The sequence below is a fragment of the Pseudarthrobacter sp. B907 genome, from assembly GCF_040137805.1.
In the GTDB taxonomy this organism is placed as follows: Bacteria; Actinomycetota; Actinomycetes; order Actinomycetales; family Micrococcaceae; genus Arthrobacter.
In genome coordinates this window covers 1-57,671 of record NZ_JBEEQE010000006.1, presented here as the reverse complement: position 1 = coordinate 57,671, position 57,671 = coordinate 1, and the positions used below count along the sequence as shown (strand labels likewise).

The window sequence follows — 57,671 nt, the reverse complement described above, 5'->3', positions numbered from 1 at the left end:
CGGCCTCGCCGGCTCCTAGGACGCCGCGGGGGCCGGACGGGCCGCGGTACGGAAGAACAGTTCGGTCACGGCAGCGAGCCGGTGCGGGTCCTCGACGCCGCACAGCTCGCGGGCCGAGTGCATCGACAGCAGTGGCACGCCGACGTCGACCGTCCGGATCCCTAGCCGGGTGGCGGTGAGCGGGCCGATCGTCGAGCCGCAGGGCATCACGTTGTTGGAGACGAACTCCTGGTACGGGATTCCGGCGCCGGCGCAGAGCCCGGCCCAGAGCGCCGCACCGGCCGCGTCCGTGGCGTAGCGCTGGTTGGCGTTGATCTTCAGCAGCGGCCCGGCGTTCAGGACGGGCCGGTTGGCCGGATCGTGGCGCTCGGGGTAGTTGGGGTGCACGGCGTGCCCGGCGTCGGCGGAGACGCAGAACGACGCCGCGAACGCCTGCCGGCGCTGGCTCGCGGTGGCACCGAGCCCGTCGGAGATGCGGACCAGGATGTCTTCGAGGACGGGCCCGCAGGCACCGGAGCGGGAGGCGGAGCCGATTTCCTCGTGGTCGAACGCGGCAAGCACGGCGATCGGGCCCTCCGGCGGCACCGGGGCGGAGGCGTGCGCGATGAGGGCGGCAAGCCCGGCGTGCGTGGCGGAGAGGTTGTCCAGCCGGCCGGAGGCGAAGAACTCGCCGCGGGCGCCGAACACGGCCGGGGCCTGGGTGTCGGCGATGACGATGTCGTAGCCGCCGATCTGCGCCGTGTCGACGTCGGCGCCGGCAACCCGGTCCGCGAGCAGGCCCAGGAGGTCCGCGCCGGCGGGGTCGCCGAGGCCGAAGACCGGGTTCATGTGCTGCTGCTTGTCCAGGGCCAGGCCCTCGTTCACGGCGCGGTCCAGGTGGATGGCCAGCTGGGGGAAGCGCAGCAGCGGCCCGGTGGCGGTCAGGTGCTCGGTGCCGTCCAGCATGACCAGCCGCCCGGCGAGCTGCAGTTCGCGGTCCAGCCAGGAGTTCAGCAGCGGGCCGCCGTAGACCTCGACGCCGGCCTGCAGCCAGCCGAACTTGCCGGTGGTGGCCTTGGGCTTCAGCTTGAAGGAGGGAGAGTCGGTGTGCGCGCCGAGGATGTTGAAGCCGGTGGCGGGTCCGGCACCCTGCGGCGTCACCCAGGCGATGAGGGCGCCGTCGCGGATCACGTAGAACTTGCCGGCGCCGGCACTGCCGCCGCTGCCGTCCCACGGCTGCAACTCGTCGAGGCCGGTGAACCCCGCCGCATCCAGCCGCCGGGCGGCCTCGTGGACGGCGTGGAAGCTCGACGGCGACGCGCTGACGTACGCGCCGAGGTCCAGGATGTGGTCTGCGGCAGTGCTGGAAGAAGGCATGGCTCCGAGTCTAGCGCCGCCGCTACACGGTGACGTTGAGTCCTGCGGTGTACCCGCCGGCGGCCGAACCGGCCATCGTCGCCAGCTGGTAGATCCCGCCGTCGTTGCCGAACACGTTGTCCGACTTGAGTGTGGTCCGCGGGAAGTTGCGGGCACTGGACTCGTAGCCGGCCGAGGCATAGACGTCCCTGCAGGCGGCATCGGTCAGGGCGATTTGCGAGACGGCGAGGATCTGCCCGGCGGAGGTGGCGTTGCCCATGGATTCGAAGACTTCGAAGTGGATGTGCGGCCAGCGTCCGCTGTAGGCGCCCGGGAAGATGGTGGTGAAGGTGACCTGCCCGTTCGTGTCCGCCTCCTGGACGCCGCGGAGGTAATTCTCGTTCTTCAGCCCGGCGTCGTACATCGAGTACTTCCCGTCCTTGTCGCAATGCCAGGCGTAGACGGCGGCTCCGGCCAGCGGGGCGCAGCCCTGGGCGTTGTCGAGCAGGGTGAGCGTCACGGTCAGCGGCACGCCGGCGGCCTTGGTGGAGGAGGTCCCGAAGCTGGCGGTGATGTCCTTCCGGACCACCCCGGATGCGGCCAGAGCGTTGGGTCCGTTGGAGCCGTCGCCGGGGAACGGCCCGGCCGTTTCCTGCGGGATTTGGACGCCGCATTCGGCGATGGCGCGGGTCAGGGTGGGGGAGGCAGAGGCGGTGGCCGCCGTCGTCGGACCCGCCGTCGTGGCGGCAGCGCTCGTTGCGGCGGCGGACGGGGTGGCTCCGGAGGAGGAGCCGCCCGGGGTGCAGGCAGCGAGGGCCGCGGCGGTGCCGGCGCCAAGGAACATGCCCAGCGAGCGGCGGCTCATCAGCGTGCCGAGGTCGAATTCCAGGCCGCGGTCATGGTTGGGGTGCGGTGTGTGCGGGGGCGGGGTAGAGGTGTCCATGCCCCCATGCAACCGCGCCGGGCTGTGCCGTGGCTAGGGCGCTGCTGTGGCCGCCCTGTGGCCGCAGACCACCGGACATGCCCTCCCGCGGCGTCCACCGATGGGCATATGGGCAATATGTCCATCGGTGACCGCCGGCGTTGAGCATGTCCGGTGGCGGGGCACGTCGGGGAAAGCTACGACGCCGGGCCGACGCCGGCGGCGGCTTGCTCACTGGGGGCCTCGGCGGCGGGCTGGCCCGTCCGCTCCTCAGTGGCAGCGCCGTGCTTGCGGTAGCGCCACAGTCCGATTCCGACCACGACGGCGGCCAGGGCGAGGGAGAGCAGCAGCGATTCCCGGGTGGACTCGAGCACCACCATGCCCACCAGCAGGGCGACGATGCTGATGACCGCAACCCAGGTCAGGTACGGGAAAAGCCACATCTTCAGCTCCAGTTCCTGAGCTGCGGCGCCCATCCGGCGGCGCAGGATCAGCTGGGAAACGGAAATGACCAGCCAGACAAACAAGGCAATGGCACCCGAGGTGTTGACCAGGAACAGGAAGACGGTGTCCGGGGCGATGTAGTTCAGGCCCACGGTGATAAAGCCGACCACGGTGGAGGCGAGCACGGCCCCGGCCGGTACGCCGCGCTTGGAAATTCGCATCCAGGACCGCGGCGCGTCGCCTCGGCGGGAGAGCGAGAAGAGCATGCGGCTGGCGGTGTAGAGGCCCGAGTTGAGGCAGGAGAGCACGGAGGTCAGCACCACGATGTCCATGATGGTTCCGGCGCCGGGGATGCCGAAGAGTTCGATCACGGCGACGTAGGGGCTCTTCGCCACGGAAGCCGAGTTCCACGGCAGCAGGGTCACCACGATGGCGATCGAGCCGATGTAGAAGACCAGGATGCGCCAGACCGTGGACTTGACGGCCTTTTTGACGGCGTCGACCGGGTTCTCGGATTCGCCGGCGGCGATGGTGGCGATTTCGGCGCCGAAGAAGGAGAAGACGACCACCAGGATGCCGGCCAGTACGGCGCCGGGTCCGTTCGGCATAAAGCCGCCCTTGCCGGTCAGGTTGTCCAGGCCCGGGGCCGGAACGCCGGGGATCAGGCCGAGGATGGCGGCGGCGCCGAAGAGCAGGAACAGCACAATGGCGGCGACCTTGATGGAGGCGAACCAGAACTCGAACTCCCCGTAGGACTTCACCGAACCGAGGTTGGTCAGGGTCAGGAGCACCATAAGGATCAACGCCCAGACCCACTGGTCGATGCCGGGGACCCAACGGTGCATGATGGCCGCCCCCGCCGTGGCCTCGATGCCGAGCACGATGATCCAGAACCAGGCATAGAGCCAGCCGATGCTGAAACCGGCCCAGCGGCCCAGGGCCTTGTCCGCGTAGGTCGAGAAGGACCCGGTTTCCGGGTTCGCCGCTGCCATTTCGCCGAGCATCCGCATGACCAGGATGACGACGAGACCGGCGGCAAGGTAGGCGACAAGGATGCCGGGGCCGGCCTGCTGGATCGCGGCGCCGGAGCCGACGAAGAGCCCGGCACCGATGACGCCGGCGATGGCGATCATGGACAGATGCCGGGGTTTCAGGGATTTGGAGAGTTGCTGGTCAGCCTGCATGAAGCGCCGTCCTTCGTGGGTGGTGTCGGTCCGTGCCCCGCGCCAGGCGATGCCCGGGACGGATGTGCGGTGGACCACAGTGTCGTTTCACCCTAGACGGCAATGGAATGGCGGTGTTCTGTGCAAGCCCACAGATTACGCCGCCCGTTTTGGGGCGGATCTCCAGTGGGAGGGCGTGAGGGGCAAAGTCTGATGCCTCACAGGCAATTTTGAAATGTGCCGGAAACCACTGCCGGGCCTGCCCGTTGGAGGGCCGGGCAGGCCGCGGCCAAGCCGGCAGCGGCCTGCCCGGACCGGGCCAATGCGGCTAGACGTCCCGCTTCTTGAGCAGGAACCCGGCCAGCACCAACGGGATCACCACCCACGCGCCCAACACGAGGGCCGCCTGCCAGGCTTCGAGGGTGTCCGGGAGGTGCTCGGCGGCAGTCATCGGGGCCAGCGTGTTGTCCGGGATGAACTTGCGCAGTTCCTTGACGAAGTCGCCCTGGATGATCTGCAGCGCAATCGGGAGCACGAAGAAGATGCCCACAAGGCTCATGATGCCGCCGGCGGAGTTGCGCAGCAGTGCGCCCAGGGCCAGGCCAATAGCAGCGACGGCGGCCACGTAGGCGCTGTTGATCAGCAGGGTCCGGTAGTACTGGCCGCTGGAGACGTCGAGGGTGTGGCCGTACTGGTCGAGGATCGGTACCGCCGCCAGGCCGGCGAGGTAGAGCGAGAGGGCGGTGACAAGGAAGGCGGCCACGGTGACGACGAGGAGCTTGGCAACGAAGGCCGGAAGCCGCTTGGGCACGGCCATAAACGTTGACCGGGCCATTCCCGTGGTGAATTCAGAACTGATGATCAGCACGGCCAGCGAACCGAGGATCAGTTGCGCAAAAGAGATGCCCGCGCTGGGCGCCGCGGCGGCTATGTCGCCCTGGGCGGCCAATGCGGCGGAGCGCCGCGGGTTGTCGCCGGAGGCCTGCAGGGCCTGGCCGATTCCCCAGGCCGCCAGGGCGCCGACGCCCACAATGACGACGACGGTCGCGCCCAGCAGGATCAGGGTGGACAGCAGTGTGCGGAACTTGATGACTTCGGAGTTGAGCACCCGCAAGAAACTGGGGCCCGGGCCGGTGCTGAGGCCCTCGCCGGCCCGGTTGCCGGCCTGGTTCGCAGCGCCGGAGTGCGCCCCGCGGCGGGACGGGGTGGGTTCGAGTGTGGTCGAGCTCATGGCTTAGTGGCCTCCGGCCTGGGCGGGGGCGCTGGCGCCCGTGGTGATCAGCGAGTGGTATTCGACCTCATCCTTGGTCAGCTCCATGTAGGCCTCCTCAAGGCTGGCCTGGAGCGGGGTGAGTTCGTAGATCATGACCTGGTTCTCGAGCGCGGTGCGGGCGATGCGGCGCGGCTCCAGCCCCGTGACCTCCAGGAGTTCGTTGTCCTGGACCTCCACGGAGACGCCGGTTCCGGCCAGGAGGCGCACCAGCTGGTCCGGCTGGTCGGTGCGGACCCGGGTGCGGTTGTGCCCCGTCCCGTTGACGATCTCCTGGATCGGTGCGTCGGCGATGATCCTGCCGCGGCCGATCACAATCAGGTGGTCCGCGGTGACGGCCATTTCGCTCATCAGGTGGCTGGAGAGGAACACGGTGCGGCCCTCGGAGGCCAGGTATTTGACCAGGTCGCGGACCCAGACCACGCCTTCCGGGTCGAGTCCGTTGACGGGCTCGTCCAGGATGACGGTCTGCGGGTCCCCGAGCAGCGCCGCGGCGATCCCCAGCCGCTGGCCCATGCCGAGCGAGAAACCGCCGACTTTTTTCCTGGCCACCTCGGCCAGCCCGGTCATTTCGATGACGTCGTGCACGCGCTTTTTGGGGATGCTGTGCGTGGCGGCCATGGCCAGCAGGTGGTTGTACGCCGAGCGGCTGGTGTGGACCGCCTTGGCGTCCAGCAGGGCGCCGACGTCGCGCAGCGGCGCGTGGTGCCGGTTGAAGGGCACTCCGTTGACGGTCACGGAACCCGACGTCGGCCGGTCCAGTCCCATGATCATCCGCATGGTGGTGGACTTGCCAGCGCCGTTGGGGCCCAGGAAACCGGTGACCCGGCCGGCCTCGACAGTGAAATCGACTCCGGCGACGGCGGTTTTTTCGCCGTACACCTTCGTCAGGCCTCGTGCTTCGATCATGGAAGCGTTCCTTTGCGTAGCGTGTGGTTGTGTACGCACCACGCTACCGAGGCCGGGCCGCGAATTCGCCGTTCTCAGGGTTGTTTCAGGGGCGAATCAGGGTCGGCTCCTAGGGACGGCACCCGGTCAGTCGTTCACCTGCGGGGTGTAGTAGACCAGCCCGCCGTGCTTGACCGAGAACTCCACGGCCCGGACCGCGGGCATGACTTCGCCGTCCACCGCCAGCACCATGGTCGAGTCGGCCGGTTCCACCCGGATCCGGCTGGCTTCGCGCAGATGGGTGATCCGCGACGTCGCCACCGTGCCGGTCAGCACGGCCCACAGCAGGCGCAGGCGGGCGAACGATTCGTCCGCGGTGATCATGCGCAGGTCCAGCACGCCGTCGTCGAGCACCGGCCGGACCAGCGGCGCATGGTCGCGCGGGTAGTAGCGTCCCCGCCCCACGTAGAGGATCCAGAGCTTGTGCCGCACACCGTCCACAACCAGGGTGGTGGGGGTGCCCGCAGCGAAGGTCCGGAACATGGCGACGACGCCGGCCAGCGGCTTCCCCAACGCCGGCTGGAGCTGCTCCCGCCGCCGCACGAGGTTGGGGTAGAGGCCGATGCTGGCAGTGTTCAGCATGGTGATCTCAAGCTTTTCGGGGTTCTTCGGCAACCCCCGTTCCACCGCCACGTGGCCGATGTCGGCCCGCGCCGCCTCCCCATTGGCGGCGGCGTCGACCGCGATCTGCAGGGTGGGGGTGCCGGCGTCGCGGGCAAAGTGGTTCAGCGTACCGCCGGGCAGCACCAGGAGCGGGACGGAGTGTTCAACGGCCGCCGCGGCGGCGCTGCCCACGGTCCCGTCTCCGCCCCAGACGCCGAGGGCAACGACGCCGGGCCGGGTCGCGACCGCCTCGATCTCTTCCGCCACGTCCTCGTTGGGACTGATCTCCTTTATATACGCCTTAGGGAATACTTCTTGCAGGGCGTCCACCGTTTCCTCGGCGTATGAGCCGCCCAGGGTGTTGACGGCGATGCCGAGCCCCTCGCCGTCGGGCAGCGCCGGGGCCGGCACGGGGGTGCGCTGGACCGCGGGGAACGGTGGCCGCACAGGCCACCACTTCCGCGTCACGAGCGCCGCGCCCGCCCCGATCGCGGAACCGAAGAAGACATCCGAGGGCCAGTGCGCCCCGGTGTGGACGCGGGAGTACGCCACCCCGGCGGCCACCGGCGCCACGGCGGCGCCCAGCGCGGGCCGGACCAGTCCCACCCCAAGGGCGAAGGCCGCGGCCGAGGCGGAGTGCCCCGAGGGCATGGAGGAACTCTTCGGCTGAGGGTGGACGAAGCGGAAGACCGGGAGGTGCTCAGGCAGCGGGCGGGCGCGCGGCAGGAGTGTTTTGAACACGAGGTTGGTGACCGCGGAGGCCACACCTTGCGCCAGCACGCCGTGCAGGGCCGCCCGCCGGGTCCTGCCGGGAAAGAGTGCCATCACGGCCGCGATCCCGAACCAAAGCTTGCCGTTGTTGGCGGCGGAGGAGAGCCGCCGGAAAAAATCGTCGTGGCCCCCGCCGGGCAGCCCGGACACGGCCCGGACCAGTTTCCGGTCCAGGGTCTCGAGCCGGCCCGGGGCTTTTCTCAGCATGCTTCGCATTTCCCCAGCCTACTGCCGAGCGCCGCTAGGATGAGGCGATGACCCGAGTGCTGGATCCCCGGCGTGCGCCCACGGGCCGCCTCCTGGCGGCCAGTGCCGCGATGCTGACCGTCACGGCCGTGCTGGGCGGGATGCTGCTCGCCGACGTTGCCAGGCCCCCATTCCTGGGCCTCGACCTCGCCTGGGCCGGATTCATTACGGGCCTGCGCAGCCCGTTCTGGGACGGCACCAACGCCTTCCTGAATATCGCCGGCTACCGCGGCGTGCTGGTGCTCCACGGGCTGCTAGTGGTGGCCCTCCTGGCCCGCAGGCGGCCGCGGGCAGCCGTCTTCAGCGCTGCGGCCGGGGTGGCCGTGCTCGTGGCGACCCAGTTGCTCAAGGCCGCCCTGCTGCGCGAACGGCCGCAGAACACGGTGGTCCTGACCGATACGGGGTCCTTCCCGTCCGGGCACGTCGCCACCACGGCGGCCTTTGTCCTGGTGCTGGCCCTGCTGATGGCGAAGGCCTGGGTGTGGCTGGCGGCCGGGGCTGGAACCGTGGCCATGATGATCAGCAGGACTTACCTGTCGGCGCACTGGCTGACGGACACGGTTGGCGCCCTGTGCCTCGCGGTACCGGTGGTGCTGCTGCTCTGGCTCGGCTGGCAGGGGAGCTGCATCCGGGAGAATGCCGACGCACGCCGGCTGCTTAGCTGGCGCGCAAGGGCCTCGCGGCGCCGGCGAGCAGCAGCGCCCCCAGAATCGGCACCCCGATAGCGAGCAGCGCCAGCCGGATCCCGGTCAGGTCGCCGAGGTAGCCCAGCAGCGGCGGCCCCGCCAGGAACGCGACGTATCCGATCGTGGAAACCACCGACACCCGGGCGGCAGCGTGCCTCGGGTCGTCCGCGGCGGCGGACATCCCCATCGGGAAGGCAAGGGCGGCACCGACGCCCCACAGGGCAGCACCGGCGGTGGCAAGCCAGATGTTGCCGGCAAAAACGAAGAATCCCAGTCCGGCGGCTGCGGCGGCCATGCTGGCCCGCAGCACCGCCACCCGGCCGTACACGTCGATCGCCCGTCCGCCGAAGAAGCGCATCGCGGTCATCGCCAGCACAAAGACCGCGAACAGCAGGGCTCCGGTGGACTGTTCGGCTCCCAGCCCGTCCACGGCGGCCTTGGCGATCCAGTCGTTGCCGGCGCCTTCGGTCAGGGTGGCGCCGAGGACGACGGCGCCGATCAGCAGGGTGCGGCCGTCCCGCCACGCCGACCCAGCGCGGGGAGGCTTGGCCTCTCCCTCGGCCGGAACGGTTGCCGGGACGTGTGGCAGGAAGTACCGGGGCGCCGACCAGTGCACCCACAAAGGCGCCGCCGCTGAACGCGGCGTGGAACTGCGGCATGATGGTCCGGCCCAGCCGGTGTTCGACGTCGGCGCCCTCAATGTTCTGCGAGACGTCCCAGAGGCCGATGCCAATGCCGAAGAAGAAGAGTGACACGGCGGTTCCGGCAATGGAACTGGAATTGAGGGACACCGCGATGCCGACGCCCGCGGCCGCTGCCAGGATGCCGGCCGCGCGGACCGTGTTGCCCGTGCCGATCCGGCCGACCACCCAGCCGGCCGTCGGCAGGGCGATCAGCGAGCCGACCGCGACGCACAGCAGCAGGGTGCCCATCTGCCCCGAACTGATCTGGAGGATCTCGGTCACCGCGGGGATCCGGGCCGCCCAGCTGGCGAAGACCAGTCCGTTGATGCCAAAGACCAGGAAGGTCGCCGCGGCGGCGGCCTTCAGTTCCGTGGCGCTGGCGGTTCTGCTCATGGGTTCACTGCTTCCGCCGGATGTGGTGCTGCTCAACGGACACGCTCGACGCGCTTTTCGTCCCAGACCGGCTCGGCCGATTCGTAGACCTTGCCGTCCGAACCGAAGACCAGGAAGCGGTCGAAGGTGCGGGCGAACCAGCGGTCGTGGGTGACGGCCAGGACGGTTCCCTCGAAGTGGTCGATGGCCCGTTCCAGCGCCTCGGCCGAGTGCAGGTCCAGGTTGTCCGTGGGCTCGTCGAGCAGCAGCAGGGTGGCGCCGGAAAGCTGCAGCAGCAGGATCTGGAACCGGGCCTGCTGGCCGCCGGAGAGGGATTCGTACTTCTGCTCCGACTGGGAGGCCAGGCCGTAGCCGTCCAGGGCCCCGGCGGCGGCCTCGCGGCCGAGCCCGGAGCGGTGTTCGTCGCCGCGGTGCAGGATCTCCAGCAGGGTCTTGCCCAGCAGGTCGGGCCGGACGTGCGTCTGGGCGAAGAAGCCGGGCCGGATCCGGGCGCCGAGTTTCACGGCGCCCTCGTGCGGGACCTCGGCAATCTCGACGTCGGACACCGGCAGGTGCTCCCGCTCCGGGTCGGTGCCGCCGGTGGCGAGCAGCCGCAGGAAGTGGCTCTTGCCGGAACCGTTGGAGCCGAGCACGCCCACCCGGTCGCCGAACCAGACTTCCGTGGAGAACGGCTTCATCAGCCCGGTGAGCTCCAGCTTCTCCGCCACAATGGCGCGCTTGGCGGTGCGGCCGCCCTTGAGCCGCATGGTGACGTTCTGTTCGATCGGCAGCGCCTCGGGCGGGCCGGCTTCGAGGAATTTCGCCAGCCGGGTCTGCGCGGCGTGGTAGCGGTTGGCCATGTCGGAGCGGAACGCGGCCTTGTTTTTGTACATGTTGACGAGTTCCTTGAGCTTCACGTGCTCCTCGTCCCAGCGCTTGCGGAGCTCCTCGAAGCGGGCGTTGCGGTCCGCGCGGGCGTCCACGTAGGAACCGAAGCCGCCGCCGTGGATCCACGCGCCGGCGCCGTTGATGCCCGGTTCCAGCGTCACGATGCGGCCCGCGACGTTGTTCAGTAGCTCGCGGTCGTGGCTGATGAAGAACACGGTCTTCTTCGACTCGTTGAGTTTCGCCTCGAGCCAGCGCTTGCCGGGGACGTCGAGATAGTTGTCCGGCTCGTCGAGGAGCAGCAGTTCGTCGGGGCCGGCGAACAGCGCCTCGAGGACCAGACGCTTCTGCTCGCCGCCGGAGAGGCTCGACGCCGGCCGGTGCTGGGCGCGGTCGAAGGGCAGGCCGAGCGCCGCCATGCAGACTTCGTCCCAGACGGTTTCGACGTCGTACCCGCCGGCGTCGCCCCAGTCGACGATGGCCTGGGCGTAGGCCATCTGGGTGGGCTCGTCGTCGTGCTCCACCATGGCCAGTTCCGCCTCGTCGACGGCGCGCGCGGCGGACGCCAGCGCGGGCGGCGCGGCGGAAACCAGCAGGTCGCGGACGGTCGATTCGTCCCGGACCTGGCCGACGAACTGGCGCATGATGCCCATGTTCCCGGAGCGGCCGATCACGCCTTCGTCCGGGACCAGGTCCCCGGCGATGATCCGGAACAGGGTGGTTTTGCCCGTCCCGTTGGGCCCGATCAGCGCCGTTTTGGTGCCGTCCGGGACCTTGAACGTCACCCCGTTGAGCAACTGGGTGCCGTCGGAGAGGAAGTAGTCGATGCCGGAAACGTCAATATGAGCCACACAGCAATCCTCCCACGGCGGGTGCGGGAGAACCTCAGCTCCGGGCCGCAAACGCGTGCGTCAGCCGGCGGCGGTGAGGAACTCCTTGAGCAGGGGCCCGGACGTGGTGGCGCCGAGGCCGCCGTCCTCGACGAACACCGCCACCGCCAGGTCCCCGTGCACGGCCACGATCCAGGCATGGGTCTTGGGCGGGTTGTCCTTGCCGAATTCCGCGGTCCCGGTCTTGGCGCCCACGGGCGCGCCGGGCACCGAAGCCAGGAAGCCCGCGTGGCCCGAGGTCACCACGGCGCGCATCATGTCCGCCAGGGAGGCGGCTTCGGCGGCCGTCACCGGGGTGCCGGCGGACTTTGCCGGGGCGGGGGCCGACGTCGAGGGCTCGGCGGTGGCGCCGGCCGAAGGCGCGGGGCTTCCCGCGGCGGCCGCGTTCGGGTTCAGGACCAGCACCGGGGCCACGGGGGCCCCCTTGGCCACGGAGCCTGCCATGATGGCCGCTGTGAGCGGGGACATCAGCACCTTGCCCTGGCCGATCATCGAGGCAGCGTGTTCGGTGCCGTCGGCTTGACCGGGGACGGAGCCCAGGAAGGCCGCGGCGCCCAGCGAGGGTGCCTCCACGGCGACGCCCAGGGACGTGGCCGCGGATTCCAGCTGGGCCTGGCTGATTTGTTCGCGTGCGTTGATGAAGGCGGTGTTGCAGGAGTGCGCGAAGGCGTCCCGCAGGGCAACTGAGCCCAGCGAGGAGGCCGGGTACCCTTCGGCGTTCTTGAACGTCCGGCCGTCCACCGTGAGGGTGGCGGGGCAGTCCACCTTGCTGTCCTGGGTCATGCCGGTGCGGAACATGGCCAGTGAATCGACAATCTTGAAGATGGATCCGGGGGCATACTGGCCGAGCATGGCCGTGTCGTAGCCGTTGCTGCCCGGACCCGACGCGGCGGCCAGCACCGCGCCGCTGGAGGGCCTGAGCGCCACGATGGCCGACGCCGGTCCCACCTTGGCCAGGATGTCCTCGGCCAGCTGCTGCAGTTTGGGGTCCAGGGTGGTCTTCAGCGGGGTTCCGGGTTTCATCGGTTCCTGGAAGAAGATTCGGCGGCCGCCGTTGAGCTGGGCCTGGCGTTGTTCCGCGGTGAGTCCAGCGGTCTGCGCAAAGACCTGAACGCCGTCGGTGCCGCGCAACTGGGCATCATATTGCTGCTGCAGGCCGCCGGTGCCCGTGCTGTCCCCGGCCTTGAGCGCACCGCCGGATTTCTCGATCTGTTCGGCGTTGGCCTCGCCCACGCTGCCCAGCAGCGCGCGGGCAAAGGTGCGGGAGGGAGCGAGGGGGAGTGAATCGGCGATGGCGCGGGCGCCAGGCACCGCGGCGATCTGCTCGTCGGTGATAGTCCGGCCGTCCTGGCGGAGGGTGATCGCGGTGACAAACGCCTCGGCGCCGGCGGCCTGGACCTGCTGGGTGTAGGCGGCGGGATCGGCGCCCACCAGCTGGGCGAGTTTGGCCGCGGAGGCGGCGGGATCGGCCGAACCCAGCCGGGGCTTGTCGATGCCGACGTGGACCACGGGGCGGTAGGTGACCAGCTTGGCGTCGGCCGCACCCAGGATTTCGGCACGTTGCGGCGCCTCGGTCGAGGTGCCAAGGATTTCAGTGTCGGCCAGTCCGGGCACCAGCAGCCCGGGGCTCCACGCGGTGAGCCATTTGTCGCCCGATTTCTTCAGCTGGGCGGTGACCGTGTACTTCCATTCGGCGGCGCCGATCTTCCAGCTGTACTCCAGGGGCACGGTCGCGGTGCCGGAGTCCAGCTTGAGGTCGCCGCTCTGGACCGCCGGCTTGACCGGGTCCAGCCCCTTGAAGATCTCGTGGAGCCTCTCGTTCGCCGCCCCGGAGTCCTTGCCTTCGAAGGGGACGGCGCCGACGTCGAGCGCGGCCACCGCGGACGCGAGCGCTTTCGCGGCGTCCTGCGCGCCGGTCCGGCCGTCGTCGCAGGCCACCAGCGAGGCGCCAAGAAGGAGGCCTACCAGGCCCAGTGCAAGCTTCTGAATTTTCCCCATTCGCGTCATTATGCCCTGTGCCCGGGACATTCCGGGTGTCATGAAGTCCGCCTAGCCCCGCCGGATGATCCGCCGCTGTGTCGCCACGGCGATGGCGGCCGTGCGGTTGTCCACACCGAGCTTCCTGTAGATGTGCACCAGGTGTGTCTTTACCGTCGCCTCGGAAATGAACAACTGCCGGGCGATGGCACGGTTCCCCAGGCCGGTGGCAAGCAGCTCCAGCAGCTGGATCTCCCGGGAAGACAAGGCCGGCTCGGGGTTCCGGATCCGGCCCAGCAGCCGTGCGGCGACTTCCGGGGCCAGGGCGGTCTGGCCGGCGGCGGCGGCCAGCACCGCCTGGCGGATCTGCTCCGGCGGCGCATCCTTGAGCATGTAGCCGCTGGCGCCGGCCTCCACCGCGGCAAGGATGTCCGCGTCGGAGTCGAACGTTGTGAGAATCAGCACGGGCGGCGCCGGCGTCCCGGCCTCGCCGGCCTTGATCCTGCCGGTCGCCGTGACCCCGTCCATGCCGGCGCCCATCTGCAGGTCCATAAGCACAACGTCCACCGGCTCGCCCAGGGTGTTGAGCCGCGACAGCGCGGCCAGGGCGGCGGCGCCGTCGGCGGCCTCCGCGGCGACGGCGATGCCCTCGAACCCGGTGAGCATGGCCCGCAGGCCGGCCCGGACCACGGGGTGGTCGTCGACGAGCAGGACGCGGATTTCTTTCACTGTTCCCCCTTCGCGGGGGCGCCGGCCGGAGCCGCCGGTGATGGTTCCCCCTCGAGGGGCAGCCGGATGGCCACCACGGTGCCCTCACCCGGGGCGGACTCAACATCCAGGGTTCCGGCCAGCGCCGCCACCCGGTCCCGCAGCGACGCCAGCCCGTAGCCGGATCCGTCGGTCCTCTCCGGCACCGCGGAGGGATCAAAGCCGGCGCCGTCGTCAAAGATGTCCATGGCTACCTCCGAGCCGAGGTAGGACAGGGTCACGACGGCGGTGCCGGCGTTCGCATGGGTCCACACGTTGGCGAGACTGGACTGGGCTGCCCGCAGCAGGGTGGTCCGGTAGGGGTTGGGGAGCTCCGCCGGGGTTCCCTCGACCTCGAGGCGGCAGCGCAGTGCCGCGCCGCGGGCGCCCGCCTCCGTTTCGGTCTGGGTGCACAGCCGGCGCAGGCTGTCCACCAGCGAGCTTTGTTCCAGGTCGGGCGACTGCAGGCCGCGGACAAAGTTGCGGGCCTCGGCCAGGTTGGCGGCGGCGGTGTCCTGGACGGTCCTAAGCCGGTCGCGGGCCATCGCGGTGTCGCCGGCTTCCAGCGCCTGCTCGGCGGACCGTCCCATCAGCACAATGCTGGAAAAGCCCTGGGCCAGGGTGTCGTGGATTTCGCGGGCCAGCCGGGTCCGCTCGGCCAGGGTTCCGGCGTCGTGCTGGCTGCGGGCCAGTTCGGCGCGGGTGCGGCGGAGTTCCTCGGCGGCCAGCCGTTGATTCTCGGCTTCGAAGTACAGCGCGCGGTAGGCCAGGCCTGTGACCACGGCGAAGGCCGCGCCAAAGAGTGGCCCGAGCACAATGGGCAGCTGCAGCGGGCTCCCGGCCGGGCCGCCGTTGTGGAACCACAGGGCGGCGACCACCAGCACGGTGCTGGCCGCTACGGCGGCCAGCGCCGGACCCCGGCGAAGCACGTGCAGCTGCAGGAAGAAGAGCGGGAAGGCCAGCCAGACGAAGTCGGGGCTGCCCCAGATGAGCAGCAGCCAGAGCAGGCACACCGCTCCCAGCCACCAGGCGGACAGCGGCCCGGGGTTGAAGCGGACCGGCCGGGCGGAGTGGCGCTTCTCCAGGACCGTGCCGGCGAGGTAGACGCCGGCAAGGCACAGGGCCAGGCCGACGTGCAGCCACGCCGGGCCGTTGATCCCGCCGGACAGCAGCCGGACTAGCGCGACGAGCAGCAGCACAGCAAACCCCACGTGCAGGCTGACCCGCAGGATCCGCAGGATCACGGCGGCGCCGGTGGCGTCCCGCTCCGCTTCGCCGCTCTTGACCTCCATGATTTCAGCCTAGCGCCGGGTTGGGCTGCAAGCCGGACAACAGCGGGGGAATCCGGCGCAGCCTGGCCACAATAAACCTTTTGGTTGACCGGCGGATCAACCGGACGGCCGCCGCGGACCATCCGGACCCCCGATGGCGGGCAGGCCGTGCCGCGCCAGAGTAGAAGGACGCCAGTAACCACCACAAAGGACACCCATGTTTCTCGCCATCCGTGACATCCGCTTCGCCAAGGGCCGCTTCGCCCTGATGGGCGGCGTTGTTGCCCTCATTACCCTTTTGCTCGTGATGCTCTCCGGGCTCACCGCCGGGCTCGGCAACCAGTCCACGTCCGCCATCGCGGACCTGCCGGCCGATCAGCTTGTTTTCGGCGCACCGGCCGGCAACAGCCCCAAGGCCTCCTTCACGGAATCCGAGGTCACCGGCGCCCAGTTGGCCGCCTGGTCCGCCCGCGACGGCGTCAGCCGGGCCGAAGCCCTCGGCATCAGCCAAAGCCGGCTGCAGAGCCTCGGCGCCGGCGGGGACCCGGCCGGCACCGCCAACGTGGCCGTTTTCGGCGTCGACGCCGGCGGCGGCCTCGCCCCCGCCCCGGTCGGCGACGGCACCGTGGTGATCGGGACCGGACTCGCCCAGGAGCTCAATCTCGCCGTCGGCAGCCGGGTGTCGGTGGGCGGCACCGAACTGGCGGTCTCCGCCGTGGTCGAGGACCGGTGGTATTCGCACACCGGCGTCGTCTGGACCACCCTGGGGGACTGGCGGAAGCTGGCCCACCTGGCCGGTGGGGAGGCCATCGCCACCGTGATCGCGGCCAGTTTCGACGCCGGCGGCGCGGATGTCGCCGCGGCCAACGAGGCGGCGGGGACGGTCAGCGCCAGCCGGGAGGGATCCTTTCAGGCGCTTGGCTCCTACCGGAGCGAGAACGGCTCGCTGATGCTCATGCAGGCCTTCCTCTACGGCATCTCCGCGCTGGTGATCGTGGCGTTCCTGACCGTGTGGACCGTGCAGCGCACCCGGGACATCGCCGTCCTAAAAGCCCTCGGCGGCTCCTCCGCTTACGTGCTCAAGGACGCCATGGTGCAGGCGGCGGTCGTCCTCGTCGCCGGGGCCGCCACCGGCGGGGCAGCCGGCCAGGTCGGCGGCCTGTTGGCCGCCCAGGCGGCGCCGTTCCTCACCACCGTGCAGACCACGGTGCTGCCCGTCGCCGGAATTGTGGTCCTGGGCCTCGCCGGGGCTGCGCTGGCGGTCCGCGGCATCACCCGGATCGACCCGCTGCTGGCGCTCGGCGGCAACTGACCAACCTCCCGCCCTGCCGGCGCCCGCCGTCGGCAGGAAAAACATTCTTCGAAAGGCATATTTATGGAAACCGCCCTGCACCTCAGTCAGGTCACCCTCGAATACCCCGACGGCGAGGGGATCCTGCGCGCCCTCGACGGCGTCAGCCTGGACCTCCGCCGGGGTGAATTCGTCTCACTCGTTGGCCCGTCAGGCTCTGGAAAGTCCTCGCTGCTGGCCGTGGCCGCCACCCTGGTGCGGCCCACAGCCGGATCCGTTGCGGTGGCCGGCCAGGACGCCGGTTCACTCACGGAGGCCGGAAGGACCGCCCTGCGCCGGGACAGCATCGGGATCATCTTCCAGCAGCCGAACCTGCTGCCGTCCCTCACCGCGGTGGAACAGCTCCTGGTCGCCGCCCACCTGCGGGCCGAACCGCTCGGTGATGCGCGGCGTAAGGCCGCGGGCCTGCTCGGACGCGTCGGCCTGGCGTCGGTCCTCGACAAGCGGCCGCACCAACTCTCCGGCGGGCAGCGGCAGCGGGTGAACATCGCGCGGGCGCTGATGGCCAGCCCGGCGGTGCTGCTGGTGGACGAGCCGACGGCGGCGCTGGACCGCGGCCGGAGCGAGGAGATTGTCCGGCTCCTGCGCGAGGTCACGGACGAGTTCGGCGTGGCAACCCTGATGGTCACCCACGACACCGGGCTGGTGTCCTTCACGGACGCGGTGGCGACCATGCGCGACGGCCGCCTGACGGCCGGGGTCCACGCGGACGCCCGCTAGAGGGCCAGGTCCGGCAGGCCCAGTCCGAAGATGTCTTTCAGGGCATGTTTGGCCGCGTGGAAGCCGGACATGCCGGTCACGCCGGGCCCGGGCGGTGTGGACGAGGAGCAGAGGTACACCCCGGGAAGGGGGGTCCGCCACGGGACGGGATCCAGCACGGGCCGCCGGAGCAGGCCGCGCAAGTCCATCACCCCGGCACTGAAGTCGCCGCCGACGTAGTTCTCGTTGTAGTGCGCCAGCTCCGCGGCCGTTGTCACGCGGCGGCCGACCACCAGGTCGCGGAATCCCGGAGCGAAGCGTTCCAGCTGTGCCGTGACCGCGTCACCCATGTCCACCGTGGACCCGGCGGGAACGTGGCAGTAGGTCCAGAGAACCTGGCGGCCGCCGGGGGCACGGCCCGGATCGAAGCGGGAGGGCTGGGAGGCCAGGACATAGGGCCGTCCGGGATGCCGGCCGGCGGCCACCAGGCGTTCGGCAGCCGCCGTCTCGGCCCGGGTGCCGCCGACGTGGACGGTGCCGGCGTCGGCCAGTTCGGAGGCGGCCCACGGCACCGGGCCGGAGAGGATGAAGTCGACCTTGCAGGCTGCGTTGCCGAAGCGGAACTGACCCAGCGCACGACGGTAGCCGGGCGGCAGCCTGTCGCCGGCAATCCGGAGCAGCCCCGGCGGCGCGACGTCCAGCAGCGTGGCCTTGACCGGGGGCAATTGCGCCAGCGAGCCGATCCTCACCCCGGTCTCCACCACGCCGCCGTGGGCCTCGATGTCGGCCACCATCGCCCCGGCGATCGCGGCCGAGCCTCCCACCGGGATGGGCCAGCCGCCGGCATGGCCCAGCGCGCCGAGCAGCAGGCCCGCTGCCGCCGCAGGCAGCGTCGGCAGGGGCGCCACGGCGTGGGCGGCGACCCCGCTGAGCAGCGCCGGCGCCAGTTCGCCGCGGAATCTGAGTCCCCACAGGGCCGAGCCCTGCTCCAAGGTCCGCAGCCCGAAGACGGCGGCCGCGCGCGGATCCTTGGGAACCTGGAGCAGCTGGTCGAGGCTCAGGTCGGTGATCCCGTCCAGCCGGTCCAACAGCGGCCCCATCAGCCGGCGGTAGGGGCCGCCGTCGCGCCCCAGGCTCGCGACGGTTCGCTCCAGCGAGCGGTAGCCGAGGGCGGCCCGGCCGCCGTCGAGAGGCGCGCCGTGGGAGAGTTCGGGCACCTCCAGCCGGATCCGACGCGACAGCTCGAACGCGCGGAAGAACGGCGAGGCTAGGGCCATCGGATGCACCGCCGAACACACGTCGTGGAAGTGTCCGGGTTCGATCAGCTCGGTGGTGCGGAGCCCGCCGCCCGCGGACCCGGCCGCCTCGTAGACGTGCACCGCCAGCCCGGCCCGCGCCATCGTCACCGCGGCCGCCAGCCCGTTGGGCCCGGAACCAACGACGGCGACGTCGGGCACCCGGATCAGGCCCCGGTGCGGGCGCGCCGCCACGGCAGCACGGACGCTGACGGGCGAGCCAGATCGAGCCGGAACCAGTCCGCGGCGCGGTCGAAGGGGCCGCCGTGCGGATCATCCACCCCGTGCCGGCGGATGACGTCGTAACCCGGGTCGCAGATGTCCCAAACCACCCGCGCCATCAAGTAACCGGTGGCCAGCATATGGGCGAGGACGGCGAGGACGTAGTAAGGCATATCGATGTTGTGCTGGGTGGGACCCCCGCTGGTCACCTGGCCGAGGTACATCCAGACGGCGGCCCAGTGCAGGCCCTCAACGGCCTGCCAGATCAGGAAGTCGCGCCAGCGCGGCCGCGCCAGGGCCAGCAGCGGGATCAGCCAGATCACGAACTGCGGCGAATACACCTTGTTGGTGAGGATAAAGGCGGCCACGATCAGGAACACCAGCTGGGCGAGCCGCGGCCTGCGCGGTGCCGCGAGGGCCAGGACCGCGATCAGTACACAGGCCGCCAGGAAGAGGTTGAGGGCCAGGGCGTTGATGGCCTCGGCCTCCAGCGGTTTCCAGCCGAGGCGGCCGGCGACGAGGTTGTAGGCGAACCAGGGGGAGCTGTAGCCGGCCGGGCGCGACTCGGTGAACTGGTAGAAGTACTTCCAGCCCGCCGGGTCACTGGTGGCGGCCGGGATGTTCACGGCAAGCCAGGTGGCGGCCGCGGCCCCGGCGGTGACGAGGAACGCGCGGATCCTGCCGGTGCGGATGGCCAGCAGCACCACCGCGCCCAGGATCAGCAGCGGGTAGAGCTTGGTCGCGGTACCGAGGCCGATAAACAGGCCCGCCAGGAGCAGTTTGTCCTTGGCGAAGAAGTACATGCCCAGTGCCAGCAGCGCGACGGCCCACATGTCCCAGTTGATGAATCCCGCGAGGATAATTCCGGGCGCGAGGGCCACCATGGCTGCGTCCCAGGACCGGCGGCGGGCGGTGCGGGCGGTGGCCAGCACGGTGATGATCCAGACGGCGGCGATCAGCGTGGCGTTGACATCGAAGTAGCCCAGGACTCGGGAATCGGTGACGCCCGCACCGGGGACCAGCAGTGCTGTGGCGCCAGCGATGAACCCCATCAGCACGGGATACTCGAAGAAGCTGCCGGCGGTGACGAACGGGAAGGCTCCGTCGCCGAGCCCGCGGTTGCGGAACAGCTCGGGGAAGTCCGAATAGCAGGTGGCGTAGAACTGGCCGGGGGATTCCCAGCCGTTGCCGCGGCAGTAGCCCTTGAGCAGGATCCCCAGCAGGGCGGCGAGGACGGTGAGCAACACCAGGACCCGTTCCACGGTGAAGAATCCGGGGGAGACGATGCCGGGAGCTGTGCGCCGGCCAAGCGGGCCGCCGATGAGTTCGGTGAAGTTCCGCAGCAGCAGGTCACTGCGGCTGGGGACGACCAGTCGGGTCCGCTTGCGGTTCTCCGGCGGCTTTGTCTCCTGCATGCCTCGAGCTTACCGGGGCGGCGGGGCGGTTAAACGGGGGAGCCCACGCGTCGCCGCGTGGGCTCCTTGCGGATCGGTAGCCATGGCTGTCACCAGTTCCTCCTTCGCCGGGCAGGTTCCCCTGCCAGGGACGGGCTGAATCGCCGGCGCATCAGCGGAGCATTCCCAGCCGGTACATGGCGAGGAAAACATCTTCGCGCCGCTGTTCCAGCAGCTGGGCGTTGAACTGGGTGTTCTCGCGGCGTGCCTGGCTCGGGTTGAAGACGAAGACGTCGTGCAGTTTTCGGAGCATGGGTGTCACCTCCCCTCGGGGGTTTCGGTGGAGACGGGTCCGCCGGGTGGCGGGTCGGGTGGCGGAAGTTGATGCAATAGTCACGGTGGACCTTTCATTTTGGGTAAATGGAAAAGAATTTAGGCACGCCAATTAGAGCCCCAGAAATTGATGGAAAAGACTCTGAATTAGGCGCGGAAATGCCCGGCGCTAATTAGGTGGATTCACAGCTGTGAAGAACAACCGTGAATGAATGGCCCCCGCGCGCAGTGCGCCGCAGCCCCAACAAGAAGCTGCGTTCCGAACTATGGGGTGACTGCGCAACCGCGTGGGTCCGCTGGGTCCGACGTTCCGCCCAAGCCTCCCCGGGGGAGAGGCCCGGCAAGCTACCGGCTCCGGCTCATGGCCGGGGCGGGGTATTTAGCAGGCGGAAAGTCCGACTTTCGGGCGCGCGGCAGCGACAGAGGCCGGGGTGGCGGTGAAGGTGTACATCCATCCGCGAGTCAAAGTAGTAATCATTTTCCCAACCTCCTTTTCTTTTCTGCCGTGGCTCCGGCGTACTGGCCGGGCGACGCGCGCCATGACCCTGGCAAGTCGCACTGGGGTCAGAAATAAAAATACACCATGAATGCAGCCATTGACCACAGAATTCATAAAGATTCTAGGAAAAACTTTTTGCGGCGGACTTTATAGTCCCCAGCGGACGATGGCGGGGGTCTTCTTGTCCCAGCCCAGGGTGCACACTTTCGCGGTGCCGAGCACAAAGTGCCGGCCCTCGTGGGGGTCGAGGCCGAGCCACCGCGCGGTCAGGATCCGGGAGAAATGGCCGTGCGCCACAAGGAGCACGTTGTCCAGGCCGGATTCGAGCACCCGGGCCACGATTTTGTCCGCGCGGGCGGCGACGTCGTCGAGGGCTTCCCCGTTGGGCACGCCGTGCGTCCAGATCAGATAGTCGGGGTTGTCCTTGCGGATCAGGTCCGAACTGATGCCTTCGTACTCGCCGTAGTCCCATTCCACCGCGAGGGGTTCCAGCTGGGCGTCGGGGAAGCCCGCCAGCTCCGCCGTCCGGCGTGCCCGGCGCAGCGGCGAGGTCAGGACCAGGTCGAAGTCGACGGCGTCGAGCACCTTCCGCGCTTCGACGGCCTGCTGCTCCCCTTCCACGGTGAGCGGGAGGTCGGTGAGGCCGGTGTACTGACCGCTCTTGGACCATTCCGTTTCGCCGTGGCGCAGGATCCAGAGCTGGGGGCGGGGTCCGCCGGACGATGCAATCACTTAGGACTCCTCTGTAGGGGAAACGTCGACGGCGGCGGCTTCCGGCTGCGCCGCCCACCATTCGTGCAGCTTTGCCTCGGCCACTTCCGGATCGAGCGGGCCGTGCTCCATCCGTTCCTCAAGCAGGAACTTGTAGGCCCGGCCCACCACGGGACCCGGCTTGAGCCCCAGCAGTCCCATGATCCGGCCGCCGTCCAGGTCCGGCCGGACGGCTTCGAGGGATTCCTGCTCGCGGAGCGCCGCGATGCGCGCCTCGAGGTCATCGTAGGCGAAGGCGAGCCGCTCCGCCTTGCGCTGGTTGCGGGTGGTCACATCCGAACGGGTCAGGCGGTGCAGGCGCTCCAGGAGCGGTCCGGCGTCGGTGACGTAGCGGCGGACGGCGGAATCGCTCCAGCCGGCGTCGCCGTAGCCGTAGAAGCGCATGTGCAGCTCCACCAGCCTGGCCACGGCCTTGATGGTGTCGTTGTCGAAGCGCAACGCCTTCATCCGTTTGGACGTCAGTTTGGACCCGACCATGTCGTGGTGCCGGAAGCTCACCGCGCCGCCGGGCTCGAAGCGGCGCGTGGCGGGCTTCCCGACGTCGTGCATCAGCGCCGCGAACCGCAACACGAAGTCCGGGCCGGGCACGGGCCCGTCGACTTCCGATTCCAGGGCCGCGGCCTGCTCCAGGACCTGCAGCGAGTGCTGGTAAACGTCCTTGTGGCGGTGGTGTTCATCGGATTCCAGCCGCAGGGCGGAGACTTCGGGCAGCACGAACTCGGCCAGGCCTGTCTCTACCAGCAGGTCCACGCCGGTCCGAGGCCGGGGGGCGCAGATGAGCTTGACGAGCTCGTCCCGCACCCGTTCGGCGGAGATGATCTTGATCCGCTCGGCCATTTTCGTCATGGCCTGGCGCACGTCCGGGTGCACGGTCACGCCCAGCTGGGCCGCAAAGCGGGCGGCGCGCATCATCCGCAGCGGGTCATCGGAGAAGGAGTCCTCCGGGGAGCCCGGGGTGGCGAGCGTGGAGGAGTGCAGATCCCGCACGCCGCCGAAGGGGTCCACGAGTTCCATCGCCGGCAGCCGCAGGGCCATGGCGTTGATCGTGAAGTCGCGACGCAGCAGGTCGTCGGTGAGCGATGAACCGAACGCCACCACCGGCTTACGCGACTCCGGATCGTAGGCCTCGGCCCGGTAGGTGGTGATCTCGATCTGGAACCCTGCCTTGCGCATGCCGATCGTTCCGAAGGCGCGCCCGATCTCCCAGTAGTTGTCGGCCCACTTTTTGATCAGCGCCACCGTCTCATCCGGCGTCGCGTCCGTGGTGAAGTCCAGGTCCGGCGAGACCCGGCCGAGGAAGAGGTCACGCACCGGGCCGCCCACCAGGGACAGCTCATGACCGGCGTCGACAAAGCGCTGCCCAAGTTCAAGGACCACCGGGTCCACCTGGAAGTCGACGGTGTGGGAGTCAGTCTGGTGATGTGCGTGCGCCATAGTCTCTTAAGCTTGTCAGAAATCCGGGCCAGCACCACACCGGAGCCGTCCACGATCCGCCGGAGGCCGCGGCGCGACGCGGCCGGGACGCCGCGCCGGTTTTCCGCCCAGCCACGTTCCCGTAATGTTTAGGTCATCAAGTCAGGGCAAGAGTCGTTAGAGTGGACTTCATGGCCCATCCCGTACCGAGCGCTCCCGGCAGGAGGACAAACGCACCGTTGCCTTCGGCAATCGGTGCCCATGTCGCGCCCGCGCAGCACCCGGGACAGGCTTCGCTGCCGACCGTCGAGGAAGTCTCCGCCGGCGGCGTTGTGGTGGACACCTCCGACGCCGAATTGAGGGTCGCCATCATCGCCCGCCTCAACCGCGGCGGACGCCTCGAATGGTGCCTGCCCAAGGGCCACCCGGAGGGCGAGGAAAGCAACGAGGAGGCCGCGGTCCGCGAGATCGCGGAGGAAACCGGGATCGAAGGCAAGATCCTGGCGCCGCTGGGCAGCATCGACTACTGGTTTACTGTCAGCGGACACCGCGTGCACAAGACGGTCCACCACTATCTCCTGCAGTCCACCGGCGGGGAACTGACCATAGAGAACGATCCGGACCAGGAGGCCGTCGACGTCGCCTGGGTTCCGCTCCACGAACTGGCCCGCAAACTGTCCTTCCCGAATGAGCGACGCATCGCGGACCTCGCCCGGGAAGTTCTGCCCGAACACCGCTGAGGCGCCCGCCCGGCGTGCGTACAAACGCGCGCCCGGGTGAGACGATGAAGACAATGTCTGCAGCCAAGCCCCCCTCTGAAAAGCCCGCCCCCTCCGGGGCAGCCGCCGCCCAGGCCGCCCGTTCCGGAGAGGCTCGTTCCAGCGCCGTGATGGCCGCCGGAACGCTGGTTTCACGCTTCCTGGGCTTCGGAAAGACCTGGATGCTGGCTGCGGCCCTCGGTCTCGGCTCCACGGTTACCGACACTTTCATCAACGCCAACAACCTGCCGAACCTGATCTTCCTGCTGGTGGCCGGCGGCGTCTTCAACGCCGTCCTGGTGCCGCAGATCATCAAGGCCAGCAAGGGACCGGACCGCGGCGCGGACTACATCAGCCGGCTGCTGACCCTGGCTGTGGTGGTGTTGCTCTCGTTGACGCTGCTGGTCACGCTGCTGGCCCCCTGGGTGATCGAACTGACCACCCAGGGCTACTCACCGCAGCAGAAGTCACTGGCCGTGTCCTTTGCCTTCTGGTGCCTCCCGCAGATTTTCTTCTACGGCCTGTACGCCCTGCTCACCCAGGTCCTGAACGCCAACGGCGCCTTCGGGCCTGCCATGTGGGCACCCATCATGAACAACATCGTCGCCATTGCCGGTTTGGGCATGTTCATCTGGATCCTCGGCTCCAACGCGGCCAACCCGCACACCCTCGACAATTGGGGCACCTTCCAGACCTTCCTGGTCGCCGGTTTCTCCACCATCGGCGTCGTCGCGCAGACCGCCATCCTGCTGGTTCCGGTCTTCCGGCTGCGGCTGGGCCTGCGGCCGCGCTTCGGCTGGCGCGGCGTGGGCCTGGGGCAGGCCGCGAAGCTGAGCGTCTGGACCCTGGCCACCGCCGCCGTCGGGCAGCTGGCCTTCCTCTACGTCATGCGCATCGCCACGATCCCCGGCGCCGAACGCCTCCGGCTCGAACGCGCCGGCGAGCACGCCGCGGCGGCGACCCTGCCCGGCAACGCCGTGCTGGAGGTGGCCAGCCAGCTTTACCTGCTCCCGCACTCGATCATCGCGCTCTCGCTCGCCACGGTCCTGTTTAACCGGATGACCCGCGCGTCCCAGGACGGCAACCGGGCCGAGCTGCGGCGGGCGCTGTCGCATGGCCTGCGGACCATGGCGGTCGCCACGGTTTTCGGGGCCCTGGCGCTCTTCGCCCTCGCTGGCCCGCTGGGCATGTTCTTCTCGGGCGAAAACCGGCAGGACGGCGTCATGCTCGCCCAGACGCTCACCATCCTGGCCCTCAGCACCCCGTTTATGAGCGCCAACTTCATGATGTCCAGGGTGTTCTACGCCAACGAGGACGCCCGCACCCCGTTCTTCATCCAGCTGGTCCTCGCCGCCGTCAACGTCGTGGCGGCCTTCTTCATCCAGTTCCTTCCCTTCGACCAGATCATCTTCGCCATCGCCGTCCTCTATACCGCGGGCAACATCCTCTCGGTCATCGTCAGCGCCTTCTTCCTGCGCCGGCTGCTCGGGCACCTCGACGGGCCCCGGGTGGCCAGCTCCTACATCCGGATGGGCTACGCGGCGCTCGGCTCGGCGCTGGCCGGGGCCGGAGCCCTCTGGCTTATGGGCAGCTACCGGGCCGACGGCTTCGCCTGGAGCAGCAGGCCCGCGGCCTTGGTGACGATCGTCGTCGTCGGCCCGGTCATGCTCGCCGTTTATTTCGTCCTGCTCAAGGTCCTCCGCGTGACGGAACTGCAGGACCTGCTGCAGCCGCTGCTGGGCCGGCTCGGCCGCGCCCCCGCCGCGCCCGGCCCGGATTCAGAAGACACTGTCGCCGGCGAGCCGTTGGCCCACGAGGCTCCGGCCCCCGCCCGCCCGGCGCCCCAGCGCGCCACCACCTCAGTCGATACCGGCTTGATTCCCCGGATCTCCGGCGAATTCGACGCCGCCTCGTTCCGCGCCGGCCCGGACCTCCACGACGACGGCCGCGGCTGGGGAGCCGACGGCGGCTACCTCCCCGAGGAAGAGGTTCCCAGCACCGCCCAGGGCAGCCAGGGCCGGTCCGAAATACCCTTGCCCGGCCGCCGGACCTACCAGGGCCAAGCCGGCCACAACCCGCACTTCCCGTTCGGCCGGCGGAAGAAAAAATGACCCTTCCGCGCTTCCGGATACCGGAATCACGCGGCGCGGACACTGTATCGGCTAGGATCGAAGACTAACAAGGGGAGTTGCAGACCTGAGGTCCACCGGCTTACCGGGGGGCCTGCGGTGACTGTTGACGTCATCAAGGCCGGCAGTTCCCGGACAGTCTAGGAGGAACCCGTGTCCCACCCGATCGATGTCGGATCAGTACTTGGCGGCCGCTACAAGGTCACAGCCACGGTACTGACCTCGCATGACCAGGATCTGGTGCTGGACGGAGTGGACCAGGTGCTCAACCGCCCGGTGAGCATCCTCGTAGCCGGCCCGGGAAACGCCGACCAGGTGGCCCAGAGCGCCCGCGAGGTGGCGACCGGAGAACGTCCCGGTCACGTCCAGATCCTCGACCTCGGGGTGAGCGACGCCGCCACCTACCTCATCACGAACCACACCTCGGCCGCCGACCTCCTGGACCTGGTGGTCAGTTCAAACCCGCCGTATGTGGAACCGTTCTTCACCGACACGCTGGGCAGCGAGATTTTCGGGCAGGCCCGTTCCAAGGAACCCGAGACCTACGACGGACTCTATGACGACGAGGAAGTCGAAGCCGGGTACATCAACTACGGAGACCAGCAGCGGCAGGCAGGACAGCGTCCCCCGACGCCCTCAGCCCCGCCGCAGCGTGTTCCGGCCCCGCCCGCGGCCTCTCCGGCGGCGGGTGCCCGCGGCGCGGGTGCCGGCGCCCGTGGTGCCGGAGTTGCAGGCGCAGCCGGTGCAGCCGGTGTTGCTGCAGGGGCAGCCGCGGCCAGCGGCGCCAAGTCCCCCAAGACCGCGCCACAGGATGCGGCGCCGCAGCCAACGGCGGCCCACCCCGTCCAGCCCGCTGCGCCCGCGGCTCAGAAGGCCCCTGCCGGCGAGACGCCGAAGGTGTCCCTGTGGGAGGACGAAAACTACGACTACGCCGAGCCCGATCAGCGGACCACCTCGATGGAGACGCCCGGCTCCAAAGGCGCCGGCGCGGGCCGGGCCGCGGGAAGCTTCCCGGCATTCGCCCGCAAGGGCGCGGCGGAGGATCAATACCGCGACTACGACGATGATGACGAGAACGACGACGAGCCACGCCGCGAACCGCGCTCCATGCGCTGGCTGGTCGGCGCCCTGCTCGCTGCCGTGCTGGTGATCGGCCTGATCTTCGCCGTTACCAACCTGGGCGGCCTCTTCAAGGGCGGGACGCCCGAAGCCGCCAAAACCACGCCTGCAACCGGAACTCCGGCGCAGTCGGGGACCGCCACGGCAAGTCAAAGCGCGCCGCCGGCGGCCGTGCCTCCAGCCATCGAGTCCGTCACCCGCCAGGGCAACTTCGATTTCGCCGCCACCTACGACGGCGACCTGGTGAAGACCTATGACGGCAACGCCGCCAGCTACTGGTCCGACATGGAATTTGCCTCCGACAGCTGGGGCGGCTTCGCGCCCGACGGCGTCCCGCTCGTCGTCAAGCTCAAGGGCCCGGCCCAGATTTCCTCGGTGACGCTGAGCCAGCTCGGTGCCTCCGGCGGCAACATCAGTATCTTCACCAACGACAGGCCCTCGCTGGACGGAGCCAAGCAGGTGGGCAGCAATAGCTTCACCTCGCCGGAGCTGACCCTGCCGCTGCCGGAACCCGTCACGGCGCAGTACGTAATCGTCTCCATCAAGAGCCTGCCCAAGCTGGCCGCGCCCAAGACCCGTTACGGCTTCGGTTTGCGCCTGGCCGAGATCAAGGTCCAGTAGCCGGCGCCCGTAACCCTGGGAGGACGGTCCCCGTTTTCTGGTTCCCACCGGTAGCCTGAGTAGTTGGGCATACCCGCGCCGTTCACGGCGCGGGCGGAATATTCGCGTCCCCACGGTAGTTGTGCCATGTGGCCGGCCACCCAGGCGGGCGCATCGACAAAGGAAGAGGTTCACCGTTCAGTGAGCAACGCAGAAAACACCGCGTCCGAAGTGCGTGATGTCATCATCGTCGGCTCCGGCCCCGCAGGCTACACCGCCGCGGTGTACACGGCACGCGCCAACCTGAAGCCGCTGCTCCTGGCCGGTTCGGTGACCGCCGGCGGCGAGCTGATGAACACCACCGACGTCGAGAACTACCCGGGCTTCCCGGACGGCATCATGGGCCCGGACCTGATGGAAAACTTCGAGAAGCAGGCCGAACGCTTCGGCACTGAAATCCAGTTTGAGGACGTTACCGGGCTGGACCTCGACGGCGACATCAAGACCGTCACCATCGCGACGGGGGAGACCTTCCAGGCGCGCTCCATCATCCTGTCGACCGGATCGGCCTACCGCGAACTCGGACTGCCCAACGAGAAGCGCCTCTCTGGACACGGCGTGAGCTGGTGCGCAACCTGCGACGGTTTCTTTTTCAAGGACCAGGACATCGCCGTCATCGGCGGTGGCGACTCCGCCATGGAAGAGGCACTCTTCCTCACCAAGTTCGCGAAGTCCGTCACGGTGGTCCACCGCCGCGACACCCTGCGCGCCTCCAAGATCATGGCCGACCGTGCCCTGGCGCACGAAAAGATCAATTTCATCTGGAATAGCGGGGTGGAGGACGTTCTCGGTGGAGACAAGGTCACCGGCCTCCGGTTGAAGAACCTCGTTGACGGCACCGAAACCGAACTCGCTGTCACCGGCGTCTTTGTGGCGATCGGCAACGATCCCCGCACCGACCTGGTGAAGGGCAAGCTGGAGCTCTCGCCGGAAGGCACTATCGCCGTCGATGGTCGGACCTCCAAGACCAGCGTCAAGGGCGTCTTCGCCGCCGGCGACGTGATCGACCCGACGTACCGCCAGGCCATCACCGCCTCGGGGTCCGGCTGCGTTGCCGCCCTCGACGTCGAGCACTACCTCGCAGACCTCCACGCCTAATCAGCGCGCGGCAAGCAACCCAAGAGAAAGACAAGGTTATGAGCAACGCTAAAGACGTAACTGACGCCAGCTTCAGCACCGACGTGCTGGGAGCCGACAAGCCGGTCATCGTGGACTTCTGGGCTGAATGGTGCGGCCCCTGCCGCAAGCTCGGTCCCATCCTGGACGAGATCTCGGTCGAATACGCCGAGAAGGTCAACGTCGTCAAGGTGAATGTCGACGACAACCCGGCCATCGCAGCGGAATATGGCATCACCTCCATCCCGGCGGTCTACCTGTTCCAGGGCGGGGAAGTGAAGAGCACCGTCATCGGCGCCAGGCCCAAGCAGTTCTTCGAAAAGGAATTCGCGGACGTCCTGTCCTAACCGGGCAACGTTCGTCCGGGCGGCCCCTAGCAGGGCCTGCCTGCGTGGCGGCTCCCTCCTTGTGAGGGAGCCGCCTTTTCTTTTGCCCCGTAGTCTGCGCACCCGATGCGGGGGAGGGCAGCAGGGGCACCCCACCTCTCGAGGCGGACTCCTGGGGATTCTGGGCACGGCGCACAATGTTTTTTGTATGATCCCGGTGGCTCCGCTTTCGTAGCGGTCCTGGATTCTGTACTCAAGCATTTGTGGGCCCCCTGGCGAGCGTTGCCCGGTCCTGAGCAACTCCGTACCCGCTAGCCAAGCCCGAATGCCGGATCAGAAACGCTCGTTTTGGAGCCCGTGCGGTGAGTAGACGAGAGGGATTCCATGCGGCCCCCAAAGGGGGATTGGTTTCACGTGAAACACGGACCGCGCGACCTTCGAGTCCACGGGGCGGCAAACCTGGCCACGTCTTTAGGTAGCCGGGAGAAGAGCGTGGAAGGAGCATCGCACTCAGTCCAACTCCTCGCCTATACATATACCCTCGCCCCAACTCCGCCGTAGTTCAGCCGAACTCAAGGAGTTTCCGCTGACGCCAGCAGGCGAGCGAAGAACGTTTCACGTGAAACAGGATCCTCCCAGCGTTTCACGTGAAACCAGATCCCGCAGGCGTCTTCTGCCCGGTCCGCTGAATGTCCAGGACGAATTGAATAGGGCGGATCGGTGCGTAGCGCGAATGGTTGGGTTGAACTACAGATTCCCAGGTCGATTCGCGTGAAACGGTGGAGGTTTCCGCGGTGGGGGACTGTTCTGTGATCAGTTTGGCTGAATCAGCAAGATTGCAGCGTACAGCGGGTGACGGTGCCTGAAGCAGGTGCGCCATAGCGATAACCATGCATACGCCGGCCCGTCCGCGACGCCAGCAGTCGGGCCCCTTTGTGCGACGCTCGGTACGAATATTTGGTGACAAGCCAGGCCGTTTCACGTGAAACATCCCTCGAGGCTCCAGCGTGGTCCTGGTACTGCAATGCACAGCTGTCATGTGGGCAGGCTGCCGAGCTGTCGCACCTAAAGCGACTAACGATAGTCAAGTCTCAAATAGTGTGCTCAGGGGGCAGTTTAGGCCTTCAAATGGCCCAAACACGCCGGCATGACCCGCTGCATCCCAAGGATCCCGATAGGCTTCACACCGCACACGACGGCATCGCTGTCCGTCGGCGAGCCCCTCCTGCAGAGCGGGGATCGCGCGCCGCAGTAACCCCTGGCAGGCCACGGCCATATCTATAAGGCGGTCCGAGACCCAGGACCGCAGCCCGCGCTGATCCATAGCCCAGAGAAGCCGCAGCCGCCCAGACATGGATGTTTCACGTGAAACGGCAGCGGGAAGCAAGCCGTCGCCAGATAATTGCCGGAACTCATCGGCCATTCCCAAGGCACGGCCGTCGCCCGTTGCCGAATCCCACTACTGGGCTTCCGTTTCCGATCCGCGCAAAGTCACGACTGCGCATTCACCGGGGAACGCGGTGAGACCACCGCGGCAAAGAAGGAGGTACGTGATCTGCCATCAGTCCGCCTCCGTCGGCCAAGGGGATATTGGCACGCCGCCACGGCTGATGAGGGCTGATCATCACTCGGCCGGCAAGCGCACGCTCATGCACCAGCGCTGCGGGCGCATGGGCGGGCCTACCCAGGCACGCCTACACAACTAAGCCACGGATTCACCCAAGGCATCCCACTGCACTGAGCCGCGGCACGTCTGCCTGTAAGACAGTGGCGTGTCGCTCACTCAGTCCGATAATCCTCTGCGGAAGATTCACCACCCCCGGCGATGTGGGCCTCTAGCAGTCGATCACTTTCCGACACACATCGGTGCCGCGAGAGGGATCGGCAGAATGTCCCTTGGGTCACCGCAGTCGGGGACGCCGGCCATGCCACTTCAGGTGCCCGTGCATCCACGAGTATTCCGTAAGCCGCCAAAATCTACATAGGACAGTGTGGGACTGGTTAGTTACACCGAGCTCGATCTGCCCCGGTACAGTCCGCTATGCCGTCGGTGGGATCCGGGCGTGCCGACACTGCGCTGACTTGGGCGGGCCTGTTCCCACGCCTCCTTCGCTTGGGTTACCGGCGCCCGGTTTGCCCCTGCCCACAAGCCAGTGACGCTTTGCAGCGCGGTAGGCGGGATGGATGCCCCCATCAGCGCCGCAGTGGATCACGCCCGTGCCGGGTGACCTCCGGCGCTGGGAGGGCGTTGGCCCGAATTCCTCGATGTGGTTCGCGAAGTAGGGCAACAGGGTTTGAAGGTCGGGGAGTGCAAATTTCGCCACCATGGATATCGAGGCATGCCGCAGGGGTCCCCGCGGTGAGGTCCCAGGACCGCGACCGCACCGCCCACCCATCTCCCTTCGGTGGGGGCGACGCGCTTCACGGGGCCAGGTGGGACTGCGAAACCGGCTCAGTAGGCCGACGCCATACCGAGTGGACTGGTCCACGTCGGCTCGCGATGGACTCTTCTCCACAGAACTTATGCACACAGTTTTCCACAGGCAGCTGAGATATTACGCACAGCTCTATCCACAGGTAGTCCCACTTCAGTTTTGACGATCTCTCCACCAAGCGTTCACAATCGCTGTATCCGTGGGCGACCTCGCGGATGATTGGACGGCGCCGGAGGTGGAGGCAATGGCACACGTCCAAGATGAAAGATTCGGAAATTAACCCAGTGATGTAGATTTCCGCGGCGAAAGTCAATGTTCTGGTTGGCTGGGGAGTGGATACGATCACGTTTCACGTGAAACATCGCCGGGCATCTCGTACTGTGGGCATACGGGCGTTCGTCGAGGCCGCCGGCCATAACACTCGATCCGGGGCCCGACCAACGAGGCCGCTTGGTAATCCACAAAGTTATCCACAGCGATATCCACCGCCGTATCCACGGACCTTAGGATTGGTGATTGACAGTCGGGACTTCCGCCGAGCGTTCCAACACTGCACCTCAGCTCCGATGAACCTTGTCTGCCACAACCTGGGCCAAGCCCTGGTAGGCGGGTTCAACTTACTCACTTGACCCGCAGGGTGGCAGCCGGCTTGGATACCGGCTGAGAGTGGTGGGTCAGTAGCGGCACCCCGGAGTGAATGGAGCCCGGCCGCAGCAGTGTAGCGACGACGTTGGCGGTCAGCCGGCTCCGCATCAAACTCTGTCGCGGAACGGGAAGTCTCGACGGCTCTCATTGCTCATGGGTCGAGCCTCGGGCGCACGCGGGAAGGTCCACGCAGGGGGAGTGCCGCTGTATGGCCCGCGTAGTCCGTGTTGCTACGCTCATGACCATCCATGCCAGTCTTCGAGTACGGACTTGACGGGACACATGGTGATGAAACGGAACCACGGCTGGGAACCACAGCGAGCCGCCACGGGCACCCGGCGATCCGGGCTCATGGCCAGGTGGTGCTGACCGCACGACATCCGATCCCGTCGATTTCCGAGCTGTCCTGTCCGTTCACCGCGTTGTACGAACTGCCGCGAACTTCTGGCTTATCCAGACCCGACAGACCAGGCCATATCTGTCCGGCGTTTTGTCCCGTTTGCGGGGGACCGTTGGGACATCAGCCCCCGCAGCATCTCGCTGTCCTTTCACCGGCCCGATCCGCGTGCCAGAGACAACTGACATAGTCGCCCCCGAGTTCCTGTGGCACGCCAGTAACCCGCCCTGGGCACGATCGCTGGGAGTAAAGGGACTGCAGCTGTACAGGCCGCTATGCCGGCGCCCAGAGTCCCTTTGCTGCCGTCTCCGGAGGCTTGACTGGCGACGGAGGAGGCATTCCATCCGCCCACATTGGAGCTGCTGCCTCGGGCCCTACACGGCCCCTGCCAGACCACGGGGTGGCGTCAGACTTTCTCTCTCCACTGTGTGTCCCGCAAGGTTCAGCGCACCAGGCACCCCTTCGACCCTCGTGAAGAGCGGAGTTTCGCGGTCCAGAACACGTGCACCGAGCACGGTGCGCCGAACCGGAGACAGCCTCATTCTCCGTGCACCACAATCGCCACCGTTCCATCTGCGGACTCGTGCAGCCGCTGGGCAACAACGCGCCGAGATCATCAAAGCCGGATGCGGCGTGTACCAGGCGGTTTCACGTGAAACATTCCCATCGTTCGCCCTTGGTACCCGCGGTCCCTGTGCCATCAAAGCACCCGTGCGTAGCTACAGAGCTCGCATGGCTGGGCGGGCCGTAGCCCACGTCGGCTCAGGGTTCACACAGGAATTGCCGCGTCACGGAAAGTGGGCGCACGGGTGTTGGCGGAATCAACTGCCATCTAGAGACATATGAACGGTCCAGGGGCCGAATCTAGTGCGTCCCAACGTGCCTCCTAGATCCCGTACGCCCCTGAGCGCACCGTAGGCCGGGCCTGGAAGATGTGCCGCACAGCCCGGGAGAGTGGTCATCCTACTAAGATGACTGCGGGGGCGATGCACCACCAGCGCAAAGAGGGCAGAGGAGGGTTCCATCGGCATAGCTACGATGACGTTTCACGTGAAACCAGCCCATAAATGACCGCTTCGCGCTCCTGATTACGCGACGATCAGCCTGGATCCCGCCTGCGGGCCAGGCATTCAGCGGGTAACACCGAACGTTACGGACCTCCGGCTGCAGTAGGGGATCTCAGCCAACCGGCTCCCGCACCCGCAGGACGCCTCCGGCCCTTCAATATGCGCCCGTTTGGGGTCGCCCATTGGGCCGGTCTAGGAGCGACGCTGGGTGTCGTCCGAAGCTCCCTAGACACACATACACCATCTGCGCCGACGATGACCGCGAATTCCAGGCATCGGCAAAGGGGCGCCGGGTACGGCCACACAGTTACCGCCACACAGGCGCCTCAAATGGCCTCTTCTCCCGAAGATCTAAACAAAGGGACTCCAAAAGCGGTGTCCGGTAAGCCTAGGTTCGCCGGCCCCAGAATGCCCCGGCATGGCTCAAGAACGAAAGTACACCAGCTTCAAAATGTTTTGCCCTGCATCTACGAGTCAGCCACGACAAAAAACAGGCCCCGTTTCACGTGAAACGGGGCCTGCCTTGAGTAAAACCTAGGATCTAGCTTGGGTTACCGGGAGTCAGTACGTCCATGATCCGGTTGAGGTCCTCAACGCTTGCGAATTCGATGCTGACGCGCCCCTTGCGGGCGCCGAGGGAGATCTTGACGTTGGTGTCGAGGCGGTCCGACAACGAGGAGGCCAGGTAGTCGAGTCGTTCGTGGCGAGCCCCGGGGCGGGGAATGTTGTTCTTCGTCGCGGCCGCAGGGCTCTGGTACAGCGTCACAGCCTCTTCAGTGGCCCGGACCGACATACCTTCGGCCACGATCTTCTGCGCAAGGCGCTCCATGGCGGCGGCGTCCGGAAGCGCAAGAAGGGCCCGGGCATGTCCTGCCGAGATGACGCCGGCACCAACCCGGCGCTGTACCAGCGGCGGCAGCTTCAACAGTCGAAGCGTGTTGGACACCTGAGGCCTGGATCGCCCGATCCGGTCGGCGAGCTGTTCATGCGTGGTACCGAAGTCTTCCAGCAGCTGCTGGTAAGCCGCTGCTTCTTCGAGCGGGTTCAGCTGGCTGCGGTGGAGGTTCTCCAGCAAAGCATCCCGCAGCAGGTCGTCGTCGGTCGTGTCGCGGACGATCGCCGGGATGGTGTCCAGTCCGGCGGCCTGAACTGCCCGCCAGCGCCGCTCACCCATGACGAGCTCATAGGGTTCGCCACCTTCTTCGGTTGAGGTACGAACCACAATTGGCTGGAGCACGCCAATTTCGCGAACAGAGTGCACGAGCTCCGCCATGTCGTCCTCATCGAAGACCGAACGGGGCTGTTTGCGGTTGGGGTGGATGTGCGAGACAGGGATTTCGGCAAAGCGGACGCCGGGGACGTCGACGAGGTCCACGCCGTTGTCGTCACTGTCGCCATAGCTCGCGGCGGCCGGTTCCGTGGTCTCGCGCGCAGCGATCGGGGCATCGGTCTTGGCCGCGGCAGGCTTCCGGGCCGGTGCTTTCTTGGCGGCAAGACGCGCAGCTTCATCCGACGTCGGAGCCGCGGCTTTGGCGTCCTTCGCCGCCGGCTTTGAGGCCGACGCCTTCGCCTGGGCGTCAGACCCTACTGAATCACTGGCTGCGGAAGACGCCGTCGTCTTCGCGTCCAGTGCCTCAGCTGCAGTGGTCTCATCGGCCGCCGCAGTGTCCGGGGTTCGCTTCTTGGCTTCGGGGAAAAACAGATCCACGGGCCGGGACGGGGCGGAACCGTTCCCGGAGGCGTTGGCCGAGGCGGAACTTGGAATCAGCGCGCCAAGTCCACGGCCAAGGCCGCGTCGCTTATCGCTCATGGATAAATCCCTCCAGTGGAAGAGCCCGGCATACTCCGGCTCTGGCTAGTGCAATTGTTGAGAAGATTCTAACGTTCAGCAATTTCCGCTGCGGCTTCCAAATAGGATAGAGCGCCGCTGGAGGAAGGGTCATAGGTCATCACGGTCTGTTGGTAGCTCGGCGCCTCCGAAATGCGCACCGAGCGTGGAACTACAGCTCCAAGAACCTGCTCCGGGAAGTGTTCGCGTACCTCGGCCGCCACCTGAGCCGCAAGGTTGGTGCGCCCGTCATACATCGTCAGCAGGATAGTCGAGACCACCAGATCCGCGTTGAGGTGCTTCTGGATCATCTCGATGTTCTTGAGCAGCTGGCTCAGGCCCTCCAGTGCGTAGTACTCGCACTGGATCGGGATCAGGACTTCACCGGCCGCGCAGAAAGCGTTGACGGTTAGGAGTCCCAGGCTCGGCGGGCAGTCGATGAAGATGTAGTCCAGCCGCTCCTCGCCGTTCTTGGCGCGTTCCTTGGCGTAGACATCGATCGCGCGCCGGAGGCGCTGCTCGCGGGCCACGAGGCTGACGAGTTCGATCTCGGCGCCGGCGAGGTGGATCGTGGCGGGGGCGCAGATCAGTTTGGCGATGTCGGGGCAGGGAGCCACAACGTCCTGCAACGGCACATCGTTGATCAGGACGTCGTAAATGCTGTCGACGTCCGCGTGGTGCTCAATGCCCAGCGCGGTGGACGCATTGCCCTGAGGGTCAATATCGATGACCAGGACGTTGAGCCCGGCGGCGGCCAAGGCGGCAGCGATGTTAACGGTAGTGGTGGTCTTGCCCACCCCGCCCTTCTGGTTGGAGACGGTGAAGATGCGGGTCTTTTCCGGCTTTGGCAGCTCGCGTCCTAACAGCCGCTCGCGGCGCTTGTTCTCGTGGGCGAGCTCGCGGGCGATCGGACTGGAATCATCAATGGAGTCCAGTACGTTGCCGATCGAGGGAGCGGAAGTTTCACGTGAAACGCTGGCAAAAGGTGAGTCTGCAACCGCAAGAGTTTGCTTAGCGGGGACATTGTGAGCGACAGCCGGCACCCCGAAGGCACGTGCTGACCCCAGGGACACGAACGGGGGAATCCGTTGTGTGGAGGCTTCGCTACTGCTCACTCTGACACTCTCACTCTCATTCGGCGTTTACTGCCGATCACTAGCCTAACCTCTTCCCTAATAAGACCGGCGGCACCGGGCTGGTGCTACGCAATCTTTCGGGGCTTGTTCACAACGATTCGGACTACGGTTGTGGGTTCCTCCAGGAGGTCCTCACCAACCACCACCACAGAGGTCTCCACACCACCGAGCTTGCGGATGACTTTAGCCGCCTTCTCGATTTCCTCGCCGGCGCTTCGACCCTTGATCGCTACGACTTCGCCTTTTCCGGCGAGCAGCGGAATGGTCAGTCCGGCAAGGTTTGAAAGGGCTGACACGGCGCGGGCTGTGACGACGTCGGCCGTTACCTGGCCCACGGCCAGTTCCGCCCTGGTCCGCATGACGGTGACGTTGTCCAGTCCGAGGTCATCGACCACTTCCTGGAGCCAGATCACCCGGCGCTCCAAGGGTTCGATCAGAGTGAGTTCGAGGTCCGGGCGCGCAATGGCGAGGCAGAGTCCGGGAAGACCGGCGCCGCTGCCGACGTCGGCCACGTGGCTTCCGTGGGCGATTTCCCGCTCGATCACGGCGCAGTTGAGGACGTGCCGGCTCCACAGCCGCGGTACTTCACGGGGCCCGATCAGGCCCCGCTCGGTCCCGGACGTGGCCAGGTGCTCCACATAGCGCTTGGCCAAATCCAGCCGGTCACCAAAGATAGCTTCGGCGGCCTTCAGTTCGGCCGCAGTAATTTCAACCATCAAGCTAGTCCGCGGATTCAGTCTGCGGAGACAACGATGTGCCGGTCGGCACCTTCGCCTTCGGACTCGCTGACAAATCCAAGATCGGCTACGGCGTCGTGCACGATCTTTCGTTCGTAAGCGCTCATCGGGGCCAGCGCGACGGCCTTACCCGTGTCCTTGACCGAGGCGATGGCGTCTTCAGCGATCTGCTGCAGGTCGCCGGCGCGGTCCGCGCGGTAGCCGTTGATGTCCAGCACAAGGCGCGAGCGGTTCTCCGTGACCGACAGCACCGCGAGGCGCGTCAGTTCCTGGAGGGCTTCGAGCACCTCGCCGTCGCGGCCCACCAGATTCTCGAGGCCGGAACCTTCCTCCTCGGCGACGATCGAGATGTAGGTGCGGCCGTTGCGGACCTCGATGTCGATGTCGCCGTCGATGTCGGCGATGTCGAGCAGCTCTTCGAGGTAGTCCGCGGCGACGTCGCCCTCTTCTTCGAGACGGCTCGCCGAGGAGCCTTTACCGGTGCCGCGGCCGGCGTCGTTGGCGTCGTCCTGCGCCGTAGTGCCGTCGGCCAGGACGTCGTCCCGGAGTTCGGGCTGGGAAGCCGCTTCGGCGGAAATGGCGTGTTCGGTGCTCTCGGCGGACATTACTTCCTCTTCCTGTTCTTGCGCTGCGGCTGTACCCGCTGGCTCTTGGCGGCGACGGCGGCGGCGGCGGCTTCCGCTTCGGCCTCGGCGTCGGCCTTCTTGGCACCCATCAGGGGCAGGGACGGCAGGCCCTTGGCGGCACGGCGCTCGGCCAGGGCCTTGGCGGCGGGGGACCCCGGCGTCGGCATGCGGCGGATGACGAAGAACTGCTGGCCCATGGTCCAGAGGTTCGTGGTGGTCCAGTAGATCAGGACACCGATGGGGAAGTTGATACCGCCGACGCCGAAGACAAGCGGCAGGATATACAGCATCATCTTCTGCTGGCGCATGAACGGGCTAGCCATGGCCTCTTCGGACATGTTCTTCGCCATGATCTGCTTCTGGGTGATGAACTGCGAGGCCGTCATGGCCAGGATCATCACGATCGAGAGGACCCAGACAGCCACGTCGTTTCCGCCGGCACCGCCGTGCAGCAGGGAGGCCGACAGCGGGGCGCCGAAGATGCTGGACTCGTCGAACTGCACCACCTGGTCGTGGCTCAGGGCGCCGATGCCCTTGCCGGTGGTCTTGGCGTTGCTGATCCCCGAAAGCACCTGGAAAAGGGCGAAGAAGAACGGCATCTGGATCAGCATGGGCAGGCAGGCCGAGAACGGGTTGGTGCCGTGCTTCTTGTACATGGCCATCTGTTCCTGGGCCATGGCCTGGCGGGAAAGCTGGTCGGTCTTGCCCTTGTACTTGTCCTGCAGTTTCTTCAGGTCCGGCTGCAGCAGCTGCATGCCGCGCTGGGCCTTGATCTGCTTGACGAACACGGGAATCAGGGCGGCACGGATGACCAGCACCAGCCCGATGATGGACAGCGTCCACGTCCAGCCGTTGGCGGCCGGGAGGCCGATGGCGCTCAGTCCGTCGTGAAAGCCCACCATGATGATGGAAACCAGCCACTTGAACGGAAACATGATTGTTTCAAAGAAGTCCATACGATATCCCTATTCGTCAGGCCGCCGAGCGGCCTTCTCCATCAGGCTCAACAGCCAGATACTTGTCCGGGTTGTTGAGCACAACAATTCTGGGGGTGTGGCCCTCGGGCCACTCCCGGTGCCCGGCGGGGACGTGGTCCACACCGCCGGAATTCCATGGGTGGCAGCGCGAGAGGCGCCGGGCCGCAAGCCAGCTGCCCTTTACGGCGCCGTGCACCGTGACTGCCTCGAGCGCATACGCCGAGCAGCTGGGGAAAAAGCGGCACACCTGGCCGTAAAGCGGCGAGACCACCTTGCGGTAGGCCATCAGCAGCAGGATCAGGATGTTGCGGGGCAGATTCCAAACGGCCCGGCCGAGCCATGCTGCCGCGGCTTTGAGACGGGATCCGGGAACGGGGACGACGGCGGCAGTTGAGTTACGCACGCGGGGTCCCTTCCTGTGTTGTCTCGTAAGAAACTGTAGAAGCGGCCTGTGGAAGGCGGCTGCCCAACCGTTTCATGGTTGTCTCCAAAGCGGCGTCATAGTCGCCCAGCAGATCATCCCAGCCGGCGGCCGCCGAGGCGGGCAAGGCCCGGACCACGATAGCGAACCCGCTGGGATACTTCTGCAGCGACAAGGCGCCGGCTTCTCTTAGTCTCCTCTTAACGAGGTTCCTGACAACAGCGTTCCCTACACTCTTGGAAACGATGAAACCGATCCGGCTTGGTTCATCGGCAGCGAGAGCTGCCGTATATAACACTAAGTTCCGGCGTCCATTGCGGACGCCGGAACGTACAGTTGTTGAAAAATCGGTAGGGGTCCTCAGACGGTTCCGGGTGGCTAGCACCGTTCAACTCGCATAGGGATGGTGACCGACGAGTCAGTTATTTAGGCCGACAGCTCGGTGCGGCCCTTGCCACGACGGGCTGCCAGGATGGCACGGCCGGCACGGGTACGCATACGAAGGCGGAAGCCGTGCTTCTTGGCTCGACGGCGGTTATTCGGCTGAAAAGTCCGCTTGCTCACGTTAGTTACTCCAGTGGATCAAAGGTGCGCCCACCCGATCAAAAAAGGGGAAGAACTGGCCGACGCTAAGTTTTGTATGTGCCGCCACCCTCGACTCGCACGACGCAGGCGTCGGGGAGAGATTCAAATGAGGCGAAAAGCGGACACAAAGGACTTCACAACGTTAGGGGAAAAACGCCTCCCGAGTCAAACCGGGAGCTGCGCCGCTGCCTGTCCCCAGCTGTGGTTAACCTGCCCGCCAGCCTGTGGATGAAGTGCGTCACGCGCCTCGATTTCGAACTACACCCATGTGATTATCCACAGGGCTAACCCCAGCTATCTTCTAGGCTTTTCATCCCCTAGAGTGTCCCAGTAGCCGATTATCCACGGACTGTGCACAACCCTGTGGATTAACCCCGGGGCCAGCAGTCTGGTCCGGGTCCTGTGGCTGCAGGTAACGCAGGCAAGCAAGGTTTGAGGAACTGATTGATGACGGTAGACGAAGCCAACCACGCCAATACCGTCGGAAGTTCCTGGCGGCGGGTGGTCAGCCTCCTGGAGAACGACCACCGGGTCACCCCCCGGCAGCGTGGCTTCGTGATCCTCGCCCAGGCCCAGGGCCTGATCGGGTCCACCCTGCTGGTGGCGGTCCCCAACGAACTCACCCGTGAGGTCCTGCAGACCCAGGTCAAGGAAGCCCTCGACGATGCCCTGCGCGATGTCTTTTCCGACGAGATCCGCTGCGCGATCGACGTCGACACCGATCTGGTGCCGCTCCACATCGAACCCGAGCCCACGGACGAGCTTTCCCTGGTGGCCGACCCCCTGGTGGAACTGAAGCCGCAGCCGATGCTGCCGAGCACCTCCCACGAATTCGGCCGGCTCAACCCGAAGTACGTTTTCGACACCTTTGTGATCGGTTCCTCCAACCGCTTTGCGCACGCGGCCGCCGTCGCCGTAGCCGAGGCACCGGCCAAGGCCTACAACCCGCTTTTCATCTACGGCGACTCCGGCCTGGGCAAGACCCACCTGCTGCACGCGATCGGCCACTACGCCCGCCGGCTCTACAGCGGGATCCGGGTCCGCTACGTGAACTCCGAGGAATTCACCAACGACTTCATCAACTCCATCCGCGACGACGAGGGTACGAGCTTCAAAACCACGTACCGCAACGTCGACGTACTGCTGATCGATGACATCCAGTTCCTCGCCGGCAAGGACCGGACGCTGGAGGAGTTCTTCCACACCTTCAACGCCCTGCACAACAACAACAAGCAGGTGGTCATCACCTCCGACCAGCCGCCCAAGCTACTGGCCGGCTTCGAGGACCGCATGAAGTCCCGCTTCGAGTGGGGCCTGCTGACCGATATCCAGCCGCCGGAACTGGAAACCCGCATCGCGATCCTCCGTAAGAAGGCGCTGAGCGAGGGTCTTTCAGCGCCCGACGACGCCCTGGAATACATCGCTTCGAAGATCTCCAGCAACATCCGCGAGCTTGAGGGTGCGCTGATCCGTGTCACGGCCTTCGCCAGCCTGAACCGGCAGCCCGTGGATGTGGCCCTGGCCGAGATGGTGCTCAAGGACCTGATCACCGACGACGGCGCCCAGGAGATCACTTCAGCGCAGATCCTCACCCAGACTGCCGACTACTTCAAGCTCAGCATGGAGGAGCTCTGCAGCAAGTCCCGGACGCGGACGCTGGTGACCGCGCGGCAGATCGCCATGTACCTGTGCCGGGAACTCACCGACATGTCCCTGCCCAAGATCGGCCAGGAACTCGGCGGCCGGGACCACACCACGGTGATCCACGCCGACCGGAAGATCCGCGAGCTGATGGCGGAGCGCCGTGTGATCTACAACCAGGTCACCGAGCTGACCAACCGGATCAAGCAGCAGCAGCGCAATTCCTGACCTCCCGCATCGCGCACTCTTACCTTATTAACAGTGCACTGTGGACAACCCTGTGGATAGTTAAGGGGACAACCGCGGTTAATGGGCTTAAAACCCTTAAGGCGCCTGTGGATCGGCGAAACGGCCCAAAATGTTGTCCCCATCCACACCCTGTTTAAAACCTGCTCCACCCACAGTCCATGAACAGGGCTTAACCGCGGAACCGCACCGCGAGATCCAGTTATCCACAGTTTCCACAGCAGTTATTAACACTACTAATCCCAAGAAAATGAAATTCCCTCAAACAACAGTTTCTTCTCGACCCTCCACCGGCCGGCCCAGGGGCCGTGCTGAACCAGGCCGTGAACCACACTGGTGTAACCCGGGGATGGGAGAACTCGGTTCTTGGGGCTAAGCTGTCTGCAGTGCGTCCGTCCCGGACACGCTCTTGTCATTCGATCCCAGGAACCGGGGTCGGGTGAGCCGGGCCCGGGATGCATGCACTTACCTTTTTGGCGGATCCGGCACGACGTCCGGAACCGCCATGGCAGTGTGATTTTTAGTGATGATTCGTATCGATGTCAGCAGCAATGAAAGGCGGCACCCTTCCGTGAAGTTCAGAGTCGAGCGGGACGTCCTGGCCGAAGCCGTGACCTGGGCCGCCCGGTCGTTGTCTCCGCGGCCGCCCGTACCCGTGCTTTCGGGCCTGCTCCTCAAGGCGGAAGCCGGCACCGTGAGCCTCTCGAGCTTTGACTACGAGACCTCGGCGCGCCTGGAAATCCCCGCCGACATCAGCACCGAAGGCACCATCCTGGTTTCCGGTCGTCTCCTGGCCGACATCTGCCGCAGCCTGCCCTCGGCACCGGTCGAAATTGAGACCGACGGCAACAAAGTCACGTTGAGCTGCCGCCGAAGCAGCTTCCACCTGGCCACCATGCCGGAAGCCGAATACCCGCCGTTGCCCGCGCTGCCCCCGATCAGCGGAACGGTGCCGGGTGATTCCTTCGCCCAGGCCGTATCGCAGGTGATCATCGCGGCCAGCAAGGATGACACGCTGCCCATCCTCACCGGCGTCCGGATGGAAATCGAGGACGATCTCATCACGCTGCTCGCCACGGACCGCTACCGTCTGGCCATGCGCGAAGTTCCGTGGAAGCCCGCCACCCCCGGCATCTCCACCAGCGCCCTGGTCAAGGCGAAGACCCTGAACGAAGTTGCCAAGACCCTCGGCGGCAGCGGCGACATCAACCTCGCCCTTGCCGACGACGACAGCCGGCTGATCGGTTTCGAGAGCGGCGGACGCACCACGACGTCGCTCCTGGTTGACGGCGACTACCCGAAGATCCGCTCGCTGTTCCCCGATTCCACCCCGATCCACGCCACCGTGCAGACCCAGGAACTGGTCGAGGCCGTTCGCCGCGTCTCCCTCGTGGCCGAACGAAACACCCCGGTGCGCCTCGCGTTCACGCAGGGCCAGCTGCACCTCGACGCCGGAACCGGCGAAGATGCCCAGGCCTCGGAAGAGCTTGAAGCGCAGCTGACCGGCGAGGACATCACCGTTGCCTTCAACCCGCACTACCTCATCGAGGGTCTGAGTGTCATCGAGACCAAGTTCGTCCGGTTCTCGTTCACCACGGCCCCGAAGCCAGCGATGATCACCGCCCAGCAGGACGCCGACGGCGAAGACCAGGGCGACTACCGCTACCTGGTTATGCCGGTCCGCCTGCCCAACTAGTCCCCACCGCCACCCTCGCCTCTCAAGCTCGGGCAGGGAACCCTGGCGGCGTGGGCCCACCCGAAATCCCAGCGCAGAAAAGAGTTCACACCGTGCATATCGGACTGATCGGCCTTGGAAAAATGGGTTTCAACATGCGCGAGCGGCTGCGCAAGGGTGGAATCGAAGTCACCGGTTACGACCGCAACGCGGATGTCACCGACGTCGCTAGTGTGGACGAGCTGATCGCCGCCGTGCCTGCGCCCCGGCTGATCTGGGTTATGGTCCCGGCAGGCGAGATCACCGACGCCGTGATCACCGAACTCGGCAGCAAACTCGACGCCGGCGACCTCGTGGTCGACGGCGGAAACTCCCGCTTCACCGAAGACCAGAAGCACGCCGCCTCGCTGGCCGAACTGGGCATCCACTTCGCCGACTGCGGTGTGTCCGGCGGCGTCTGGGGCCTCCAGAACGGCTACGGACTGATGGTCGGCGGCGACGCGGCCGACATCGAGCGGGCCCTTCCAGTCTTCGATGCGCTCCGTCCGGAAGGTGACCGGGACGACAGCTTCGTCCACGTGGGCGGCGTTGGCGCCGGCCACTACGCCAAGATGGTGCACAACGGCATCGAATACGGACTGATGCAGGCGTACGCGGAAGGCTACGAACTCCTCGCGGCAAAGGACATCGTCACGGATCTGCCGGGTACTTTCCGGGCCTGGCAGAAGGGCACCGTCGTCCGGTCCTGGCTGCTGGACCTGATGGTCAAGGCCCTCGATGAGGATCCTGGGCTGGAATCGATCGACGACTACGTGGAGGATTCCGGCGAGGGACGCTGGACTGTGGAGGAAGCGATCGCCAACGCGGTGCCGGCCCCGGCCATCACGGCGGCGTTGTTCGCGCGCTTTTCCTCCCGGGAAGACAGCTCGCCGGCCATGAAGATGGTGTCCGCCCTGCGCCACCAGTTCGGCGGCCACGCCACCCGGCCGGCCAAGTAATCCCTGGAGTCCTGACACCGGCGTGTACCTAGAACAACTTTCGCTGACGGATTTCCGCAGTTACGCCCAGGTGGACCTCAGCCTGGAACCGGGGGTCACCGTGCTGGTCGGGTCCAACGGCATTGGCAAGACCAACCTGATGGAAGCGATCGGGTACCTCGCCACCCTCAGCTCCCACCGTGTGAGTACCGATGCCCCGTTGCTGCGCTTCGGCACCGAGCGGGCGATGATCCGGGCCAAGCTGGTCCGCGGTGAGCAGTCCACGGTGCTGGAACTGGAGATCAACGCCGGCCGCGCCAACCGGGCCCGGATCAACCGCAGCAACCCGGTGCGCGCACGGGACATCCTCGGAATCTGCCAGACCGTGCTCTTTGCCCCCGAAGACCTCGCCCTGGTCAAGGGCGATCCGTCCAACCGGCGCCGCTTCCTCGATGAGTTGATGGTCAGCCTTGTTCCGCGGCACGCAGCCACCCGCAGCGACTACGACCGTGTGCTGAAGCAACGCAATGCCCTGTTGAAATCCGGCCGCGCCGGAAAATTCACCGCCGGCCATGAGGCAACCCTTGATGTCTGGGACCAGCACATGGCCAGGGCCGGCGCAGAGCTCCTGCACGCACGGCTCGAACTGGTGGAACGGCTGCAGCCCCACCTCAACAACGCCTACGCCCAGCTCACCGACGGGTCCAAGGCGGCCGGAGCCGTGTACCGCTCCACCCTGCAGGGGGCGCTTGACGACGACGGCGAATCCTCCGGCGCCGTTCCGGGGGCCGCCCCGGCGGACGGTCTCGAAGACCTCCGCCCGCTGGGCGTCGAGGAACTCACGGAACGGTATGTCCGGGCTTTCGCGGCCTCCCGCCGCAAGGAACTCGAACGCGGCATTTCCCTGGTGGGCCCGCACCGCGACGAACTGGACCTGGTCCTGGGTCAGGCCCCGGCCAAAGGGTACGCCTCGCACGGGGAAACCTGGTCCATGTGCCTGGCGCTGCGCCTCGCCTCGTACTACGTGATGCTCGACGACGCACGCACTGGCGGGTCGGCGCCGATCCTGATCCTGGACGACGTTTTTGCCGAGCTCGACGTCCAGCGGCGGCGTAAACTGGCCGCAATAGTCTCCGGCGCGGAGCAGGTCCTGGTGACGGCCGCCGTCGAGGATGACATCCCGGCCGAGCTGGCCGGTCGGCGGGTGAAGGTCATTCCGGGAGGAATCGATGAGCCGGACAAACGATGAATAAGGATACCGACGGCGGCCTGCAGCCGGGCCGCGACCCTGACGACATCGACGCAGCGCAGGCTGCGCTGAACCGGATGCGCGATGCCGCGGCAGCCCGCGGGGAAATCCGGCGGAAGGCACCGCCGCGGCCGGGAAGTACGCAGAAGCCGGCGCGCAGTGCCGGGACCCGCGGTTTTGGCCAGTTCCACGGCACCGGACGGGATCCGCTGGGGCTCGGCAAAGTGGTGGGCAGGCTGGTGGCCGAACGCGGCTGGAGTTCACCCGTGGCGGTCGGATCCGTGATGGCCCAGTGGCCGGCCCTCGTCGGCCCGGAAATTTCCGCGCATTGCACGCCGGAGAGTTTCACCGACACAACCCTGCATGTCCGCTGCGATTCGACCGCCTGGGCCACCCAGTTGCGCCTGCTGAGCCTGAGCCTGCTGGAGAAATTCCGCGTGGAACTCGGCGACGGCGTCGTGACCAGCATCCAGGTGCTCGGTCCCGCGGCGCCGAGCTGGCGCAAGGGTGCCCGGACGGTCAACGGGCGCGGCCCGCGCGACACCTACGGGTAGCGGCCCGCTACTGTTTGCCGCGGGGTATGAAGCACTTCTTCCAAAACTATTGAAAAATCCGCAAACGCCGTGTAGGGCGCTTCAACGCCCCGGATGCGTATAGGAACCCAGCGGGAGCACCTCTGGAGCCTTGCAGGTGGAGCCAACGGCCTCCCAGCGGCACTTTGCCTGCCGTTTGAGCCCCTGGAATGCGGGATTCCGCCCTATAACACGATAGAATCGTGGTAGATAACTGGGCGCCGGTGAAACGTCGACTGAGTCCGTTTCCGACGCACTTTTTGTGTGCGGAGGCGGGTCCTTGCAGGCGATGCTGCCGGCGCCATCAGTGACGTGCCTGTTGGCGGTAGCCGTTCCTCTCCGGAGACGGCGACGGCCGGCCTTCAACGAACATAGAGGAGTCGAAAGCGCCTGTGGCTAACGACAATACAGATTTCCCGGCAGCGGACCCAGCAGCGGGAGGCGCTGCGGCGGACTTGCCCGCGGAGGCGGCCACGCCGCGCGAATACGGTGCCAGCGACATCACGGTGCTCGAGGGCCTGGAAGCCGTCCGTAAACGCCCGGGCATGTACATCGGTTCCACCGGACCGCGCGGCCTGCACCACCTCGTCTACGAAGTCGTGGACAACTCGGTTGACGAGGCGCTGGCCGGCTACTGCACACACATCGAGATCGTCCTGACCGCCGATGGCGGCGTCCGGGTGGTCGACAACGGCCGCGGCATCCCCGTGGACATGCACCCCACCGAGCACAAGCCGACCGTTGAAGTCGTGATGACCATCCTGCACGCCGGCGGAAAGTTCGGCGGCGGCGGGTACGCCGTCTCCGGCGGCCTGCACGGCGTTGGCATTTCCGTGGTCAACGCCCTCTCCAGCCGCGTTGACACCGAGGTCCGCCGGCAGGGCCACGTCTGGCGGATGTCCTTCGCCGACGGCGGCAAGCCGCAGGGCAGCCTGGTCAAGGGCGAGGAGACCTCCGAGACCGGGACCACCCAGACGTTCTACCCGGATCCCACCATTTTTGAGTCCACGGAATTCGATTTCGAAACGCTGCGGGCCCGCTTCCAGCAGATGGCCTTCCTGAACAAGGGCCTGCGCATCACGCTGACCGACGAGCGCCACGCCGCCGCGGAACCGTCCGATGACGGTGATCTGGATCTTGACGTCGTCGAAACAGAGGGCGAAGTCCCCGCCGAGTTCCACACGGTGGTCTACCAGTACGACGACGGCCTGCTGGACTACGTGAAGCACCTGAACTCGGGCAAGAAGGTCGACGTCGTCCACGAGGACGTCATTGCCTTCGAGACCGAGGACACGGAACGGCACATTGCCCTGGAAATGGCGATGCAGTGGACCAACGCGTACTCCGAGAGCGTCCACACCTACGCCAACACCATCAACACCCACGAGGGCGGCACCCACGAAGAGGGTTTCCGCGCCGCGATGACCTCGCTCATCAACCGCTATGCGCGGGAGAAGAGCATCATCAAGGAAAAGGACGACAACCTCACCGGTGACGACATCCGCGAAGGCCTGACAGCGGTCATCTCGGTGAAACTTTCCGAGCCGCAGTTCGAGGGCCAGACCAAGACCAAACTCGGCAACTCCGAGGTCAAGGGCTTCGTCCAGCGTGTGGTCACCGACGGCCTCGGCGACTGGCTGGAACGCAACCCGGGCCCGGCCCGCGACGTCATCCGCAAAGCCATCTCCGCTGCCCAGGCCCGGATGGCCGCCCGGAAGGCCCGCGACAACGCGCGCCGCAAAAGCCCGCTGGAATCCTTTGGCATGCCCGGCAAGCTCTCCGACTGCTCCTCCAAGGATCCGCAGAAGTGCGAGGTCTACATCGTGGAGGGTGACTCGGCCGGCGGTTCGGCCAAGCGCGGACGCAACCCCGAAACCCAGGCCATCCTCCCGCTGCGCGGCAAGATCCTGAACGTCGAACGCGCCCGGCTGGACAAGGCGCTCGGCAACGCCGAAGTTCAGTCCATGATCACCGCCTTCGGCACCGGCATCGGGGAGGACTTCGACCTCGCCAAGCTGCGGTACCACAAGATCGTGCTGATGGCCGATGCCGACGTTGACGGCCAGCACATCACCACGCTGCTGATGACCCTGCTGTTCCGCTATATGCGCCCGCTGATCGAGAACGGCTACGTCTACCTCGCCCAGCCCCCTCTGTACCGGATCAAGTGGTCGAACGCGCCGCACGACTACGTCTACAGCGACCGCGAACGAGACGCGAAGCTGGTCTCCGGCCAGGCCGCCGGGCGCCGTATCCCCAAGGACAACGGCATTCAGCGCTACAAGGGCCTCGGCGAGATGGATTACACGGAGCTGTGGGACACCACCATGGACCCGGAACACCGCACCCTGCTTCAGGTCACCATGGACGACGCCCTGGCCGCCGACCAGACCTTCTCCACCCTGATGGGCGAGGACGTTGAATCGCGACGAAACTTCATTCAGCAGAACGCCAAGGACGTTCGGTTCCTGGATATCTAGCGCCTCGGCCCTGAATATTCCTGAACCGATATATACCTGAAACGGAAAACATAGACGATGAGTGACGAAACACCCGAAGTCCCCGCCGCCTCCGGCGCGGAGCCCGTACTCGAAGGCAACGTTCTTGACACCGATGTGCTGACGGACCGCGTCGAGCAGGTCGACCTGCAGACCGAAATGCAGCGCTCCTACCTCGATTACGCCATGGCCGTGATCGTGGGCCGCGCCCTGCCCGACGTCCGGGACGGCCTCAAGCCGGTGCACCGCCGCGTGCTCTATGCGATGTTCGACGGCGGCTACCGCCCGGAGCGCTCCTTCAACAAGTGCGCCCGCGTGGTCGGCGAAGTTATGGGCCAGTACCACCCGCACGGCGACACCGCGATCTACGACGCCCTGGTCCGCCTGATCCAGGACTGGACCATGCGCTACCCGCTGGCACTGGGCCAGGGCAACTTCGGCTCGCCCGGCAACGACGGCGCCGCCGCACCGCGGTACACCGAAACCAAGATGGCGCCCCTGGCCATGGAAATGGTCCGCGACATCGACGAGGAAACCGTCGACTTCCAGGACAACTACGACGGCAAGAATCAGGAACCCACCATCCTGCCGGCGCGGTTCCCGAACCTGCTGGTCAACGGCTCCTCAGGCATCGCCGTCGGTATGGCCACCAACATCCCGCCGCACAACCTCCGCGAGGTCGCCGACGGTGTGCAGTGGTACCTGGCCAACCCGACCGCCAGCCGCGAAGAACTGCTCGAAGAGCTGATCCAGCGCATCAAGGGACCCGACTTCCCGACCGGCGCCACGATCCTGGGCCACAAGGGCATTGAGGATGCCTACCGTACCGGCCGCGGCTCCATCACCATGCGCGCCGTGGTCAACGTCGAGGAACTCCAGGGCCGCACCTGCCTGGTGGTCACCGAACTGCCGTACCAGGCCAACCCGGACAACCTGGCGATCAAGATTGCCGAACTCGTCAAGGACGGCAAGATCTCCGGCATCGCCGACCTCCGCGATGAGACCTCCGGCCGCACCGGCCAGCGCCTCGTCATCGTGCTCAAGCGCGACGCCGTCGCCAAGGTGGTGCTGAACAACCTCTACAAGCACACCCAGCTGCAGGACAACTTCGCCGCGAACATGCTGGCCATCGTGGACGGCGTGCCGCGCACGCTGAGCCTCGATGCTTTCATTCGGCACTGGGTGACGCACCAGATGGACGTCATTGCGCGCCGGACCCGCTACCGCCTCCGCAAGGCCGAGGAAGAGGCGCACATCCTGCGCGCCCTGCTCAAGGCCCTCGACGCCCTCGATGAGGTCATCGCCCTGATCCGGGCCTCGAGCACCACCGACGCCGCCCGCGAGGGCCTGATGCAGCTGCTGGATATCGATGACCTCCAGGCCAAGGCCATCCTGGACATGCAGCTGCGCCGCCTCGCCGCCCTGGAACGCCAGAAGATCCAGGACCGCCATGCCGAACTCGAGGCGCTGATCGCCGAGTACAACGCGATCCTGGCCTCCGAAGAGCGGCAGCGCGAGATCATCAGCACCGAACTCGCCGAGATCGTGGCCAAGCACGGCGACGACCGCCGCACCAAGGTCCTGCTGGGCTTCGACGGCGACATGTCGATCGAGGACCTGATCCCCGAAGAGGAAATGGTCGTCACCATTACCCGCGGCGGCTACGTCAAGCGCACCCGCAGCGACAACTACCGCTCGCAGCAGCGCGGCGGCAAGGGCATCAAGGGCGCCCAGCTGCGCGGCGACGACGTCGTCGAACACTTCTTCGTCACCACCACGCACCACTGGCTGCTGTTCTTCACCAACCTGGGCCGGGTCTACCGCGCCAAGGCGTACGAGCTCGTGGAAGCCGGCCGCGACGCCAAGGGCCAGCACGTGGCCAACCTGATGGCGTTCCAGCCGGACGAGCACATCGCCCAGGTGCTGGACCTCCGCGACTACCAGCACGCCCCGTACCTGGTGCTCGCCACCAAGCGCGGCCTGGTGAAGAAGACGCGCCTGGAGGACTACGACACCAACCGGTCCGCCGGCGTGATTGCCATCAACCTGCGCGACGGCGACGAGCTTGTCTCCGCCCAGCTGGTGTCCGAGACCGATGACCTGATGCTGGTGTCCCGCAAGGGCCAGTCGATCCGGTTCACGGCGACGGACGAGGCCCTGCGCCCGATGGGCCGGGCAACGTCGGGTGTGACCGGCATGAAGTTCCGCGAGGATGACGAACTGCTGGCGGCGGACGTCGTGCAGGACGGCTCCTTCGTCTTCATTGTCACCGAAGGCGGCTTCGCCAAGCGGACCGCGGTGGAGGAGTACCGTCTCCAGGGCCGCGGCGGCCTCGGCATCAAGGTCGGCAAGTACCAGGAAGAACGCGGCCACCTCGTTGGTGCCCTGATCGTCCAGGAAGAGGACGAGGTCCTGGTGGTCATGGAAGGCGGCAAGGTGGTCCGGTCCTCGGTGGCCGGCGTTCCGGCCAAGGGACGGGACACCATGGGCGTGATCTTCGCCAAGCCGGACAAGAACGACCGCATCATCGCGGTGGCCCGGAACAGTGAGCGCGGCCTCGAGACCGAGGAAACTGACCTCGAAAGCGGCGCTGAACCTCCGGCTACGGAGCAGGATGACGTAACGTTGGCTGGAGAAGCCGGATCACGCGAGGGGTCCGCAGAGACAGAATCAGTACCGGCCCCGGAGTCAGATGAGTCATCAGGCCATGCCGAGCTGGACGAAGACAACACCGGAGGTAACGCGTGAGTAATTCCGACTCATATCCCAAGTCGAGCAGCGGTCCCGGCGGCATGCGGCCGCCGGCTGCCGCCCCGCGGGTGAACGCGCCGTCGCGTCCGCAGCAGCGCCCGGGCGTCGTCGGATCCGGCCAGCGCCCGGCAGCACCCGGCCAGCGTCCCGCCGCGCCCGGCCAGCGCCCGGCAGTGCCGGGACAGCGCCCAGAAGCCGCCGGCCAGAGGCCCGGCCAGCCGGGCCTCGTGAAGCCGGCCCCGAAGGCCAAGGTACGCCGCGCACGCCTGCTGGTCAGCAAGGTGGACCCCTGGTCCGTGCTCAAGATGGCCTTCCTCCTGTCCGTTGCCCTCGGCATCGTCACCGTCGTTGCCGCGATCGTGCTCTGGACCGTCCTGGACCTGACCGGCATCTTCGACCAGGTCGACGGCCTGCTCGGAACCCTGGCCGGTTCCGAGAGCGGCGGCTTCGAGCTGAAGAAGGTCGCCTCCCTCGGTCAGGTGGCCTCCTTCGCCGTGATTATCGCGGTGATCAATGTGGTCCTGCTGACCGCCCTGTCGATGCTGTCGGCAGTGCTCTACAACATCGCGGCCACCCTCGTGGGCGGCATCGGCGTCACCCTCACGGACGACTAAATCCTCTACTTTTCCCCGGGAATCCCTGGGGGAATGCCTCGATTTGAGATCGGGCCGGGATGTGCTGTAAAGTCATATCTCGGCCCGATGAGGCATCGGGGCGTATAGCTCAGGCGGTTAGAGCGCTTCGCTGATAACGAAGAGGTCCCAGGTTCAAGTCCTGGTACGCCCACGGAACCTGTACTGGTTCCTGTAAAGGTCCACGTGAAACCGGACCGGAACGGGGTGCATGTGAAGAAGTTGCTGGTAGTTGCAGCCACGATCGCAGGCGTCCTGCTCTACAGGAAAGTGCAGGAATCCGAGGCCCGGAAGGCAGTCTGGAGCCAGTCGACCGACACGGTTGATTAGCCCGGATCCCGGCAGGGAAGCTGGAAACAGCTCTCCGGCGCTGGGGTATGATTGACGGGTTGCTTCTTATGGGGGCATGGCGCAATTGGTAGCGCACCTGCTTTGCAAGCAGGGGGTTCGGGGTTCGAGTCCCCGTGCCTCCACCATAAGAAAAGGTCCCGGTCAGCGGAAACGCTGGCCGGGACCTTTTGCGTTGTACCCGGCAGGATGCCCGCGTCACGGGACCGCCCGGGACGGTGACAGGGCCGCCTGCCCACTACTGTTGAAGCGTGAACTTCTTCCTCGCCGCGCTGGGGGTGCTGGGCGTCGCCTCGTCCGGACCCCTGATTGCCGCCACCCTGGGCGCCACCTCCGTCAGCGCCCTCGCGATCGCGTTCTGGCGCAACGCGATCGGAGCTGCGGTCATGGCCGGGCCCGTGCTGGTCCGGCAGCCCCGACAGTTCGGCCGGGTCACCGGCAGCGAGTTCCGCTGGTCCCTCGCCGCAGCGTTCGCGCTGGCCTTGCACTTCGCCTGCTTCATCACCTCCCTGCAGCTGACCTCGGTGGCCGCCGCCACCGCCCTGGTCTGCCTGCAATCGGGCTGGATTGCCGTGTTCCAGCTCTTCCGCGGCGTCCGGCACCGCTGGCAGGTCCTGGCCGGCCTCGGCCTCGCCTTCGGCGGAGTCGTGGCTATTACCGGCTTCGACATGGGCAGCTCCCCGGAGGCTCTAATCGGGGATCTCCTCGCGGTCGCCGGAGGCGTGCTGGCAGGCATCTATACGCTGGCCGGGGGCAAGGCCCGCCAGACCATGGGCACCGGCGTCTACACCACGCTCTGTTACGGCATGTGCGCGGCCGTCGTCGCCGTCATGGCTATCGCTGCCGGGCAGCCGCTGGTCGGCTTCGAAGCGGCGGGCTGGCTGGGAATCCTTGCCATCACGGTCTGCGCCCAGCTCGTGGGCCACACGGCGTTCAACCACCTGCTCGCCACGATGAGTCCGCTGCTGGTGTCGATGATCATTCTGCTGGAGATCCCGGGCGCGGCGCTGCTGGCGGCGGCGTTCCTGGGTGAGACCCTCCCCGCGGGCACGTACGCCGGGCTGGGGATGATCCTGGTGGGTCTCGCCGTCGTCGTGATGGGACAGCGCCGCTCCCGTGCGGTGCGGCGCAGCGCTGCCCGCCTCGCGGAGCTGGGAACGGACTGACGACGACGGCGGCAGGCGCCGTCGGGGCCTACTGGCCGCCGCGCCGGGCCGGCTGGGCGGTGTTGACGGTGTGGATGGCGCGCAGCAGCTTGGCCGGGAAGTAGACCGAAAAGAAGACGACCATCGGTGCCTTCAGCGCCATCTTCTTGACGTTGTGCGCCTTGTACGTGCGGTCGAACCGCGTCACGTAGTAGCGGTAGTCGCGCGGTGAGTCCTCGAGCCGGCGTGCCGACATGCCGGACACCATCTGCGGCCAGTACTGGATTCGGAGCTCGTGGTCCGCGAGGTGCAGCGAGAGGTCGATGTCCTCGTGCATCTCGTCCTTCTCGTCCCGGCAGGTCTCCAGCCGGATCGTCTCCCAGGCTGAACGGCGCAGGGCCATGTTGGAGCCGAAGAGGAAGTGATACTGGTGCTTGGCCAGCTTGAGCATGAGCTGGCGCATCTTGTCATCGGCCTTAAGGCCAAAACGACGCATCGGCATGTCGTAGTAGACGACGGGACCGGTGGCCGCATGGACCGCCGGGTCCGTGAAGGCCTTCTGGACCTGTTCCACCCAGTCCGGCTCCAGCACGGAGTCGGCGTCGATCCTGCCCAGGATGTCGCCGGTGGCGTGGTCAAGGCCGAAGTTGCGCGTTGGAATCAGGCCTTGGTCCTTGTCCTGGCTGAGCAGGATGATCGGGCTCTCCGGGTATTCCAACTGCATCTGCCGGACGATCTCCGCGGTGCGGTCCTTGGACATGTTGTCCACCACGATGATCTCGTGGGCGGGGACGGACTGGTAGACGGCGGCAATCAGGCACTGCCGAATAACACTTTCCTCGTTGTATGCAGGAATGACGATGGAGACGGCCGGAGGCAGCAACGCATCGTGCAGGGTGTCCGCAGAGGATTTTTCGGGTGACATCCCCCCAAATTTAGCACCTGCACCGCAGCCGGCGGCTGTCGGCGGGGCCCGCACCGCGGGAAGGGAGGCCGTGGGTAGGGCGGGCCCGGGGCGGGCAGCGGCAAATGCGGGCAAACCAAAGGAAGGGATCCCGCCGGTGGCGGAATCCCTCCCTGATGCTTGGTGCCGTGCGGCGGCCGGCTACTTCGCCTTGTTTTCGCCGTTCAGGCTCGAGGCAATGTTCCGTACCGCGGTCTTGGCGTCGGTGGCAACCTTCGTGGAGGTGTCGTCGGACTTGGCAGCCACCTCGTCGGCGGCGTCAGCTGAGGCCTCGGCAGCCTTGTCGGCGGCCGCGACGGTTGCCGCAGCCGCGTCGTCGGCCGTGTCCTTCACAGTGTCCTTCACATCGGTCACCGTGGTGGCCGGGACCGGCGCCGGCGTCGTGGGCGTGACGGGGGCCGGGGTCTTCCACGGGTCCTCGATCGGCTTGGAGGCCTTCCAGGCGGCGACGCCCGCGGCCACGGCCGCAGCGATGACGCCGAAGATGAGGAAACCGCGGTGCTTCGGTTTCTGCGGCTTGGCGACCTCGCCCGTAACAACACGGCTGGCTTCGGCTGCGGCGGCCTTGAGCTGCTGCCCGGCGGTCTGCGCCTGCTCCTGGATGTTGTGGACAACACCGGAGTCGACCAGCCGCTGTGCCACGGCGTCCACGTGTGCCGGTGCGCCTTCAAGGGTGCGGTGCACGGCGTCGGAGGCGTGGCCGATCTGGTCCGAGAGCTTGGGAAGGTACTCGACGACGACGCGGTCGCGGGCGTTGGCGATTACCGGGGTGGCCTTGTCCAGGGCCTCGTGCAGCCGCGGGGTGGCGCTCTCGACAGCGTCGTGGATCTTGGGCGCCAGCTGGGCCAGGCCGTCCTGGATCCGGGGGGTTACCGTCGCAACGCCGCCGGCCAGGTTGTGGGCGGCCGACTTCAGGCCCTCCTGGATCTTGGGAGAAGCGGTGTCCAGACCCTGCTGCAGGCGGGGGACGGCCCAGTCGACTGCTGCTTCAACCCGGGGGGCTGCCCAGTCCTTGGCGTTCTCTACTGCGGTGCTGACTGACTGCTCCAGCTCACGGGCAATACGATCCGTTTTCTTCACAACTACCTCCCGATTAATGTGACGGTTCTGCTGTTAGCCTACGTGTCCGGGACCCCACCGGCCATTATTCGGCCCGATTTGGCCCCGATTTCACCCAGCGCGGAACTGACTGCGCGGCCCTGTACGTGGGGGCCTGCCGTGGAAGAATAGGGCCTATGACTGCCAACGCAACCGCAAAAGCCACTATCCACACGAGCCTCGGCGACATCGTCGTGAACCTCTTCGGCAACCACGCGCCGAAGACCGTCGACAACTTCGTCGGCCTGGCGACCGGTGAAAAGGCCTGGACCCACCCGGAATCCGGCGAGGACAAGACCGGCACGCCGCTCTACAACGGCACCATCTTCCACCGCATCATCAAGGACTTCATGATCCAGGCCGGCGACCCGCTGGGCCGCGGCATCGGCGGACCGGGCTACAAGTTCGACGACGAAATCCACCCGGAGCTCACCTTCAACGAGCCCTACAAGCTGGCCATGGCCAATGCCGGCATCCAGATGGGCCGCGGCACCAACGGATCCCAGTTCTTCATCACCACCATCCCCACCGGCTGGCTGCAGGGCAAGCACAGCATCTTCGGCGAGGTGGCGGACGAGGAATCCAAGAAGGTCGTCGACGCCATCGAGGGTGTCCGCACCGGCATGGGCGACCGCCCGGTCGAGGACGTTGTTATCAACAGCATTGACGTAGAAAAGCTCTAGCCCCAGGCCATGAGCTACGGAATTCCGGCGGCAGAGCCGTCCGCGGAGATCCCGGTATGCCCCCGGCACCCGGACCGCCCCGCCTATGTGCGGTGCCAGCGGTGCGGGCGCCCCGCGTGCCCCGATTGCCAGCGGGCGGCCGCCGTCGGATTCCAATGCGTTGACTGTGTCAACGAAACAAAGCGCACGACGGCGGCGCCGCGCTCGGTCTACGGCGGCGCCGCCGCCTTAGGGAGGCCCCTGGTCACGCTGGGGATCATCGCTGCCTGTGCGTTGCTGTACGTGCTGCAGTGGGTGGTTCCGAACGACGGGATTTACCAAAACTTCGCATTCGCCACCGTGTACGCCACCCCGGAGTATGGGGTGTTCGAGCCCTGGCGCATGCTGACGTCGGCTTTCCTTCATTCCCAGGGCTTCATCCTCCACATTGTGTTGAACATGTACATGCTGTGGATGTTCGGGCAGGCGCTGGAACCCCTCCTCGGGCGCATCCGCTTCCTGGCCCTGTATTTGCTCTCCGCCGTGGGCGGTTCCGTCGGCTATCTGCTGCTGACGCCGGGCTACGTTCCGGGCCAGCCCCTGGCCGGTGTCGTGGGCGCTTCCGGTGCCATCTTCGGTCTCTTCGGCGCCATGCTGGTGGTCCAGCGCCACCGCGGCGGCGACACCAGGCAGCTTTGGGTGCTCATCGCCATCAACGGCGTCATTGGCTTTGTGGTCCCGCAGATCGCCTGGCAGGCCCACCTGGGCGGCCTGGTCACCGGGGCCTTATGTGCCGCCGGGCTCGCCTACACTCCGCGCGGCCCCCGCCGGGGACTGCTGCAGGCCGCCGGACTGGCCCTAGTGGTGTGCCTGCTCATTGCGGCCACCGTCCTGCGCGTCGCCGCCACCGCCCTCCCGGCCTAGCCGCCGGCCGCGCCCCGCCCCCTCCACCGCACCCCGCCCCCATTGCCCGCTCCGCGCCCCCAGCCGCAGGTTTCCGCGACGGTTTCGGACTGGCGCGGCCCGGGCCCGGAACTTGTCAACCTCCTTGAGACAGACCC

General features: G+C 66.8%; 46 protein-coding genes, 2 tRNA genes and 1 pseudogene (1 of these 49 running past the window's edge). 23 read left to right on the top strand and 26 right to left on the bottom strand.

Annotated elements, in window-relative coordinates; all coding sequences use genetic code 11:
* Nucleotides 1–19: the 3' portion of a DUF1345 domain-containing protein gene (locus ABLI39_RS06940; protein ID WP_349412704.1), read on the top strand. It extends 671 nt beyond the left edge of the window; only the last 19 of its 690 coding nucleotides appear in the window; its start codon lies off the left edge, out of view; it ends in the stop codon at nucleotides 17–19.
* On the opposite strand, the gene ABLI39_RS06935 is transcribed toward ABLI39_RS06940, so the two are convergent.
* The 6 genes from ABLI39_RS06935 to ABLI39_RS06910 all read right to left on the bottom strand — a co-directional run bounded on the left by ABLI39_RS06935 (nucleotide 16) and on the right by ABLI39_RS06910 (nucleotide 7,672).
* On the bottom strand, nucleotides 16–1,356 hold the full coding sequence (locus tag ABLI39_RS06935; RefSeq protein WP_349412703.1) for a M18 family aminopeptidase: 1,341 nt from the start codon (nucleotides 1,354–1,356) through the stop codon (nucleotides 16–18). The genes ABLI39_RS06940 and ABLI39_RS06935 overlap by 4 nt on opposite strands.
* Nucleotides 1,357–1,378: 22 nt before the next feature.
* Nucleotides 1,379–2,278 carry an intradiol ring-cleavage dioxygenase gene (locus ABLI39_RS06930; RefSeq protein ID WP_349412702.1) on the bottom strand — a complete coding sequence of 300 codons (900 nt, stop codon included), beginning with the start codon at nucleotides 2,276–2,278 and terminating at the stop codon, nucleotides 1,379–1,381.
* A gap of 176 nt (nucleotides 2,279–2,454) precedes the next feature.
* Nucleotides 2,455–3,885 carry an amino acid permease gene (locus tag ABLI39_RS06925; protein WP_349412859.1) on the bottom strand — a complete coding sequence of 477 codons (1,431 nt, stop codon included), beginning with the start codon at nucleotides 3,883–3,885 and terminating at the stop codon, nucleotides 2,455–2,457.
* 307 nt (nucleotides 3,886–4,192) lie between these two features.
* Nucleotides 4,193–5,095 carry an ABC-2 transporter permease gene (locus ABLI39_RS06920; RefSeq protein ID WP_349412701.1) on the bottom strand — a complete coding sequence of 301 codons (903 nt, stop codon included), beginning with the start codon at nucleotides 5,093–5,095 and terminating at the stop codon, nucleotides 4,193–4,195.
* A gap of 3 nt (nucleotides 5,096–5,098) precedes the next feature.
* Complete coding sequence (locus ABLI39_RS06915) at nucleotides 5,099–6,043, bottom strand: ABC transporter ATP-binding protein (protein ID WP_349412700.1); 945 nt, start codon at nucleotides 6,041–6,043, stop codon at nucleotides 5,099–5,101.
* 126 nt (nucleotides 6,044–6,169) lie between these two features.
* Nucleotides 6,170–7,672, bottom strand: a complete 1,503-nt coding sequence (locus ABLI39_RS06910; RefSeq protein WP_349412699.1) for a bifunctional phosphatase PAP2/diacylglycerol kinase family protein — start codon at nucleotides 7,670–7,672, stop codon at nucleotides 6,170–6,172.
* Between the two features lie 38 nt (nucleotides 7,673–7,710).
* On the opposite strand from ABLI39_RS06910, the gene ABLI39_RS06905 reads away from it, so the two are divergent.
* Complete coding sequence (locus tag ABLI39_RS06905) at nucleotides 7,711–8,427, top strand: phosphatase PAP2 family protein (protein WP_349412698.1); 717 nt, start codon at nucleotides 7,711–7,713, stop codon at nucleotides 8,425–8,427.
* On the opposite strand, the pseudogene ABLI39_RS06900 reads toward ABLI39_RS06905, so the two are convergent.
* The 5 genes and pseudogenes from ABLI39_RS06900 to ABLI39_RS06880 form a co-directional block, all read right to left on the bottom strand.
* Nucleotides 8,360–9,464, bottom strand: a pseudogene (locus tag ABLI39_RS06900) (MFS transporter). The gene ABLI39_RS06905 and the pseudogene ABLI39_RS06900 overlap by 68 nt on opposite strands.
* A 32-nt stretch (nucleotides 9,465–9,496) precedes the next feature.
* Nucleotides 9,497–11,179, bottom strand: coding sequence for an ABC-F family ATP-binding cassette domain-containing protein (locus ABLI39_RS06895; protein ID WP_349412696.1), 1,683 nt, complete (start codon nucleotides 11,177–11,179; stop codon nucleotides 9,497–9,499).
* Nucleotides 11,180–11,239: 60 nt separating this feature from the next.
* Nucleotides 11,240–13,216 (bottom strand): penicillin-binding transpeptidase domain-containing protein, encoded by a 1,977-nt coding sequence (locus ABLI39_RS06890; RefSeq protein WP_349412695.1) that lies wholly within the window; start codon nucleotides 13,214–13,216, stop codon nucleotides 11,240–11,242.
* Between the two features lie 51 nt (nucleotides 13,217–13,267).
* A complete protein-coding gene (locus ABLI39_RS06885) occupies nucleotides 13,268–13,924 on the bottom strand; it encodes a response regulator (protein WP_349412694.1) in 657 nt (218 codons plus the stop codon).
* Nucleotides 13,921–15,234, bottom strand: coding sequence for a sensor histidine kinase (locus ABLI39_RS06880; RefSeq protein WP_349412693.1), 1,314 nt, complete (start codon nucleotides 15,232–15,234; stop codon nucleotides 13,921–13,923). The genes ABLI39_RS06885 and ABLI39_RS06880 overlap by 4 nt, the downstream gene beginning before the upstream one ends.
* 196 nt (nucleotides 15,235–15,430) lie before the next feature.
* On the opposite strand from ABLI39_RS06880, the gene ABLI39_RS06875 reads away from it, so the two are divergent.
* Together ABLI39_RS06875 and ABLI39_RS06870 are read left to right on the top strand one after the other, a co-directional pair.
* Nucleotides 15,431–16,525, top strand: a complete 1,095-nt coding sequence (locus ABLI39_RS06875; protein WP_349412692.1) for an FtsX-like permease family protein — start codon at nucleotides 15,431–15,433, stop codon at nucleotides 16,523–16,525.
* Between the two features lie 63 nt (nucleotides 16,526–16,588).
* Nucleotides 16,589–17,284: an ABC transporter ATP-binding protein gene (locus ABLI39_RS06870; protein WP_349412690.1), complete on the top strand. Its 696-nt coding sequence runs from the start codon at nucleotides 16,589–16,591 to the stop codon at nucleotides 17,282–17,284.
* Here the strand turns inward: ABLI39_RS06870 and ABLI39_RS06865 are convergent.
* The 5 genes from ABLI39_RS06865 to ABLI39_RS06845 form a co-directional block, all read right to left on the bottom strand.
* A complete protein-coding gene (locus ABLI39_RS06865) occupies nucleotides 17,281–18,720 on the bottom strand; it encodes a phytoene desaturase family protein (RefSeq protein ID WP_349412858.1) in 1,440 nt (479 codons plus the stop codon). The two genes, ABLI39_RS06870 and ABLI39_RS06865, sit on opposite strands and share 4 nt — an antisense overlap.
* Nucleotides 18,721–18,725: 5 nt before the next feature.
* On the bottom strand, nucleotides 18,726–20,195 hold the full coding sequence (locus ABLI39_RS06860) for a glycosyltransferase family 87 protein (RefSeq protein ID WP_349412689.1): 1,470 nt from the start codon (nucleotides 20,193–20,195) through the stop codon (nucleotides 18,726–18,728).
* Between the two features lie 151 nt (nucleotides 20,196–20,346).
* Nucleotides 20,347–20,487, bottom strand: coding sequence for a hypothetical protein (locus ABLI39_RS06855; protein ID WP_349412688.1), 141 nt, complete (start codon nucleotides 20,485–20,487; stop codon nucleotides 20,347–20,349).
* 666 nt (nucleotides 20,488–21,153) lie between these two features.
* Complete coding sequence (locus ABLI39_RS06850; protein WP_502935199.1) at nucleotides 21,154–21,738, bottom strand: histidine phosphatase family protein; 585 nt, start codon at nucleotides 21,736–21,738, stop codon at nucleotides 21,154–21,156.
* The gene (locus ABLI39_RS06845) at nucleotides 21,739–23,211 is read right to left on the bottom strand and encodes a CCA tRNA nucleotidyltransferase (RefSeq protein WP_349412686.1); all 1,473 of its coding nucleotides are present in this window, start codon (nucleotides 23,209–23,211) and stop codon (nucleotides 21,739–21,741) included.
* A gap of 218 nt (nucleotides 23,212–23,429) precedes the next feature.
* Between ABLI39_RS06845 and ABLI39_RS06840 the strand changes: the two genes are divergently transcribed.
* From ABLI39_RS06840 to trxA, 5 genes are all read left to right on the top strand, one after another.
* Nucleotides 23,430–23,930, top strand: a complete 501-nt coding sequence (locus ABLI39_RS06840; protein WP_349412685.1) for an NUDIX hydrolase — start codon at nucleotides 23,430–23,432, stop codon at nucleotides 23,928–23,930.
* Between the two features lie 53 nt (nucleotides 23,931–23,983).
* Nucleotides 23,984–26,059, top strand: coding sequence for a murein biosynthesis integral membrane protein MurJ (gene murJ, locus ABLI39_RS06835; RefSeq protein WP_349412684.1), 2,076 nt, complete (start codon nucleotides 23,984–23,986; stop codon nucleotides 26,057–26,059).
* Between the two features lie 171 nt (nucleotides 26,060–26,230).
* The gene (locus ABLI39_RS06830) at nucleotides 26,231–27,817 is read left to right on the top strand and encodes a protein kinase family protein (RefSeq protein WP_349412683.1); all 1,587 of its coding nucleotides are present in this window, start codon (nucleotides 26,231–26,233) and stop codon (nucleotides 27,815–27,817) included.
* A gap of 180 nt (nucleotides 27,818–27,997) precedes the next feature.
* Nucleotides 27,998–28,954, top strand: a complete 957-nt coding sequence (gene trxB, locus ABLI39_RS06825) for a thioredoxin-disulfide reductase (RefSeq protein WP_349412682.1) — start codon at nucleotides 27,998–28,000, stop codon at nucleotides 28,952–28,954.
* A gap of 38 nt (nucleotides 28,955–28,992) precedes the next feature.
* Nucleotides 28,993–29,319, top strand: coding sequence for a thioredoxin (gene trxA, locus ABLI39_RS06820; protein WP_349412681.1), 327 nt, complete (start codon nucleotides 28,993–28,995; stop codon nucleotides 29,317–29,319).
* A 5,064-nt stretch (nucleotides 29,320–34,383) separates the two neighbouring features.
* Here trxA and ABLI39_RS06815 read toward each other — a convergent pair.
* From ABLI39_RS06815 to rpmH, 8 genes are all read right to left on the bottom strand, one after another.
* Nucleotides 34,384–35,652 (bottom strand): ParB/RepB/Spo0J family partition protein, encoded by a 1,269-nt coding sequence (locus ABLI39_RS06815; RefSeq protein ID WP_349412680.1) that lies wholly within the window; start codon nucleotides 35,650–35,652, stop codon nucleotides 34,384–34,386.
* A 68-nt stretch (nucleotides 35,653–35,720) separates the two neighbouring features.
* Nucleotides 35,721–36,785 carry a ParA family protein gene (locus ABLI39_RS06810; RefSeq protein WP_349412678.1) on the bottom strand — a complete coding sequence of 355 codons (1,065 nt, stop codon included), beginning with the start codon at nucleotides 36,783–36,785 and terminating at the stop codon, nucleotides 35,721–35,723.
* 86 nt (nucleotides 36,786–36,871) lie between these two features.
* Nucleotides 36,872–37,522, bottom strand: coding sequence for a 16S rRNA (guanine(527)-N(7))-methyltransferase RsmG (gene rsmG, locus ABLI39_RS06805; protein ID WP_146336221.1), 651 nt, complete (start codon nucleotides 37,520–37,522; stop codon nucleotides 36,872–36,874).
* Between the two features lie 17 nt (nucleotides 37,523–37,539).
* Nucleotides 37,540–38,148: a Jag family protein gene (locus tag ABLI39_RS06800; RefSeq protein ID WP_349412677.1), complete on the bottom strand. Its 609-nt coding sequence runs from the start codon at nucleotides 38,146–38,148 to the stop codon at nucleotides 37,540–37,542.
* Nucleotides 38,148–39,125, bottom strand: coding sequence for a membrane protein insertase YidC (gene yidC / locus ABLI39_RS06795; RefSeq protein WP_349412676.1), 978 nt, complete (start codon nucleotides 39,123–39,125; stop codon nucleotides 38,148–38,150). Before yidC ends, ABLI39_RS06800 begins: the two co-directional genes overlap by 1 nt.
* Nucleotides 39,126–39,141: 16 nt before the next feature.
* On the bottom strand, nucleotides 39,142–39,549 hold the full coding sequence (gene yidD, locus ABLI39_RS06790; protein ID WP_349412675.1) for a membrane protein insertion efficiency factor YidD: 408 nt from the start codon (nucleotides 39,547–39,549) through the stop codon (nucleotides 39,142–39,144).
* Nucleotides 39,542–39,952 (bottom strand): ribonuclease P protein component, encoded by a 411-nt coding sequence (gene rnpA / locus ABLI39_RS06785; protein WP_349412674.1) that lies wholly within the window; start codon nucleotides 39,950–39,952, stop codon nucleotides 39,542–39,544. The genes yidD and rnpA overlap by 8 nt, the downstream gene beginning before the upstream one ends.
* A gap of 41 nt (nucleotides 39,953–39,993) precedes the next feature.
* Nucleotides 39,994–40,131 (bottom strand): 50S ribosomal protein L34, encoded by a 138-nt coding sequence (gene rpmH / locus ABLI39_RS06780; protein ID WP_003800212.1) that lies wholly within the window; start codon nucleotides 40,129–40,131, stop codon nucleotides 39,994–39,996.
* A gap of 468 nt (nucleotides 40,132–40,599) precedes the next feature.
* Between rpmH and dnaA the strand changes: the two genes are divergently transcribed.
* The 12 genes from dnaA (at nucleotide 40,600) to ABLI39_RS06720 (ending at nucleotide 53,907) form a co-directional block, all read left to right on the top strand.
* Complete coding sequence (gene dnaA, locus ABLI39_RS06775) at nucleotides 40,600–42,021, top strand: chromosomal replication initiator protein DnaA (RefSeq protein WP_146336216.1); 1,422 nt, start codon at nucleotides 40,600–40,602, stop codon at nucleotides 42,019–42,021.
* A 589-nt stretch (nucleotides 42,022–42,610) separates the two neighbouring features.
* Nucleotides 42,611–43,735 (top strand): DNA polymerase III subunit beta, encoded by a 1,125-nt coding sequence (gene dnaN / locus ABLI39_RS06770; protein WP_349412673.1) that lies wholly within the window; start codon nucleotides 42,611–42,613, stop codon nucleotides 43,733–43,735.
* Between the two features lie 92 nt (nucleotides 43,736–43,827).
* Nucleotides 43,828–44,712 (top strand): phosphogluconate dehydrogenase (NAD(+)-dependent, decarboxylating), encoded by an 885-nt coding sequence (gene gnd, locus ABLI39_RS06765; RefSeq protein WP_349412672.1) that lies wholly within the window; start codon nucleotides 43,828–43,830, stop codon nucleotides 44,710–44,712.
* 22 nt (nucleotides 44,713–44,734) lie between these two features.
* Nucleotides 44,735–45,940, top strand: a complete 1,206-nt coding sequence (gene recF, locus ABLI39_RS06760; RefSeq protein WP_349412671.1) for a DNA replication/repair protein RecF — start codon at nucleotides 44,735–44,737, stop codon at nucleotides 45,938–45,940.
* Nucleotides 45,937–46,494, top strand: coding sequence for a DciA family protein (locus ABLI39_RS06755; RefSeq protein ID WP_349412670.1), 558 nt, complete (start codon nucleotides 45,937–45,939; stop codon nucleotides 46,492–46,494). The genes recF and ABLI39_RS06755 overlap by 4 nt, the downstream gene beginning before the upstream one ends.
* Before the next feature lie 410 nt (nucleotides 46,495–46,904).
* Nucleotides 46,905–48,992 carry a DNA topoisomerase (ATP-hydrolyzing) subunit B gene (gene gyrB / locus ABLI39_RS06750; protein ID WP_349412669.1) on the top strand — a complete coding sequence of 696 codons (2,088 nt, stop codon included), beginning with the start codon at nucleotides 46,905–46,907 and terminating at the stop codon, nucleotides 48,990–48,992.
* A gap of 57 nt (nucleotides 48,993–49,049) precedes the next feature.
* Complete coding sequence (gene gyrA, locus ABLI39_RS06745) at nucleotides 49,050–51,758, top strand: DNA gyrase subunit A (RefSeq protein ID WP_349412667.1); 2,709 nt, start codon at nucleotides 49,050–49,052, stop codon at nucleotides 51,756–51,758.
* The gene (locus ABLI39_RS06740; RefSeq protein WP_349412666.1) at nucleotides 51,755–52,375 is read left to right on the top strand and encodes a DUF3566 domain-containing protein; all 621 of its coding nucleotides are present in this window, start codon (nucleotides 51,755–51,757) and stop codon (nucleotides 52,373–52,375) included. The genes gyrA and ABLI39_RS06740 overlap by 4 nt, the downstream gene beginning before the upstream one ends.
* Nucleotides 52,376–52,473: 98 nt before the next feature.
* Nucleotides 52,474–52,547: transfer RNA gene (locus ABLI39_RS06735), tRNA-Ile, on the top strand.
* A gap of 32 nt (nucleotides 52,548–52,579) precedes the next feature.
* Nucleotides 52,580–52,723, top strand: coding sequence for a DLW-39 family protein (locus ABLI39_RS06730; protein ID WP_497899054.1), 144 nt, complete (start codon nucleotides 52,580–52,582; stop codon nucleotides 52,721–52,723).
* A 70-nt stretch (nucleotides 52,724–52,793) separates the two neighbouring features.
* Nucleotides 52,794–52,869: transfer RNA gene (locus tag ABLI39_RS06725), tRNA-Ala, on the top strand.
* A 123-nt stretch (nucleotides 52,870–52,992) separates the two neighbouring features.
* Nucleotides 52,993–53,907: a DMT family transporter gene (locus ABLI39_RS06720; RefSeq protein WP_349412665.1), complete on the top strand. Its 915-nt coding sequence runs from the start codon at nucleotides 52,993–52,995 to the stop codon at nucleotides 53,905–53,907.
* 28 nt (nucleotides 53,908–53,935) lie between these two features.
* On the opposite strand, the gene ABLI39_RS06715 is transcribed toward ABLI39_RS06720, so the two are convergent.
* Together ABLI39_RS06715 and ABLI39_RS06710 are read right to left on the bottom strand one after the other, a co-directional pair.
* The gene (locus ABLI39_RS06715; protein ID WP_349412664.1) at nucleotides 53,936–54,811 is read right to left on the bottom strand and encodes a glycosyltransferase family 2 protein; all 876 of its coding nucleotides are present in this window, start codon (nucleotides 54,809–54,811) and stop codon (nucleotides 53,936–53,938) included.
* A 180-nt stretch (nucleotides 54,812–54,991) separates the two neighbouring features.
* Entirely contained in the window at nucleotides 54,992–55,930 is a 939-nt protein-coding gene (locus ABLI39_RS06710) for a hypothetical protein (protein ID WP_349412663.1), read from the bottom strand.
* Between the two features lie 155 nt (nucleotides 55,931–56,085).
* Here ABLI39_RS06710 and ABLI39_RS06705 point away from each other — a divergent pair, with 155 nt between their 5' ends.
* Both ABLI39_RS06705 and ABLI39_RS06700 read left to right on the top strand, forming a co-directional pair.
* Nucleotides 56,086–56,631 carry a peptidylprolyl isomerase gene (locus ABLI39_RS06705; RefSeq protein WP_146336206.1) on the top strand — a complete coding sequence of 182 codons (546 nt, stop codon included), beginning with the start codon at nucleotides 56,086–56,088 and terminating at the stop codon, nucleotides 56,629–56,631.
* Nucleotides 56,632–56,640: 9 nt separating this feature from the next.
* Nucleotides 56,641–57,534, top strand: coding sequence for a rhomboid family intramembrane serine protease (locus tag ABLI39_RS06700; protein ID WP_349412662.1), 894 nt, complete (start codon nucleotides 56,641–56,643; stop codon nucleotides 57,532–57,534).
* The last annotated feature ends 137 nt before the right edge of the window (nucleotides 57,535–57,671 follow it).

What these genes read in the sequence shown, in the direction of transcription:
- ABLI39_RS06935 (WP_349412703.1), bottom strand. Translation starts at nt 1,356, where the DNA reads ATGCCTTCTTCCAGCACTGCCGCAGACCACATCCTGGACCTCGGCGCG.
- ABLI39_RS06930 (WP_349412702.1), bottom strand. Translation starts at nt 2,278, where the DNA reads ATGGACACCTCTACCCCGCCCCCGCACACACCGCACCCCAACCATGAC.
- ABLI39_RS06925 (WP_349412859.1), bottom strand. Translation starts at nt 3,885, where the DNA reads ATGCAGGCTGACCAGCAACTCTCCAAATCCCTGAAACCCCGGCATCTG.
- ABLI39_RS06920 (WP_349412701.1), bottom strand. Translation starts at nt 5,095, where the DNA reads ATGAGCTCGACCACACTCGAACCCACCCCGTCCCGCCGCGGGGCGCAC.
- ABLI39_RS06915 (WP_349412700.1), bottom strand. Translation starts at nt 6,043, where the DNA reads ATGATCGAAGCACGAGGCCTGACGAAGGTGTACGGCGAAAAAACCGCC.
- ABLI39_RS06910 (WP_349412699.1), bottom strand. Translation starts at nt 7,672, where the DNA reads ATGCGAAGCATGCTGAGAAAAGCCCCGGGCCGGCTCGAGACCCTGGAC.
- ABLI39_RS06905 (WP_349412698.1), top strand. Translation starts at nt 7,711, where the DNA reads ATGACCCGAGTGCTGGATCCCCGGCGTGCGCCCACGGGCCGCCTCCTG.
- ABLI39_RS06890 (WP_349412695.1), bottom strand. Translation starts at nt 13,216, where the DNA reads ATGGGGAAAATTCAGAAGCTTGCACTGGGCCTGGTAGGCCTCCTTCTT.
- ABLI39_RS06880 (WP_349412693.1), bottom strand. Translation starts at nt 15,234, where the DNA reads ATGGAGGTCAAGAGCGGCGAAGCGGAGCGGGACGCCACCGGCGCCGCC.
- ABLI39_RS06875 (WP_349412692.1), top strand. Translation starts at nt 15,431, where the DNA reads ATGTTTCTCGCCATCCGTGACATCCGCTTCGCCAAGGGCCGCTTCGCC.
- ABLI39_RS06870 (WP_349412690.1), top strand. Translation starts at nt 16,589, where the DNA reads ATGGAAACCGCCCTGCACCTCAGTCAGGTCACCCTCGAATACCCCGAC.
- ABLI39_RS06860 (WP_349412689.1), bottom strand. Translation starts at nt 20,195, where the DNA reads ATGCAGGAGACAAAGCCGCCGGAGAACCGCAAGCGGACCCGACTGGTC.
- ABLI39_RS06855 (WP_349412688.1), bottom strand. Translation starts at nt 20,487, where the DNA reads ATGCTCCGAAAACTGCACGACGTCTTCGTCTTCAACCCGAGCCAGGCA.
- ABLI39_RS06845 (WP_349412686.1), bottom strand. Translation starts at nt 23,211, where the DNA reads ATGGCGCACGCACATCACCAGACTGACTCCCACACCGTCGACTTCCAG.
- murJ (WP_349412684.1), top strand. Translation starts at nt 23,984, where the DNA reads ATGTCTGCAGCCAAGCCCCCCTCTGAAAAGCCCGCCCCCTCCGGGGCA.
- trxA (WP_349412681.1), top strand. Translation starts at nt 28,993, where the DNA reads ATGAGCAACGCTAAAGACGTAACTGACGCCAGCTTCAGCACCGACGTG.
- ABLI39_RS06815 (WP_349412680.1), bottom strand. Translation starts at nt 35,652, where the DNA reads ATGAGCGATAAGCGACGCGGCCTTGGCCGTGGACTTGGCGCGCTGATT.
- rsmG (WP_146336221.1), bottom strand. Translation starts at nt 37,522, where the DNA reads ATGGTTGAAATTACTGCGGCCGAACTGAAGGCCGCCGAAGCTATCTTT.
- ABLI39_RS06800 (WP_349412677.1), bottom strand. Translation starts at nt 38,148, where the DNA reads ATGTCCGCCGAGAGCACCGAACACGCCATTTCCGCCGAAGCGGCTTCC.
- yidC (WP_349412676.1), bottom strand. Translation starts at nt 39,125, where the DNA reads ATGGACTTCTTTGAAACAATCATGTTTCCGTTCAAGTGGCTGGTTTCC.
- dnaA (WP_146336216.1), top strand. Translation starts at nt 40,600, where the DNA reads ATGACGGTAGACGAAGCCAACCACGCCAATACCGTCGGAAGTTCCTGG.
- ABLI39_RS06755 (WP_349412670.1), top strand. Translation starts at nt 45,937, where the DNA reads ATGAATAAGGATACCGACGGCGGCCTGCAGCCGGGCCGCGACCCTGAC.
- gyrA (WP_349412667.1), top strand. Translation starts at nt 49,050, where the DNA reads ATGAGTGACGAAACACCCGAAGTCCCCGCCGCCTCCGGCGCGGAGCCC.
- ABLI39_RS06715 (WP_349412664.1), bottom strand. Translation starts at nt 54,811, where the DNA reads ATGTCACCCGAAAAATCCTCTGCGGACACCCTGCACGATGCGTTGCTG.
- ABLI39_RS06705 (WP_146336206.1), top strand. Translation starts at nt 56,086, where the DNA reads ATGACTGCCAACGCAACCGCAAAAGCCACTATCCACACGAGCCTCGGC.
- ABLI39_RS06700 (WP_349412662.1), top strand. Translation starts at nt 56,641, where the DNA reads ATGAGCTACGGAATTCCGGCGGCAGAGCCGTCCGCGGAGATCCCGGTA.